At 68.4% G+C, this 55,922-nt stretch carries 54 protein-coding genes (2 of these 54 only partly in view); 27 read left to right on the forward strand and 27 right to left on the reverse strand.

Annotated elements, in window-relative coordinates:
• The 6 genes from MKK65_RS02170 to MKK65_RS02195 all read right to left on the reverse strand — a co-directional run.
• Positions 1-101, reverse strand: the beginning of a protein-coding gene (locus MKK65_RS02170) for a D-2-hydroxyacid dehydrogenase family protein (protein ID WP_243954919.1). 856 nt of this gene lie to the left of the window's left edge; the window shows 101 of its 957 coding nt (coding positions 1-101); the start codon lies at positions 99-101; its stop codon lies off the left edge, out of view.
• Between the two features lie 130 nt (positions 102-231).
• Positions 232-1,851 carry a dihydroxyacetone kinase subunit DhaK gene (locus tag MKK65_RS02175; protein ID WP_243954921.1) on the reverse strand — a complete coding sequence of 540 codons (1,620 nt, stop codon included), beginning with the start codon at positions 1,849-1,851 and terminating at the stop codon, positions 232-234.
• 119 nt (positions 1,852-1,970) lie between these two features.
• Positions 1,971-2,909: a carbohydrate ABC transporter permease gene (locus MKK65_RS02180; RefSeq protein WP_409565349.1), complete on the reverse strand. Its 939-nt coding sequence runs from the start codon at positions 2,907-2,909 to the stop codon at positions 1,971-1,973.
• Positions 2,906-3,862 carry a carbohydrate ABC transporter permease gene (locus MKK65_RS02185; RefSeq protein WP_243954923.1) on the reverse strand — a complete coding sequence of 319 codons (957 nt, stop codon included), beginning with the start codon at positions 3,860-3,862 and terminating at the stop codon, positions 2,906-2,908. The genes MKK65_RS02180 and MKK65_RS02185 overlap by 4 nt, the downstream gene beginning before the upstream one ends.
• A 53-nt stretch (positions 3,863-3,915) precedes the next feature.
• Positions 3,916-5,226: an ABC transporter substrate-binding protein gene (locus MKK65_RS02190; RefSeq protein ID WP_243954924.1), complete on the reverse strand. Its 1,311-nt coding sequence runs from the start codon at positions 5,224-5,226 to the stop codon at positions 3,916-3,918.
• Positions 5,227-5,259: 33 nt separating this feature from the next.
• Complete coding sequence (locus MKK65_RS02195; RefSeq protein WP_243954926.1) at positions 5,260-6,321, reverse strand: ABC transporter ATP-binding protein; 1,062 nt, start codon at positions 6,319-6,321, stop codon at positions 5,260-5,262.
• Positions 6,322-6,682: 361 nt separating this feature from the next.
• On the opposite strand from MKK65_RS02195, the gene MKK65_RS02200 reads away from it, so the two are divergent.
• From MKK65_RS02200 to MKK65_RS02210, 3 genes are read left to right on the forward strand one after another with little or no spacing between them, the layout of a single operon-like run.
• Positions 6,683-7,876: a fumarylacetoacetate hydrolase family protein gene (locus tag MKK65_RS02200; RefSeq protein WP_243954928.1), complete on the forward strand. Its 1,194-nt coding sequence runs from the start codon at positions 6,683-6,685 to the stop codon at positions 7,874-7,876.
• A gap of 35 nt (positions 7,877-7,911) precedes the next feature.
• Positions 7,912-9,282: an FAD-binding oxidoreductase gene (locus MKK65_RS02205; protein ID WP_243954930.1), complete on the forward strand. Its 1,371-nt coding sequence runs from the start codon at positions 7,912-7,914 to the stop codon at positions 9,280-9,282.
• Positions 9,283-9,329: 47 nt separating this feature from the next.
• Complete coding sequence (locus MKK65_RS02210) at positions 9,330-9,608, forward strand: DUF167 domain-containing protein (protein WP_409565351.1); 279 nt, start codon at positions 9,330-9,332, stop codon at positions 9,606-9,608.
• Positions 9,609-9,776: 168 nt separating this feature from the next.
• On the opposite strand, the gene MKK65_RS02215 is transcribed toward MKK65_RS02210, so the two are convergent.
• From MKK65_RS02215 to MKK65_RS02225, 3 genes are all read right to left on the reverse strand, one after another.
• Positions 9,777-10,007, reverse strand: a complete 231-nt coding sequence (locus MKK65_RS02215) for a hypothetical protein (RefSeq protein ID WP_243954934.1) — start codon at positions 10,005-10,007, stop codon at positions 9,777-9,779.
• Between the two features lie 108 nt (positions 10,008-10,115).
• Positions 10,116-11,045, reverse strand: coding sequence for a 3-keto-5-aminohexanoate cleavage protein (locus MKK65_RS02220; protein WP_243954936.1), 930 nt, complete (start codon positions 11,043-11,045; stop codon positions 10,116-10,118).
• A 2-nt stretch (positions 11,046-11,047) separates the two neighbouring features.
• The gene (locus tag MKK65_RS02225) at positions 11,048-11,971 is read right to left on the reverse strand and encodes a 3-hydroxyacyl-CoA dehydrogenase (protein WP_243954938.1); all 924 of its coding nucleotides are present in this window, start codon (positions 11,969-11,971) and stop codon (positions 11,048-11,050) included.
• A 151-nt stretch (positions 11,972-12,122) separates the two neighbouring features.
• On the opposite strand from MKK65_RS02225, the gene MKK65_RS02230 reads away from it, so the two are divergent.
• From MKK65_RS02230 to MKK65_RS02250, 5 genes are all read left to right on the forward strand, one after another.
• Positions 12,123-12,824 carry a GntR family transcriptional regulator gene (locus tag MKK65_RS02230; protein WP_243954940.1) on the forward strand — a complete coding sequence of 234 codons (702 nt, stop codon included), beginning with the start codon at positions 12,123-12,125 and terminating at the stop codon, positions 12,822-12,824.
• A 73-nt stretch (positions 12,825-12,897) separates the two neighbouring features.
• Entirely contained in the window at positions 12,898-13,665 is a 768-nt protein-coding gene (locus tag MKK65_RS02235) for an SDR family oxidoreductase (protein WP_243954942.1), read from the forward strand.
• Between the two features lie 90 nt (positions 13,666-13,755).
• Positions 13,756-14,490: an SDR family oxidoreductase gene (locus tag MKK65_RS02240; protein WP_243954944.1), complete on the forward strand. Its 735-nt coding sequence runs from the start codon at positions 13,756-13,758 to the stop codon at positions 14,488-14,490.
• A gap of 200 nt (positions 14,491-14,690) precedes the next feature.
• Complete coding sequence (locus MKK65_RS02245) at positions 14,691-17,591, forward strand: FAD-binding and (Fe-S)-binding domain-containing protein (protein ID WP_243954946.1); 2,901 nt, start codon at positions 14,691-14,693, stop codon at positions 17,589-17,591.
• A gap of 59 nt (positions 17,592-17,650) precedes the next feature.
• Complete coding sequence (locus MKK65_RS02250; protein ID WP_243954948.1) at positions 17,651-18,331, forward strand: GntR family transcriptional regulator; 681 nt, start codon at positions 17,651-17,653, stop codon at positions 18,329-18,331.
• On the opposite strand, the gene MKK65_RS02255 is transcribed toward MKK65_RS02250, so the two are convergent.
• The 3 genes from MKK65_RS02255 to MKK65_RS02265 form a co-directional block, all read right to left on the reverse strand.
• On the reverse strand, positions 18,307-18,978 hold the full coding sequence (locus MKK65_RS02255; protein ID WP_243954950.1) for a class I SAM-dependent methyltransferase: 672 nt from the start codon (positions 18,976-18,978) through the stop codon (positions 18,307-18,309). The two genes, MKK65_RS02250 and MKK65_RS02255, sit on opposite strands and share 25 nt — an antisense overlap.
• Before the next feature lie 48 nt (positions 18,979-19,026).
• Positions 19,027-19,248, reverse strand: coding sequence for a hypothetical protein (locus MKK65_RS02260; protein ID WP_243954952.1), 222 nt, complete (start codon positions 19,246-19,248; stop codon positions 19,027-19,029).
• A gap of 115 nt (positions 19,249-19,363) precedes the next feature.
• A complete protein-coding gene (locus MKK65_RS02265; RefSeq protein WP_243954953.1) occupies positions 19,364-20,017 on the reverse strand; it encodes a GntR family transcriptional regulator in 654 nt (217 codons plus the stop codon).
• A 195-nt stretch (positions 20,018-20,212) separates the two neighbouring features.
• On the opposite strand from MKK65_RS02265, the gene dctP reads away from it, so the two are divergent.
• The 4 genes from dctP (at position 20,213) to MKK65_RS02285 (ending at position 23,613) form a co-directional block, all read left to right on the forward strand.
• The gene (dctP, locus tag MKK65_RS02270; RefSeq protein ID WP_243954955.1) at positions 20,213-21,235 is read left to right on the forward strand and encodes a TRAP transporter substrate-binding protein DctP; all 1,023 of its coding nucleotides are present in this window, start codon (positions 20,213-20,215) and stop codon (positions 21,233-21,235) included.
• Positions 21,232-21,924: a TRAP transporter small permease gene (locus tag MKK65_RS02275; protein WP_058192120.1), complete on the forward strand. Its 693-nt coding sequence runs from the start codon at positions 21,232-21,234 to the stop codon at positions 21,922-21,924. The genes dctP and MKK65_RS02275 overlap by 4 nt, the downstream gene beginning before the upstream one ends.
• A complete protein-coding gene (locus MKK65_RS02280) occupies positions 21,921-23,273 on the forward strand; it encodes a TRAP transporter large permease (protein WP_243954957.1) in 1,353 nt (450 codons plus the stop codon). The genes MKK65_RS02275 and MKK65_RS02280 overlap by 4 nt, the downstream gene beginning before the upstream one ends.
• 73 nt (positions 23,274-23,346) lie before the next feature.
• The gene (locus tag MKK65_RS02285) at positions 23,347-23,613 is read left to right on the forward strand and encodes a hypothetical protein (protein WP_243954959.1); all 267 of its coding nucleotides are present in this window, start codon (positions 23,347-23,349) and stop codon (positions 23,611-23,613) included.
• Positions 23,614-23,883: 270 nt separating this feature from the next.
• On the opposite strand, the gene xth is transcribed toward MKK65_RS02285, so the two are convergent.
• On the reverse strand, positions 23,884-24,678 hold the full coding sequence (gene xth, locus MKK65_RS02290) for an exodeoxyribonuclease III (RefSeq protein WP_243954961.1): 795 nt from the start codon (positions 24,676-24,678) through the stop codon (positions 23,884-23,886).
• 96 nt (positions 24,679-24,774) lie between these two features.
• Here xth and MKK65_RS02295 point away from each other — a divergent pair, with 96 nt between their 5' ends.
• From MKK65_RS02295 to glpX, 3 genes are all read left to right on the forward strand, one after another.
• Positions 24,775-25,461, forward strand: coding sequence for a ceramidase domain-containing protein (locus MKK65_RS02295; protein ID WP_243954963.1), 687 nt, complete (start codon positions 24,775-24,777; stop codon positions 25,459-25,461).
• A gap of 112 nt (positions 25,462-25,573) precedes the next feature.
• Positions 25,574-26,890 carry a homoserine dehydrogenase gene (locus MKK65_RS02300; RefSeq protein ID WP_243954965.1) on the forward strand — a complete coding sequence of 439 codons (1,317 nt, stop codon included), beginning with the start codon at positions 25,574-25,576 and terminating at the stop codon, positions 26,888-26,890.
• A 144-nt stretch (positions 26,891-27,034) separates the two neighbouring features.
• Complete coding sequence (gene glpX, locus MKK65_RS02305) at positions 27,035-28,018, forward strand: class II fructose-bisphosphatase (RefSeq protein ID WP_243954967.1); 984 nt, start codon at positions 27,035-27,037, stop codon at positions 28,016-28,018.
• Between the two features lie 25 nt (positions 28,019-28,043).
• On the opposite strand, the gene MKK65_RS02310 is transcribed toward glpX, so the two are convergent.
• Positions 28,044-28,988 (reverse strand): L,D-transpeptidase, encoded by a 945-nt coding sequence (locus MKK65_RS02310; protein WP_243954969.1) that lies wholly within the window; start codon positions 28,986-28,988, stop codon positions 28,044-28,046.
• Positions 28,989-29,322: 334 nt separating this feature from the next.
• Here MKK65_RS02310 and MKK65_RS02315 point away from each other — a divergent pair, with 334 nt between their 5' ends.
• From MKK65_RS02315 to MKK65_RS02335, 5 genes are all read left to right on the forward strand, one after another.
• Positions 29,323-29,592 (forward strand): hypothetical protein, encoded by a 270-nt coding sequence (locus MKK65_RS02315; protein ID WP_243954971.1) that lies wholly within the window; start codon positions 29,323-29,325, stop codon positions 29,590-29,592.
• A 394-nt stretch (positions 29,593-29,986) separates the two neighbouring features.
• Positions 29,987-31,231 carry a nitrate/nitrite transporter gene (locus MKK65_RS02320; protein ID WP_243954972.1) on the forward strand — a complete coding sequence of 415 codons (1,245 nt, stop codon included), beginning with the start codon at positions 29,987-29,989 and terminating at the stop codon, positions 31,229-31,231.
• Positions 31,232-31,446: 215 nt separating this feature from the next.
• Positions 31,447-32,739 (forward strand): MFS transporter, encoded by a 1,293-nt coding sequence (locus MKK65_RS02325; protein ID WP_243954974.1) that lies wholly within the window; start codon positions 31,447-31,449, stop codon positions 32,737-32,739.
• Between the two features lie 7 nt (positions 32,740-32,746).
• Entirely contained in the window at positions 32,747-33,967 is a 1,221-nt protein-coding gene (locus MKK65_RS02330) for a CaiB/BaiF CoA transferase family protein (protein WP_243954976.1), read from the forward strand.
• A 23-nt stretch (positions 33,968-33,990) separates the two neighbouring features.
• Positions 33,991-34,803 (forward strand): enoyl-CoA hydratase/isomerase family protein, encoded by an 813-nt coding sequence (locus tag MKK65_RS02335; protein ID WP_243954978.1) that lies wholly within the window; start codon positions 33,991-33,993, stop codon positions 34,801-34,803.
• Positions 34,804-34,813: 10 nt separating this feature from the next.
• Here the strand turns inward: MKK65_RS02335 and MKK65_RS02340 are convergent, their stop codons facing one another.
• A complete protein-coding gene (locus MKK65_RS02340; protein WP_243954980.1) occupies positions 34,814-35,281 on the reverse strand; it encodes a YbaK/EbsC family protein in 468 nt (155 codons plus the stop codon).
• A 272-nt stretch (positions 35,282-35,553) separates the two neighbouring features.
• Here MKK65_RS02340 and MKK65_RS31100 point away from each other — a divergent pair, with 272 nt between their 5' ends.
• The 4 genes from MKK65_RS31100 to MKK65_RS02355 all read left to right on the forward strand — a co-directional run bounded on the left by MKK65_RS31100 (position 35,554) and on the right by MKK65_RS02355 (position 38,618).
• Positions 35,554-35,685: a hypothetical protein gene (locus tag MKK65_RS31100; RefSeq protein ID WP_279596462.1), complete on the forward strand. Its 132-nt coding sequence runs from the start codon at positions 35,554-35,556 to the stop codon at positions 35,683-35,685.
• 911 nt (positions 35,686-36,596) lie between these two features.
• On the forward strand, positions 36,597-37,103 hold the full coding sequence (locus tag MKK65_RS02345) for a peptide deformylase (RefSeq protein WP_243954982.1): 507 nt from the start codon (positions 36,597-36,599) through the stop codon (positions 37,101-37,103).
• A 143-nt stretch (positions 37,104-37,246) separates the two neighbouring features.
• Positions 37,247-37,870 (forward strand): glutathione S-transferase family protein, encoded by a 624-nt coding sequence (locus MKK65_RS02350; RefSeq protein WP_243954984.1) that lies wholly within the window; start codon positions 37,247-37,249, stop codon positions 37,868-37,870.
• A 124-nt stretch (positions 37,871-37,994) separates the two neighbouring features.
• Positions 37,995-38,618 carry a glutathione S-transferase family protein gene (locus tag MKK65_RS02355; RefSeq protein ID WP_058193796.1) on the forward strand — a complete coding sequence of 208 codons (624 nt, stop codon included), beginning with the start codon at positions 37,995-37,997 and terminating at the stop codon, positions 38,616-38,618.
• Between the two features lie 19 nt (positions 38,619-38,637).
• On the opposite strand, the gene MKK65_RS02360 is transcribed toward MKK65_RS02355, so the two are convergent.
• From MKK65_RS02360 to MKK65_RS02405, 10 genes are all read right to left on the reverse strand, one after another.
• On the reverse strand, positions 38,638-39,540 hold the full coding sequence (locus MKK65_RS02360) for a tetratricopeptide repeat protein (RefSeq protein ID WP_243954986.1): 903 nt from the start codon (positions 39,538-39,540) through the stop codon (positions 38,638-38,640).
• A complete protein-coding gene (gene ilvD / locus MKK65_RS02365) occupies positions 39,527-41,257 on the reverse strand; it encodes a dihydroxy-acid dehydratase (RefSeq protein WP_243954988.1) in 1,731 nt (576 codons plus the stop codon). The genes MKK65_RS02360 and ilvD overlap by 14 nt, the downstream gene beginning before the upstream one ends.
• Before the next feature lie 402 nt (positions 41,258-41,659).
• Entirely contained in the window at positions 41,660-42,445 is a 786-nt protein-coding gene (gene eutC / locus MKK65_RS02370) for an ethanolamine ammonia-lyase subunit EutC (protein WP_243954990.1), read from the reverse strand.
• Positions 42,442-43,821, reverse strand: coding sequence for an ethanolamine ammonia-lyase subunit EutB (locus MKK65_RS02375; protein ID WP_243954992.1), 1,380 nt, complete (start codon positions 43,819-43,821; stop codon positions 42,442-42,444). The genes eutC and MKK65_RS02375 overlap by 4 nt, the downstream gene beginning before the upstream one ends.
• Before the next feature lie 63 nt (positions 43,822-43,884).
• Positions 43,885-44,745 (reverse strand): transglutaminase-like domain-containing protein, encoded by an 861-nt coding sequence (locus MKK65_RS02380; RefSeq protein WP_243954994.1) that lies wholly within the window; start codon positions 44,743-44,745, stop codon positions 43,885-43,887.
• Between the two features lie 69 nt (positions 44,746-44,814).
• Positions 44,815-45,402, reverse strand: a complete 588-nt coding sequence (locus MKK65_RS02385) for a lactate utilization protein C (RefSeq protein ID WP_243954996.1) — start codon at positions 45,400-45,402, stop codon at positions 44,815-44,817.
• Positions 45,399-46,997 (reverse strand): lactate utilization protein B, encoded by a 1,599-nt coding sequence (locus tag MKK65_RS02390; protein ID WP_243954998.1) that lies wholly within the window; start codon positions 46,995-46,997, stop codon positions 45,399-45,401. The genes MKK65_RS02385 and MKK65_RS02390 overlap by 4 nt, the downstream gene beginning before the upstream one ends.
• Entirely contained in the window at positions 46,994-47,737 is a 744-nt protein-coding gene (locus MKK65_RS02395) for a (Fe-S)-binding protein (protein WP_243955000.1), read from the reverse strand. Before MKK65_RS02395 ends, MKK65_RS02390 begins: the two co-directional genes overlap by 4 nt.
• A 66-nt stretch (positions 47,738-47,803) precedes the next feature.
• Positions 47,804-49,534: a ubiquinone-dependent pyruvate dehydrogenase gene (gene poxB / locus MKK65_RS02400; protein WP_243955002.1), complete on the reverse strand. Its 1,731-nt coding sequence runs from the start codon at positions 49,532-49,534 to the stop codon at positions 47,804-47,806.
• A gap of 124 nt (positions 49,535-49,658) precedes the next feature.
• Positions 49,659-50,258 (reverse strand): cysteine hydrolase family protein, encoded by a 600-nt coding sequence (locus MKK65_RS02405; protein WP_058193786.1) that lies wholly within the window; start codon positions 50,256-50,258, stop codon positions 49,659-49,661.
• Between the two features lie 284 nt (positions 50,259-50,542).
• Here MKK65_RS02405 and MKK65_RS02410 point away from each other — a divergent pair, with 284 nt between their 5' ends.
• Positions 50,543-50,935: a DUF2267 domain-containing protein gene (locus tag MKK65_RS02410; RefSeq protein ID WP_243955004.1), complete on the forward strand. Its 393-nt coding sequence runs from the start codon at positions 50,543-50,545 to the stop codon at positions 50,933-50,935.
• 448 nt (positions 50,936-51,383) lie between these two features.
• On the opposite strand, the gene MKK65_RS02415 is transcribed toward MKK65_RS02410, so the two are convergent.
• Both MKK65_RS02415 and MKK65_RS02420 read right to left on the reverse strand, forming a co-directional pair.
• Positions 51,384-52,259: a hypothetical protein gene (locus MKK65_RS02415; RefSeq protein WP_243955006.1), complete on the reverse strand. Its 876-nt coding sequence runs from the start codon at positions 52,257-52,259 to the stop codon at positions 51,384-51,386.
• 84 nt (positions 52,260-52,343) lie between these two features.
• On the reverse strand, positions 52,344-54,419 hold the full coding sequence (locus MKK65_RS02420; protein ID WP_243955008.1) for a M3 family metallopeptidase: 2,076 nt from the start codon (positions 54,417-54,419) through the stop codon (positions 52,344-52,346).
• A gap of 182 nt (positions 54,420-54,601) precedes the next feature.
• Here MKK65_RS02420 and MKK65_RS02425 point away from each other — a divergent pair, with 182 nt between their 5' ends.
• Together MKK65_RS02425 and MKK65_RS02430 are read left to right on the forward strand one after the other, a co-directional pair.
• On the forward strand, positions 54,602-55,498 hold the full coding sequence (locus MKK65_RS02425) for an extensin family protein (protein WP_243955010.1): 897 nt from the start codon (positions 54,602-54,604) through the stop codon (positions 55,496-55,498).
• An 82-nt stretch (positions 55,499-55,580) separates the two neighbouring features.
• Positions 55,581-55,922, forward strand: the 5' end (the start) of a protein-coding gene (locus tag MKK65_RS02430) for a L,D-transpeptidase family protein (RefSeq protein WP_409565350.1). It continues 762 nt past the right edge of the window; only the first 342 of its 1,104 coding nucleotides appear in the window; the start codon lies at positions 55,581-55,583; its stop codon lies off the right edge, out of view.

Raw genomic sequence — 55,922 nt, forward strand, 5'->3', positions numbered from 1 at the left:
TCGGTGATGGTCGAGACCGCGACACGGTCGGACAGACGCGCCCAATCAGCAAGGCCGAGCGCTGCGTTCTGGTAATCGTCGAGGATCAGGCAGGTCTGCACGGTGGTCTCTCTTCAGGGCTCGGGCTTGCAACGCCCTCGAAAGCGCGGCGTTCGTCGGGCCCACGCACCGGCTTCCGGAAAAGGCGTTACACGCGATTGCCGACGGCCCTCGACGATCAGCCAACGACCGTCAACCGGCGGCTGCCAGCGCCTCGAACGCCACCGCGACCCCCGCCGCCCCCGGATCCTCCACGCCCGCGAGATCCACAGCCGCGAGGTAGCTCGATCGGCCGGTGGCGGCGCGGTCCATCCGGGCCGTGGCGGCGGCGCCCGTGCGAGCGGCGGCGGAAGCGGCATCGAGGCCCCCGGATTTCAGGGCTTCGAGCGCCGGGATCAGGGCGTCCAGCAGCGTGCGGTCGCCCGGGCCGGCGCCGCCGTAGTTCCGCACTCGGGCCACGCCCTGGGCCAGGGCGTCGGGCCAGGAGGCGCCGTCCATGAGCGCGGACGCGGTGGCAGCGAAGAAGATCGAGGCCAGCACGCCGCTGGAGCCGCCGACCGCGCGGCCGATCCGCTCGGCGAGCGCACGGCACAGGGCGGGCGGATCGGTCTGCGGCAGCCGGTCGAGATCTGTCACGACCGCCCGGGCCGCGCCCGCGAAGGTGGTACCGGTGTCGCCGTCTCCAACTTTCGCGTCCAGGGCGTTAAGCGTCCCCTCGGCGGCGATGAGCGCCCGCGTCACGGCGGCGATCCGGGCGGCCACGATCGGATCCCGCGACGGCGTGAAGGCCTCGCCCGCCAGTCCCTCCGGGATCGGGCGCAGGACCGGCGGGGCGATCCGCACCGCGCCGGGCCAAGCCGGCATGGGCACCGGCGCCAGGAGGGCCGCTTCGATCTTGTCGTCCAAGGGCAGGATCGACAGCGAGGCACCGTGCATGTCGAGGGCGGTCATCAGCGGTGCCGGACCCAGCAGAAGGCGCACGCGCCGGCCGAGCTCCGTGCTCAGAACGGCCTGTGTCAGAACCTGCATCTCCAGGGCGGTCGCCGAACCGAGATTGTTGACCAGCAGCGCCAGCGGCCCAGCGCCCGAAAACCGCTCGGTCATCAGCTGCGCCAAATCGCCCGCCTGCGGCAGCGTGATCCGCTCGACCCCGGGCTCGCCATGAATGCCGAGGCCGAGTTCCGCCTGCCCCTCGGCTAACCGTTCGCTGCGCGGCGAGCCGGGGATCGTGGCGGTGGAGACTGCGATCCCGAGCGACTGGGCCGACGCCGCGACCCGGCGTGCGAGGGCCGCGACCGTCTCCAGCGACGCGCCATTCTCCGCCGCGTGACCCGCGATCTTATGGACGAACAGGGTCCCAGCCACGCCCCGGGGCTGCTTCGCCTCCGGCAGCGCGATGTCGTCGGCCACGATCACGGTCTCGACTGTCTTGCCGAGCGTTCGGGCGCGTTCGGCGGCGAGGCCGAAATTCAGGCGGTCACCGGCGTAGTTCTTGATGATCAGCAGGCATCCGGCCGGCCCGGTCACGGCCAGGATGCCGGCGAGCACCGCGTCGACGCTGGGCGAGGCGAAGACATCGCCGCACACCGCCGCACTCAGCATGCCCGGCCCGACGAAGCCGGCATGGGCCGGCTCGTGGCCTGAGCCGCCGCCGGAGATCACCGCCACCTTGCCGGTATCGATTTCGGCCCGCAGCACGACGCGGATCCCGGGATCACCGTCGAGCCGGGCGAGGCGACTGCCGCTGGCGGCCAGCAGGCCCGCGATGGCGTCGGTGACCAGGGTGGCGCGGGTTTCGATAAAATGGGCCATGGCGTGACCTTCTGCGATCACGGTCCGCAGGTGTCTCCCTGCGCGCCGTCACAGCGGATTGTCTGAGCAATCGCGGCCGCCGGCGCAACGGCCGGCGGCAGGTTTCCTCAGGCCCCGGCCTATTCCTTCACGGCGCCGGTCAGCGCTGAGACGTAATATTCCACGAAGAACGAGTAGAGGATCACCAGTGGTAGGGAGCCGAGCAGGGCCCCGGCCATGAGCGAGCCCCACTTGTAGACGTCGCCATCCACGAACTCGCTGACCACCGCGATCGGCACGGTCTTGTTCTGCGTCGAGGACAGGAAGGTCAGCGCGTAGATGAACTCGTTCCAGCACAGCGTCAGGGAAAAAATCCCGGCCGAGATCAAGCCCGGGAAGGCGAGCGGCAGGATGATCTTAGTCAGGATCTGCCAGCGGCTGGCGCCGTCCATGAGCGCGCATTCCTCTAGCTCGTAGGGGATGGTCTTGAAGTAGCCCATCAGGAGCCAGGTCGAGAACGGGATCAGGATCGTCGGATAGGCTAGGATCAGGGCGATCGGCGAATCGAACAGCCCGTAGGCCTGGATGATCGTGGCGAGCGGAATGAACAGAATCGAGGGCGGCACCAGGTAGGCGAGGAAGATCGCGGCGCCGACCCAGCCCGCGCCGTTGAAGCGGACGCGCACGCAGGCATAGGCGGCGAGCACGCTGGCGAACAGCGACAGGATTGTGGCGGCCACGGACACGTACATCGTGTTCCAGAGCCAGCGCGGATACTGCGTCTCGAACAGCAGCTTGTTGATGTGCTTGAGCGTCGGATCCACCACCCAGAAGGGGTTGAACCGCTCCATGTCGATCAGCTGCTCGTCCGGTTTGATCGCCGTCAGCGCCATCCAGTAGAACGGGAACAGCAGCACTGCGAGGATGATCAGGAGCGGCAGGTAGGTGGTCACGAGCCGCCGGGGCAGGCGCTCGAGATAGGCCATCCCCTCGCTGTCGTCGGTGAGGCCCGCGGGACGGGCGGCCAGGACCGGCGCGAGGCGCGGGTCGGCATGGGCGGGCAGAGCGGGCGCGCTCATCGGTCGGTTCCCCCGGATTGCCAGGCCCGGCGTTGAAGGCCGAACCACGAGATGCCGATAGCCGCGAGCAGGAACGGCACCATCGCGGTGGCGATCGCCGCCCCCTCGCCGAGCGTCCCGGAGAGGATGCCGCGCTGGTACGACAGGGTCGCCATGAGGTGCGTGGCGTTGACCGGGCCGCCTCGGGTCATCGCCCAGATCAGCTGGAAGTCGGTGAAAGTGAACAGCACCGAGAAGGTCATCACTACGGCGATGATCGGCGTCAGCAGGGGCAGGGTGATGCGCGAGAAGATCTGCCAGTTCGAGGCGCCGTCGAGCGTCGCGGCCTCGTAGAGCGAGGGCGAGACCGTCTGCAGCCCGGCGAGCAGCGTGATCGCGATGAACGGCACGCCGCGCCAGATATTGGCGAAGATCACGCAGGCCCGCGCCATGCTGGGCTCGCCGAGGAAGTCGATGTTGCCGTCGATGACCCCGAGGTGGCGCAGCGACCAGGAGATGATCGAGAACTGGCTGTCGAAGATCCACCAGAACGCGATCGCCGAGAGGACCGTGGGCACCACGAACGGGATCAGCACGATCGACCGGACGATCGACTTGAACGGCATGTTCTTGTTGAGCAGCAGCGCCAGGTAGAGGCCGACCGCGAACTTCACCACCGACGCCACGGCCGTGTACAGGCAGGTGTTGAACACCGAGAGCCAGAACACGTCGTCGTCCCAGAGCCAGGCGTAGTTCTCCAGGCCGATGAAGACGCCCTCCCGGCCGATCCGGGTGTTGGTGAAGGACAGCCAGATGCCCTTCAGCAGCGGATAGGCCAGGAACAGGCCGAGGATCAGCGCGGTCGGCAACATGAACCAGAAGCCCGCCCAGCCGCGGCTGGCGCGCAGGCGCTGCCAGGCCGAGCGCGTCGGGACCGCGAGCGGAGCGGGCTGGGTCAGGGCCGTGTGCGCCATGGGTTCGCCTCGGGATCAGGGCCGCGGGCGGGACACCCGCGGCCGGTCTCCGTTCAGGTGTTGCGGAAGATGCGCTGGGCGGCGCGCTCGGCGTTGCGGATCGCGGTCTTCACGTCCTCCCGGCCTGTGCAGTGGCTGGCGAACATGTCGACCACCACGAAGTCGGCCAGCACCGCGGCGATGCGCTCGCTCACCGGCGCCTGGCCGCCGGCCGCGAGCGAGCGCCGTCCCGCCTCGGCGAAGACGGCGTTCTTCGGGTCGCTCGTCCAGATCGGATTCTTGGGGTAATTCGACAGCGGCTCACAGAGGTAGCCCTGCGCGCCCTCGATCCAGGGATTGTAGTTCGACGCCTCCATCATGAAACTGATGAACGCCTTACAAGCGTTGGGCGCCTTCGAATACTTGAACGCCAGGATCGGGAAGGCGAGCTGAAACTCGGTGGGTTTGCCGGCCGGGCCGATCGGCCAGACCGCGTGGTCCATGTCCTCGGCGAGCTTCGGGTTGTCCTTCTTGGCGGCGGCGTAGATCGAGATGCCGTTGTGGGTGAGGTACAGGTCGCCCGCCAGGAACGCCTTGTTGTTTGAGGAATCATTCCAGGACACGGTTCCGGGCACGAAGGTCTCGTACATCGACTTGACGTATTCGAGCGCCTTGGCAGTCTCCGGCGAGTTGATCACGATCTTCTCGTTGGCGTCGACGAGGTTGCCGCCATGGGACCAGAGCGCCCAGTGGCACCAGGTGTTCGCGTCGCCGGTGGCGTGCCCGAGGGCGAAGCCGGCGGGGGTGTTGTTCTTCTTGAGCGCCCGGCACAGTTCGAGGAAGCCCGCGGTATCCTCGGGGAACTTGCTAAACCCGGCCTTCTGCATGGCCGAGATGCGATAGTTCGGGTAGCCGCCGTTGAAGCCCACCGGGATCGCGATCCACTTGCCCTTGACCTTGCCGTAGGCCTCTGCCGACGGGAACCAGGGGCCGTACTTCTTGGCCAACGACTCGGCGACGTCCTCCAGCGGCAGGCACTTGTCCGGGAACAGCGCTGGGAACGAGAACAGGCCCCAGACCATGTCGGGCCCCTGCCCGGTATTGGCGGCCACGGACGCCTTGGGCTGGATGTCGTCGAAGGATTCGTTGGTCACCGAGACCTTGACGCCGGTCGCCTTGGTGAAGGCATCCACCATCCGCAGGAACGCCTCGTCCTCGCTTGGGATGAAGCGCTTCCAGCGCAGAACAGAAAGGCTGGCGCCGGGCTCAGGCTTCCACTCGGCATTCTGCGCCCAGGCCCGGGCGAAGCCGAGGAGGTCACCGCCAGCGGCGAGGCCGGTCGCGGCGGCACCCGCCAGGAGGGATCGGCGGTCGAGTTTGGGCATCGTGGCGTCACTCCCTGGGTGGATCGGGTGCGGTCAGGTCGGCAGGCGCCGGCCGGTCTCGGCATCGAAGAAGTGCACGCGGTTCGGCCGCAGGTGGACGGTCTCGCCCGGCCCCTCGCTGACGCGCTCGCGCAGCACGCAGGTAAAATCCTGGCTGTGGGCCCGCACCGCCAGCATCGTCTCCGAGCCGGTCGGCTCGACCACCACGACATCGGCGGCGATCCCGTCCGGCGCGAGATCGAAATGCTCGGGCCGCATCCCGAGGACGAGCTTGCGGCCCTCGGCGCCGGCCGGCGCCTCGTTCAGGGGGATGATCAGCCCCGAATCGCCGGCGAAGACCAGATGGCCGTTCCTCCGGACCGTCCCGGGCACGAAGTTCATCGCCGGGGAGCCGATGAAGCCCGCCACGAACAGGTTGTCGGGCCGGTCGTAGAGCTCCAGCGGCGGCCCGATCTGCTCGACGACGCCGTCATGCATCACCACGATCCGGTCGGCCATGGTCATGGCCTCGATCTGATCGTGGGTGACGTAGATGGTCGTGGTCTTCAGGCGCTGGTGCAGTTCCTTGATCTCGGTGCGCATCGCCACGCGCAGCTTGGCGTCGAGGTTCGAGAGCGGCTCGTCGAACAGGAAGACCTGCGGATCGCGCACGATCGCCCGCCCCATGGCAACCCGCTGGCGCTGCCCGCCGGAGAGCTGGCGCGGGTAGCGGTCGAGAAGATGCGTCAGCCCGAGGATCTGCGCGGCCTTGCTGACCCGCGTATCGATCTCGGCAGCACCCGCCTTCCGGATCCGCATAGAGAACGCCATGTTCTCGCGGACCGTGAGATGGGGATAGAGCGCGTAATTCTGGAACACCATCGCGATGTCCCGTTCCTTGGGCGGAACATCATTGACCACACGCTCGCCGATACGGATCTCGCCGCCGGAGATATTCTCCAAGCCGGCGATCATGCGCAGCAAGGTCGACTTTCCGCAGCCCGAAGGCCCGACCAAGATCACGAACTCACCATCCCGGATGTCCACGGATACACCGTGCAGGACGTTCGTCGACCCGAAAGCCTTGCGAACCTCGCGGATTCCCACCGAGGCCATGCTTCCTCCCGATCAGGGTCGCTCTGACGGCGACTCCTCTACAAGCAGTACAGAGGAGTGCCTTTCGGAAAGCAAGCCGACCGCACCTGAATTTTAAATCATAGGCGGCTTCTGTTAGGGGGAGCCCTGTGGATTTTTTGTGCAGGCGGTGAAATTGCGCGGCGCGGCTGCCAGAAGATCGACGGTCTCAGTTCGCAGTTCCGGATCGGTGACGAGCCTGTCCGCATGAAACATTCTCCCGGAGCCCGAATCGACGGCGGATGCTAAGGCGGGACCACAGTGGATCCGCCGGCGCCGCGCCTTTCCGGACGGAGCGCGCGCAGCCGCAACGCGGCACGATAACCCGACGCATGAGGACAGCATGGCTTTATCCGGTCTGACCGCCCGCGAGATCCTGCCCGCCGATGCCGGTCGCGGTGCCTTGGTCGGGCGGGTGTGGCGCCCGGATGTCAGTGGCCCAAGCGTCGTGGCGATTCGGGCGGGTTCGGAGGGCGGGATGCGGGTCGTGGACATCACCGCCCGGTTCGCCACCGTCAGCGACCTGTGCGAGGCGCCGGACCCCGCTGCGGCCCTGCGCGCCGCCAAGGGCGTGGATCTCGGCAGCCTCGAGACAATCGTCGCCAACACCCCGCCCGACAGCCGCGATACCGGGCGTCCGTGGCTCCTCGCCCCGGTGGATCTCCAGGCGCTGAAGGCCGCCGGTGTCACCTTCGCCACCTCCATGCTGGAGCGGGTCATCGAGGAGCGGGCACGGGGCGACCTCGCTGCCGCTTCGGCGATCCGCGCCGAGGTCGAGCGCCTAGTCGGCCGCGACCTGCGCCGGCTGAAGCCCGGCTCGTCGGAAGCCATGGCGCTCAAGGACGTGCTAATCGCCCAGGGCGCCTGGAGCCAGTACCTGGAAGTTGGGATCGGGCCGGATGCCGAGATCTTCACCAAGGCGCAGCCGCTCTCCGCGGTCGGCTGCGGCGCCGATGCCGGGCTGCACCCGGACTCGCATTGGAATAACCCCGAGCCGGAAGTCGCGCTGGCCGTCTCATCCCAACAAACCATCGTCGGGGCGACGCTCGCCAACGACGTGAACCTGCGGGACTTCGAAGGACGATCTGCGCTGCTGCTCGGTAAGGCGAAGGATAACAATGCCTCCTGCGCCCTGGGGCCGTTCCTGCGCCTGTTCGACGAAACCTTTTGCCTCGACGACATCCGGCGCACCACCGTGACCCTCGAAGTCATCGGCACCGATGGGTTCCGGATGCAGGGCACCTCGCCGCTGGCCGAGATCAGCCGCGATCCGGAGGAGCTGGTCGCGGCCCTGATGGGGCGCACGCACGATTACCCGGACGGCGCGATCCTGCTGCTCGGCACCATGTTCGCGCCGATCCAGGACCGCCACGGGCCCGGCCTCGGCTTCACCCATGCCGAGAACGACCGCGTGGTGGTGGCGAGCCCGGAACTCGGCCGCCTCATCAACCGGATGCGCCCCTGCGATGCCTGCGAGCCTTGGACGTTCGGCGCCCGCGCACTGATGCGCAACCTCGCGGCACGCGGGTTTCTGTGACAGAGGCTCGCGTCGAAGCGCCCCGGAACGAGCCGATGACAGAAGCCGCCCCCATCCTCGCACGTCTGTCCGACATCGTCGGGCCGTCCGGCCTCGTCACCGGCGAGGAGTTGCGCGGCCGCTCGGCGAACTGGACCCGGCCGACCGAGCCCTGCGCCGCGCTCGCCTTGGTCCGGCCGCGGAACACCGCCGAGACCAGCGCCGTGATGGCCGCCTGCCACGCCGCCGGAATTGCCGTGGTCCCGCGGGGCGGCGCCACCGGCCTGGTCGACGGCACCCTGTGCACGCCGGACGAGATCACCCTGTCCACCGAGCGGATGACCGGCATCGAGCCGGTCGATCCGCTGGGCATGACCGTGGTGGTCGGCACCGGCGCCACAATCGAGAGCGTGCAGAACGCCGCCACGGAGAACGGCCTGTTCTTTCCGCTGGATCTCGGCGCCCGCGGCTCGGCCACGATCGGCGGCGCGATCTCGACCAATGCTGGCGGGCTGCGGGTGCTGCGCTACGGCATGATGCGCGAGATGGTGCTGGGTCTGGAAGCGGTGCTGGCCGACGGCACGGTGGTCTCGTCCATGCGTCCGCTGATCAAGAACAACACCGGGCTCGACCTGAAGCAGGTCTTCATCGGCACCGAGGGGACGCTCGGCATCGTCACCCGCGCCGTCTTGCGCCTGCGCCCGGAGCCGGCCGGCTACGCCACCGCGCTGATCGCCTGCCCGGGGGTCGATGACGGCGCACGGGTGCTGCGCGCCGCACAAAGCGCGTTCCAGGGGCGCGTGTCCTCCTTCGAGGGCCTCTGGCCGGACTTTTATAAGCTTATGACGGCCCCCGGCCGGGCGACGCCTCCGCTGAGCTACGACTACCCGTTCTACGCCATCATCGAGGTCGAGTGCGTGCCGGAGGAGGCGGACCGGTTCCTCGGCCTGCTTGAAGGCCTGATGGGCGAGGGCACGATCCTGGACGCGGCCGTGGCCTCCTCGGAGGAGCAGCGGCGTGGGATGTGGCGCATCCGCGACCGGGTCGAGCACCTGAACGCCGACGGAATCGATCGCGCCTTCGACGTCAGCGTGCCGCTCTCGAAGATGGACGGCTACGTCCGCGGGGCGCTGGACGGTCTCACGGCGATCCCCGGCTGCCGGGCCGTCGTCTACGGGCATATCGGCGACAACAACCTGCACTGGAACACAACCCGCCTCGACGCCGCCGGCAACGCGGCCATCGACGCCGCGATCTACGCGCCGCTCGCCGAGCTGAACGGCTCCGTGTCTGCCGAGCACGGGATCGGACTGGAGAAGCGCGGCAAGCTGCCCCTGTCGCGCTCGCCGGAGGAGATCGGCGCCATGCGGCTGATCAAGCGCGCGCTGGATCCGGATAACCGGCTGAACCCGGGCAAGATTTTCTGAAGGCGTGTGCGGTGGCACGAGTTCCATCGGAGACGGCGGTCAAACCGCTGCGGCTGACCGTCCGGCTAACCCCGCGCGGCGGACGCGACGCCGTGGAAGGCTGGATCCGCGATGCGGATGGCGCTCCGTGTCTCAAGGTGCGGGTGGCCGCCCCGCCTGTCGACGGCGCCGCCAATACGGCGCTCGAGCGGTTGATCGCCGGCTCTCTCAGGATTGCGGTGGGCGCCGTCCAGATCGTTGCCGGCCATCAGAGCCGGGTGAAGCGCCTGGAGATCACCGGCGTGGACGATGAGGCCGTTGCCAAAGTTTTTGGTATGCCGGGATAGATGCCCCATCCATTTCCGAATGCGAAGAACGCCATCGGCCCTCACCGTCATCGCGATCGAAGCGACCCAGGGTAACGCGCGATCACAGAACGTGGCGCAACACTGGGTCGCTTCGCTTCGCTCGCGATGACGGCGCACGGCGAAAGGACCGTCGGCACGCGAGAGCGCTCAAAGTACGATGGCTTCAGCGATGAGGTCGAAGATATCGTCCAACATGTCCTTGGGATGAAGCGGCGCGAGCGTCGCCATAAGCATACTGAGCTGAATTGCTGGCTGGATGGCAGGATTACCGTCAAGCCGCGGCGCAATCATCACTTCCTTCTCGGGAAGTTCTAAGTCCCGCTTATGACGATCGGATCGGATACGCCTCTTTAGGATTGCACGCACGCTGTGCTTCACGGAAACCTCCCGAGCACACACCGCGACGTATGCCGGCATTGGAGGGTCCACAAGCGCCCTTTCCCCGGTCACAGTTGAATCAACGATCCATCTCGGCCCGAACGCTCCTCAGAACGCGACCTTATCCCCGCCCTTCAGCGCCAGCATCTCGCGTGCCTCGTCGGGTGAGGCGACCGCAAGGCCCAGCCCCTCAATGATGGAGCGGACGCGGCGTACCTGCGCCGCGTTGGTCTCGGCGAGCTTGCCGGGGCCGTCCCACAGGCTGTCCTCCAGGCCGACGCGGACGTTGCCGCCCATTGCGGCGGCCATGGCGGCGATGTTCATCTGGTTGCGGCCGGCCCCCAGCACCGACCATTGGTACTGATCGCCGAACAAACGGTCGGCGGTGCGCTTCATGTGCATCACGTCGTCGGGATGGGCGCCGATGCCGCCTTGCAGGCCGAACACCGTCTGGATGAACAGCGGCGCCTTCACCAATCCGCGGTCGAAGAAGTATTTAAGATTGTAGAGGTGCGCGGTGTCGTAGCACTCGAACTCGAACTTCGTGCCGTTCGGCGAACAGGTGGTCAGGATGTGCTCGATCTGGCCGAACGAGTTGCGGAAGATGATGTCCTTGTTGCCGAGATAGTCACGCTCCCACTGGTGCTTCAGATCCTTGAAGCGGTCGAGCATGCCGAACAGGCCGAAATTCATCGAGCCGAGATTGAGCGAGGCGACCTCCGGCTGGAAGGTCGCGGCCGGGCGCACCCGCTCCTCGATCGACATGGTCGGCGCGCCGCCGGTGGTGAGGTTCACCACGCAGCCCGAGCGCTGCTTGATCACCGGCAGGAACTTGGCGAACGCCTCCGGCGACTGATCGGGCTGACCGGTCTCGGGATTGCGAGCGTGGAGGTGGACGATGGCCGCCCCGGCCTCGGCGGCACCGATGGCGGCGTCGGCGATCTCCTCCGGCGTCACCGGGAGGTGTGGCGACATGCTGGGCGTGTGAATCGCACCGGTGACGGCGCAGGTGATGATGACTTTCCGCTTGGGGGCCATGCTCAATCCTTCCGTGAACGCTTGTGGGCCCGCAGGGCCGCGAGCCGGGCGTCCCGGTGGCGCATGCGGGCGGGGAGATCCGCGGGCGCCCGCCACTGCGCCAGGATCGCCTCGGTGGCCGGCGCCTCGTAGACAGCGGGCGGGGCCGGGTCGGCGGCGAGGCGCTTGTAGAAATCGGTGTAGCGCGCGCAGTAATCGGCGATGCCGCCGGGGGCGTTCAGCTCGATCGTCTCGAATGGCCCCATGAAGCTCCAGCGCAGGCCGAGCCCATCCGAGACGGTCTTGTCGAGATCCTGCGGCGTGACGTAGCCCTCCGAGGCGAGGCGGAACGCCTCGGCCAACAGGGCGCCCTGGAGCCGGTTGAGGATGAAGCCCTCGATCTCCTTGAGGACGGTGATCGGCACCTGCCCGATCGTTTCGTAGGTTTCCCGGGCGCGTGCGAGAGCGTCGGTGCCCGTCCAGGGCGCCCCGGAAATCTCCACCAGCGGGATCAGATGTGGCGGGTTGACTGGATGGCCGATCAGGCAGCGCCCGCGGCCGGGCAGATCTTCCGTGAACAGCGAGCAGCGGATCGCCGAAGAAGACGAGGCGATGACCGCATCCGGGGGTGCCAGCGCGTCCATCTCGGCGAACAGGGCCCGCTTCACATCGAGCCGTTCCGGCCCGTTCTCCTGAACGAAGCCGACGCCGTCGAGACAGGCAGCGAGGCTTTCGGGCGCCCAGATGCGATCCGCCGCCCCTTGCGGATCCGGACAAAGCCCATGCTCGGCCAGAGTCCTCAGGCCCTCGACACAAAGCGGGATCGCGGCCTCGGCGACGTCGTCCACGGCATCAAACAGCCGCACATCCCAGCCCGAGCGGGCGAAGATCATCGCCCAGGCTCGGCCGATCAGGCCGGCGCCGATGATCGCGACGCTATCGGTCATAATCACAAAACCTTCCGCCGCAGCTCCTGATCCTCGCGCGGCTCACGCGGCCCACTAGGCCGAGCATTCTCGATGAACTCAGGCAGCTCTCACTCAGACTGTGATCACAGATCACTAGCGCGATAGTGCCGGATTCGTCTAGTCTCGGCATATGAGTTCCACGTTGGCCCTGGCCGGACTGCCTCAACTCGATCGGCGCACCCTCGCCGACACCGCCTACGAGGCCCTGGCGGATCTCCTTGCCGCCGGGCGGCTGGCGCCCGGCGACCGTCTGTCCCTGCGCCAGAGCGCGGCGGCGCTCGGCGTCTCGGTGATGCCGGTGCGCGAGGCTGTGAGCCGCCTCGTGGCCGACGGCGTGCTCGAAGTCGCGCCGACTCGCGCGATCCGTGTGCCGATCATGACCGCGCGGGATTTCCGGGCGCTCGCCGAGACCCGCATGGCGATCGAAGGCATGGCCGCCGCCCGCACCGCTGAGCATCGGAGCAAGGCCGACCTCGCCGCGATCCGCCGGGCCGAGGCGGCGTTCCGGGCCGAGGCCGAGTCTGCGGAGCCCGATCGCACCCGTGCGGTCCGGCTCAACCGCGACCTGCATTTCGCGATCTACGCCGCCTGCGGGCTGGCGCCGCTCCAAGAGATCATCGCCCGGCTGTGGCTGAAGGCGGGGCCGGTCATCAACCTCGACCTGCGCGCCCATCCCGAGCGGCTGCTCCAGGGCTTCGCGCTGCGGCGACATGCCGAGGCGCTGGTCGCGATCGAGGCCCGGGACGGGCCCGCCGCCGCCGCAGCCCTGGCTTCCGATATCCGCGAGGCGGCAGATTTCATCCTGTCCAGCGGGGGTCTTCGGGACGCGTAGTTTTGGTGCCCATCGTCCGCGTCAGCAAGGCGGCAAGCGCCTTCGGGACGATGCTTAGGGCGGGAGGAACGATATGGATCTCGGAATCGCCGGCTTACGCGTGCTCGTAACGGCAGGCGCCGCCGGCATCGGACGCGGCATCGTCGATGCGTTCCTGGAGGAAGGGGCGCGGGTCTTCGCCTGCGACATTGACGAGGCGGCGCTGGCGGCTCTGCCCGCGGAGGTCGGCCGCAGCCGGACCGACGTCGCCGACCGGGAGCAGGTCGCCGCCATGATGGATCAGGCCGTCGATCACCTCGGTGGCCTCGACGTGCTGGTGAACAATGCCGGCATCGCCGGGCCGACCGGGCGGGTCGAGGAGATCGCCCCCGAGGGGTGGGACCGCTGCCTCACGGTTTGCCTGACCAGCCAGTTCAACTGCGCCCGGCTCGCCGTGCCCTACCTGCGCGCGAGCAGCAACGGCTCGATCGTCAACCTGTCCTCGGCGGCCGGCAAGTTCGGCTTCGGCCTCCGCAGCCCCTACGCGGCGGCGAAATGGGGCGTGATCGGCTTCACGAAGTCCCTGGCGATCGAGCTGGGCGAGGCCGGCATCCGGGTGAACGCGATCCTGCCCGGTCTGGTCGCGGGCGATCGCCAGCGCCGAGTCCTGGAGGCCAAGGCGCAGCAGCAGGGTACGAGCTTCGCCGAGATGGAGGCCCGCGCCTTCTCGTTCGTGTCGGTGAAGGACTACGTCACCGCCCGCCAGCTCGCTGACCAGATCCTCTTGCTCTGCTCGCCCCGGGGCCGGACCATCTCGGGGCAACCGATCTCCATCGACGGCGACACCCGGATGCTCTCGTAAAACTCGATACCACGGGTTCCGCCGCGGCGCCGATCGCGGCAGACTGAGACCCAAGCCGCACGACGATCGCGCTGAGGGGAGGATCGGAGCATGCGTCTCGCGGGCAAGACAGCGTTGGTCACGGCCGCAGGCCAGGGCATCGGCCGGGCCAGTGTCCTGGCGATGGCGCGTGAAGGCGCGCAGGTGCTGGCCACCGATGTCCGGGCGGAGGCGCTCCGGACCTTCGACGGGGTGGAGAACGTCACCACCGCACCCCTCGACGTGCTGGACCGGGCGCAAATCGAGGCGGTAGCCGGCGGGCTCGACCGGATCGACGTGCTGTTCAACTGCGCGGGCTACGTCCATGCCGGCACGGTGCTCGACGCCAGCGATGCCGATTTCGACTTCGCGGTGAACCTCAATGTCCGGTCGCAGTTCTGGACGATCCGCGCGGTCTTACCGCGGATGCTGGAGGCCGGCGCCGGTAGCATCGTCAACATGGCGAGTGTCGCCGGGTCGCTGCGCGGCCTCCCGAACCGCTTCGTCTACGGGCTGACCAAAGCGGCCGTGATCGGCCTGACCAAGTCGGTGGCGGCGGATTACGTCGGCCGCGGAATCCGCTGCAACTGCGTCTGCCCCGGCACGGTCGACACGCCCTCGCTCGCCGACCGGATCAACGCGTTCGACGATCCCGCGGAGGCCCGCAAGGCCTTCATCGCTCGTCAGCCCATGGGCCGGCTCGCGAAGGCCGAGGAGATCGCCCCGCTGGTGGTCTTCCTGGCGAGCGACGAGGCCGCGTTCGTGACAGGCCAGAGCTATTCTATCGACGGCGGCATGACGATCTGACGGTCCGCCCGACGGGGCTAGCCGGAGTCGATTGATCGTCCACATCGCCGGTGCGGCACGACCACGGCTTTCCCGATCGTGAATTTTGAATACAATCCTTCCAATGGGCGGGGACGCGCCCGCGGGAGGGATCGGCCGTGACGCAAGCCAAGGCTCGGAGTGCGGTGTCGCCGCGCGCGGCGGCGCGTCACGATGGCGGAATGGCCCGTAAGCTCGCGGAGCAGCTTCAGGGCGAGGCGCGCTTCGACGCGTTCACCTGCGGCCGCTACAGCACCGATGCCTCTATCTACCAGATCATTCCGGCCGGCGTGGTCCTGCCGCGCACGGCCTCGGACATCGCGGTCACCCTACGGATTGCGGCCGATCACGGCGCGCCGGTGATCCTGCGCGGGGGCGGCACCTCGCAGAACGGCCAGCCGATCGGCTCGGGGCTGGTGGTCGATTGCGCGCGCCACTTCAACGGCGTCCGCGCCTATGATCCCGAGGCCGGGACGATCACGGTCGAGCCCGGCATGGTGCTGGAGCGCCTGAACACCCGGGTGAAGGCCGATGGCTGGTTCTTCCCCGTCGAGCCCTCGACGGCGACCCGCTGCACCATCGGCGGCATGGCCGGCAACAATTCCTGCGGCGCCCGCTCGCTGCGCTACGGCAAGATGAGCGACAACGTCCTGGCGCTGGACGCGCTGCTACCCGACGGCGAGGCGTTCGGCTTCGGCCTGACCGGCAACGCGACCACCGGCGTCACCGGCTCGGCGCATGCCGAATCCCTCGCCGAGCGGATGCGCGCCCTCGCCCTGCTCCATCGCGACGAGATCGAAGCCCGCTACCCGAAGGTGCAGCGGCGCGTGGGCGGCTACAACCTCGACGCCCTGGTTGAGCCGCGTCCGAACCTCGCGCATCTGCTGGTCGGCTCGGAAGGGACGCTCGCCGCCACCACCTCAATCACCCTCAAGCTGTCGCGCCTGCCGGCGCACCGGGTGATGGGTGTCTGCCATTTCCCGTCCTTCCGGGCGGCTATGGAGACGACGCAGCACATCGTCGCCCTCGACCCCGTGGCGGTAGAGCTGGTCGACAACAACGTGCTGGTGCTGGGCGCCGACATCCCGCTGTTCCGGGCGACGCTGGCAGACATCACCCGCGGCAAGCCGAACTGCCTGCTGCTGGCGGAGTTCGCCGGGGACGATCTGGCCGCCCTGAAGCGCGACCTGAAGCGGCTCGACGCCTGCATGGCCGATCACGGCTTCGCGGATGCGGTCGTCGAGATCGTCGAGCCGGCCCGCCAGCGCTCGGTCTGGGAGGTGCGCGAGGCCTGCCTCAACATCATGATGTCGATGAAGGGCGACGCGAAGCCGGTCTCGTTCATCGAGGATTGCGCGGTGCCGTTGGAGCACCTCGCCAACTACACCGATGCGGTGACCGAGGTGTTCACCAAGCACGGCACCCGCGGCACCTGGTACGCCCACGCCTCCGTGGGCTGCCTCCATGTCCGCCCGATCCTGGACATGAAGGAGGGCGGCGACGTGAACCGGATGCGCGCCATCGCGGAGGAGACCTCCGAGCTGGTGCGCCGCTACAAGGGCTCCTATTCCGGCGAGCACGGCGACGGCATCTCGCGCTCGGAATACATCGCGCCGCTGTTCGGCCCGGTCCTGACCCGCGCCTTCGAGACCGTGAAGGACGCGTTCGACCCGGAGAACCGGCTCAATCCCGGCAAGATCGTCCGGCCGCTGACCATGGACGACCGGAGCTTGTTCCGGTTCAAGCCCGATTACGCGGTGATGGAGCCGCTGAAGCCCGCCCTCGACTGGTCGGATTGGGGCGGCTTCGGCTCGGCCGTCGAGATGTGCAACAACAACGGCACCTGCCGGAAGCTCGCCGGCGGGGCGATGTGCCCGTCCTACCGCGCGACCCGCGAGGAGGAGCATCTCACCCGCGGCCGCGCCAATACCCTGCGGCTCGCCATCTCCGGCCAGCTCGGGCCGGACGCCTTCACCAGCAAGGCGATGAAGCGCACCCTCGACCTGTGCGTCTCCTGCAAGGCCTGCCGTCGGGAATGCCCGACGGGCGTCGACATGGCCAAGATGAAGGTCGAGTTCCTGCACCACTACCACGCCCGCCACGGCCTGCCCCTGCGCGACCGGCTGATCGGCCTGATGCCGCATTACGCCGGCATCGCCGCCAAGCTCGCGCCGCTCCTCAACCTCCGCGACCGGCACCCGACGCTGGCCGCCCTATCGGAGCGGATGGTCGGGCTCTCGGCGAAGCGCTCGCTGCCGCGCTGGCGGCGTCCCTGGAGCGAGCAGGGTGAGGCGGCCCACCCCAAAGACGTGACGGGGGATTTCCGTGACGTCATCCTGTTCGGCGACACGTTCAACCGCGCCTTCGAGCGGGAGAACTTGGAAGCGGCCGAGCGGGTGCTTCAGGCCGCGGGTTACCGCATCCACCGGGTCTATCCGAACCGCGGGCGTCGGCCACTCTGCTGTGGGCGGACCTGGCTTGCCTCGGGCCAGACCGACCGGGCCCGCGCCGAAGCGCGCCGGACCCTCGACACGCTCCTGCCCTTCGTCCGGGCCGGCGCCCGGGTGGTCGGCCTGGAACCGTCCTGCCTTCTCACCTTCCGTGATGAGTTCTCGGCCTTGCTGCCGGGCGACGAGGCTGCGCTTCTCGCCAAGCAAGCGTTCCTATTCGAGGAATTGCTGGCCGGCGACCTGGCGGCGGGCCGGATCACGCTGCCGCTGGTGGATCAGGGCGGCCGCGTGGCGCACCTGCATGGGCATTGTCACCAGAAATCCTTTGGCGTGATGGGCTCGGTGGAGACGGTGCTGCGAACCGTCCCGGGCCTCGACGTGCGTGTCATCGAATCGAGTTGCTGCGGCATGGCGGGGGCGTTCGGCTATGGCGCCGAGACGATCGAGACCTCCTTGGCCATGGCCGAACTGTCTCTATTCCCGGCGTTGCGGGCGGCCGCCCCCGGCGATCTCGTCGTGGCCGACGGCACGAGCTGCCGGCACCAGATTCACGACGGCCTCGGCATCCGCGCGGAGCATGTGGTTCGCGTTCTCGATGACGCGCTCGTGCGCACGGCGCCGCCTCGACACTGAATTGCCGGGCACCTACACATGCACTCAGGTTGCTTTGACCGTGCGTGCACTCTGGGCCCATGAACAAGATCGACCCCGGCATCGGAATTAGCCGTCGCTATCTCCACGACGAGGTGGCGGACCGGATGCGTGAACTGATCCGCTCCGGCGAAATGGAGCCGAAGGCGCGCATCAACGAGGGTGAGCTGACGGAGCGGTTCGGAATCTCGCGCACGCCGCTCCGGGAGGCGATCAAGATCCTGGCGACCGAGGGCCTGCTCGAGCTTCTGCCGAACCGCGGTGCCCGGGTCGCCAGCATTTCCGAGACCGAGCTCGAGGAAATGATGGAGGTGATTGCCGCGCTCGAGGCCACGGCCGGCGATCTCGCCTGCCGGACGATCTCGGAGGCCGAGATTGATGCGATCGAGGCCGATCATCGGGCCATGGTGGCGGCCTGGAAGGCCGGCGACGAGGCTGGCTATTTCAGCCACAACCGGCGGATCCACGAAGGCATCATGGCGGCGAGCCGCAACGGCATCCTGGTCAACATCTACGAGGGCCTGTCCGGCCGCATCCAGCGGTCGCGCTATTCGGCCCACCAGACCCCGGACCAATGGGCTCGCGCCGTGTCCGAGCACGAGCACATGATCGCGCTGCTGCGCTCCCGGGACGGGGGCGCCCTGGCGATCCTGATGCGCGAGCACATCCGCGGGAAAAAGCCCGTGATTGCAGCGACTTATGGGGTCGCGGAAGCCGGCTGAGCGGTCATCTCGAACCAGAACGAGGCACCCGGCGTGCGGGAATCGTTGGGATAGAGAAACGGGATGTCGGGGCCCGGACCACGGGCGGCGAAGACCGCTTGGATCCGGGCGCGCATCGCCGGTTCCTGGCAAAGGTACATGACCGGGACGGTCACCCGGAACGGCGGCGCACCGCACATCAGCATCGCGGCCAGCAGGTACTGCTCGTTGTAGAGACGACAGTTCCACGCGGCAGGGTAGTCATCCGGGATGAAGATGTCGTGGATTTGCACGATCACACCCGGCGCGAGACGCGGCATCACTTCGAAGAAGAACACCGTCACGTCGGAATTGGCGAAGGATCGGTGCGATCCGTCGAAGAACACGATGTCCCCGGCGCGCAACTCGTCGAAGAGTTTCAGATCACACCCTTCGAGTGGACTGCGAAGAGTCCAATCGCAGATCGCATCGATCTCACGCCGGGGCATCGGGTCAATCGAGGTGATTGTCGTCGGCAGATTCAGCGCGTCGATCGCGTAGCGGGCAAAGCAGGTCGAGCACCCGGATCCGATCTCGAGATAGCGGGCCGGCCGCTTCCAGGCGAGCAGGGTCATGAGCGCTGCAGCGTCGAGGGCGGTGAACCAGGTGTTGTTCCAGTGCGGCGTCACCGAGCCGGTCGCTCCCGCTTCGTGCGGAACGCTGTGGAGCAGATCGACCTAACTCTCCAGCGCATCGAGGAACGATCCGTAGGCGGCGGTTTCCCGGGCCAAGACCGACCGCAGGTGACCGTGCGGCGCGCTGCCGGGGGTCCAGCGGGAGGATGGCACCACCGGGTGATAATCGTGAACCGTGTGGCTCCAGCGGAACGGTTCGGTGCTGGCCCGGAAAATATCGACCCCGGCGCGGCGCCCGGCGCTTCTCACGATGTCCTTCAGCATAATCGTCCTCGATTCCAGAGGGCGACCATGCCGATTACTCAACTTCTAGTCGAGTCAGAACCCGGAGCTACGCAATCCCCGCGCGTATCGCGGTTAAGCGGCGCTTGCGGCCCGGTCAGGCCGCGTTCGATGCCCGGAGGCCGGCGACGAGGTCGGTGAACCGGTCGCCCTGAACGATGACGTGGCTGCGCAGGGCCTCGGCGGCACCGGCTTCGTTCCCGGCCACGATCGCGGCGACGATCGCCTCGTGCTCGGCGAGCGATTGCGGCAGCCGCTGCCGGACCCGCAATTGCAACCGCCGGTATGGTGCCAGCCGACGATGCAGCGACAAAGCCTGGTCGGCCAAGAAGGCGTTGCGGCTGGCCCGGTAGACCACCGTGTGGAATACGTAATTCTCGGCGTAATAGCTCTCGGTATCCGCCTCGGCCATCGCCGCCTTGCAACCGGCCAGCGCCGCCTGCAGCGCCTCGGCATCCTCTGGCACGAGGCGGCGCGCGGCGAGCCGGCCGCACGCGGCCTCGATCTCGGCCATGGCCTCGAACATGGCGAGCAGCAGGTGCGGCTCCGGGGCGCTGACGATGGCGCCGCGCCGCGGCTTGGTCTGGACCAGGCCGGTGGCCGCCAATTGCAGCAGGGCCTCCCGGATCGGCGTGCGCGAGACCCCGAAGCGCGCCGCAAGCTGGTTCTCGTCCAGGCGTGAGCCGAGGGCGAGTTCGCCCGAGACGATCTCGTCCTCGATCCGCTGGCGCAGACGCTGGGCGTGACTCATGCCTCCATCCCTCCGCGCCGACAGATCAGCGCTGCATCTGCCCGATTCCTGGCTCGCCGCCGGGCTTGATGCCCATCACATATGCTCCACCGTTGACAAAATATACAAGACGGTTTTTCTTGCATACAAGCGCTGTTGATCAGTATTGCGGCGCACAAAATGGACGCTGCTCGTATTGCGGCGCGGGAGAGAGCTATGACGCCGACACGTCGCACGCTGGTCGCGGCCGCCCTCGCGGCGCCCGCCATCCTGAGGTTCGGTCTCGGCGCCGCCCAGGCTGCCACCGTCCTCAAGCTGTCGCACCAATTCCCGGGCGGTACGATCGACGAGGGCGATTTCCGCGACCGCATGTGCCGGAAATTCGCTCAGGCGGTCGGCGAGCGCTCCAAGGGCGCCCTGGAGGTCCAGGTCTATCCCGGCTCCTCGCTGATGAAGACGAACGCCCAGTTCGGCGCCATGCGCAAGGGCGCGCTCGACATGTCGCTCTATCCGAGCCCCTACGCGGGTGGCGAGGTGGCGGAGCTGAATATCGGGCTGATGCCGGCGCTCGTGACCTCCTACGCGCAGGCCGTGGCCTGGAAGACCGCGCCGGTGGGCCGCAAGCTCACCGAGCTGCTGGAATCCAAGGGCATCGTCCTGGTCTCGTGGGTTTGGCAGGCCGGCGGCGTCGCCAGCCGGGATCGGGGATTGATCGCGCCAGCCGACGCCAAGGGGATGAAGGTCCGCGGCGGCTCCCGCGAGATGGACCTGATGATGAAGCAGGCCGGCGCCGCGACGCTCTCGATCCCCTCGAACGAATCCTACGCGGCGATGCAGACCGGGGCGTGCGACGCGGTCATCACCTCGTCCACCAGCCTGATCTCGTTCCGGCTGGAGGAGCTCTCGAAGGCGCTCACCTCCGGCCGGGAGCGCTCCTACTGGTTCATGCTCGAGCCGATCATGATGTCCAAGACCGTGTTCTCCGGCCTGCCCAAGGACCAGCAGGGCCTGATCATGGCCGTGGGGGCCGAGCTCGAGGCCTTCGGCCAGGCCGGCGCCAAGGAGGACGATACCCGCGTCGAGGAGATCTTCTCCAAGGCCGGCGCCAAGGTCTCGCAGCTCGACGATCAGGTGCTCGGCCAGTGGCGGGAGATCGCCCGCGAGACCGCCTGGAAGGATTACGCCGGCCGTAACGCGACCTGCGCGGAACTGCTGAAGCTTGCGGAGCAGGTCGCGTGAGCCACGGCTTCGACGCGGCCACCGCGATCCCGGACGCGAAGGGCGCCGAGGAGCCCCGGCTCCCCGGCCTGCTCGGGCTCTTCGACCGGACGCTGCGCGGCATCAACCGCGTGATCCTCGGCCTCGGGGGGCTCTGTCTCGTCGGTGCCTGCCTGGTGCTGAGCCACAGCGTCGTGGTCCGCTACCTGTTGAAGGAACCGACCGACTGGCAGGACGAGATGGCGGTCTTCCTGATCGTCGGGGCGACCTTCTTCTCGGCCGCCGGAGTCCAGGCCAAGCGCGGCCATGTCGCGATCGAGGCCCTGACCGGGCTGCTGCCGCCTGCGGTCAACCGGGTCCGTCTGCTTTTCGTGGACGTCGTCAGCCTCGCCTTCTGTGCGTTCTTCGCCTGGAAGAGCTGGACCCTCGACCACGAGGCCTGGGTCGACGGCCAGACCTCGCAGTCGACCTGGGGGCCGCCGCTCTGGATCCCCTACACGCTGATGGCCGCCGGCATGAGCCTGCTGTGCCTCCAGTTCGTCCTGCAGATCGCCGAGGCCCTGCTCTACGGGCCACGGGCGGCGGGCTGGGCCAAGCCGAAGATCGGCATCGGTGCCGACGTCAACAGGGACATGCACGGTGCGCCGGGGGTCACGCCCCAGGGGCCCGATCCGATCGGCCGCACGGTCGACGCGAGGGTGAAACGATGAGCACGGCGGCGATCGGCTTCCTCTACGCGGGGGCCACCCTCGGGGCGATGCTGTCGGGCATCCCCATCGCGTTCGCGCTGGGCGCCGTGGCGCTGGCCTTCATGGTCGTGTTCATGCCGGCCGCGTCCCTCGATACGGTGGCCCAGAACGTCTACGAAGAGATGGCCTCGATCACCCTGCTGTCGATCCCGCTGTTCATCCTGAAGGGCGCGGCGATCGGCCGGTCCCGGGCGGGGCAGGACCTCTACTCGGCGATGCATGCCTGGATGCACCGGATCCCCGGGGGGCTCGGCATCGCCAACGTCTTCGCCTGTGCGCTGTTCGCCGCCATGGCGGGCTCGAGCCCGGCGACCTGCTCGGCCATCGGTTCGGCCGGCATCCCGGAGATGCGCAAGCGCGGCTACTCGCCGGGCTTCGCGGCCGGGATCATCGCGGCCGGCGGCACCCTCGGGATCCTGCTGCCGCCCTCGATCACCATGATCCTGTACGCGGTCGCCTCCGAGCAGTCCCTCGGGCGGCTGTTCCTGGCCGGCATCGGGCCGGGTCTGTTGCTGGTCGCCCTGTTCGCGGCCTGGTCGATGTACCGGTTCCGCTCGGAATTCGCCGCCGCCAAGGCGGTGCTGGAGCGCGGCGGCCCGGCCTCGCCGATCCTGGCCGACGAGCAGTACAGCATGGCCCAGCGCTTCTCGACGCTGCCGCGGGTGCTCCCCTTCGTGATCCTGCTCACCGGCGTGATGGTGGCGCTCTACGGCGGCTACGCGACCCCCTCGGAGACGGCCGGTCTCGGCGGCCTGCTGGCGCTCGGCCTGATCGCCGCGATCTACGGCGTGTGGCGGTTCCGGGACGTCAGCCCGATCCTGATCGCGACGCTGCGGGAATCGACCATGCTGATGCTGATCATCGGCATGTCGCTGCTCTACGCCTACGTGATGAGCTACTTGCACCTGTCGCAATCGGCCGCGGCCGCGATCGTGGCGATGCAGCTCTCCCCCTGGGTGCTGCTGGTGACGATCCTCGCCCTGGTGATCGTGCTCGGCTTCTTCCTGCCGCCGGTCTCGATCATCCTGATGACCGCGCCGATCATCCTGCCGCCGCTCAAGGCCGCGGGCTTCGACTTGGTGTGGTTCGGCGTGGTGATGACCATCACCATGGAGATGGGCCTGATCCACCCGCCGGTGGGCCTGAACATCTTCGTCATCAAGAACATCGCCCCCGACATCCCGCTCTCGGACATCATCTGGGGCACCCTGCCCTTCGTGATGCTGATGGCGGTGGCGATCCTGATCCTCTGCCTCGTGCCGGGCATCGCCCTCTGGCTGCCGGACCTGCTGCTGGCGACGACGCGGTAGGGGGCGGCCTTTCCCTCGAGCGGCGGCGCCGGTAACCTTGGCTGCGTAACCGGCGCCGCCGCCCTATCTATCGATGATGACCGACCTTCAGACCATCCAGATGCTGCACACGGCGAACGTGATCGCCGAGGACGAGATCGATGCCAGCGTCGAAGCGTTCCTGAATGGCGCGGTGACCGAGCCGTACCGCTTCCGCAGCGGCCACCGGCTCAACCTCATCAAGGCGGTGCGCAGCCATCCCGGCGCGCAGGAATTCGTCGGCCGGGCGAATGTCGGCACTCAGCTGAAGCGGCCCTTCGTGCGGGCGGCGATCCTGCAGGCGCGTCCGCTGAAGATGTGAGACGGGAGCCGGACGTGGAAGGGCGTTCAGCCTGATACTTCCACCCGTGCCCGCACGCTGCGATGCCGGGCAATCGAGAGCCGCTGGCGCGGGCCTCTCGGCACGAGAGTTGGGATTCCAAAGACCGGTCGAACAGGCGCGCGGGGACCCGTATCGGGGCCTCCTGCAAGGTGGCATGACGGGCGCTATCGCCACCTGCTTCCCGTGCGCCATCCATCTGCTTTCGAACCGAGGCGGCGCGACCGACAGGCCCGTGATGCGGCTTCGGCCCTACCCTGGCGTCAATTCCACCGTCACCGGCACGTGATCGGACGGCTTGTCGAGGCCCCGCAGGTGCTTCTGCACGGCGGCCGAGACCAGGCGGTCGGCAGCCTGGGGGGAGAGCAGCAGATGGTCGATGCGGATGCCGGCATTCCGCTGCCAGCAGCCGGCCTGATAGTCCCAGAAGGTGTAGAGGCCGTCCCGCGGGTCGCAGGCGCGCAGGCCGTCGGTGTAGCCCTCGGCCAGGAGCGCGCGGAACGCCGCCCGGGTGGCGGGCAGGTACAGCGCATCGGAGCGCCACGCCTCCGGGTCGGCCGCGTCTGTGGGCTCGGGGATGACGTTGTAGTCGCCCGCCAGCACCACGGCATGCTCGTCCTCCATGAGGGTGCGGGCGTGGAGCCGCAGCCGTTCCAGGAAGGCGAGCTTGTAGGGGTATTTCGGGCTGTCCACCGGGTTGCCGTTCGGCAGGTAGATCGAGGCCACCCGCACCGGCTTGGTGTCGGCGCCAGAGATCAGCGCCTCGATGTAGCGGGACTGCTCGTCGGACTCGTCACCCGGCAGGCCGCGGCGGATCTCGGTCATCGCCAGCGGCGCCCGCACCAGCATCGCCACGCCGTTATAGGCCTTCTGGCCCAGGGTCTCGACCGCGTAGCCGGCACCTTCGACCTCGGCGCGGGGGAACGCGTCGTCCTGGCACTTCAGCTCCTGCAGGCAAACCACGTCGGGTTTTGCCTCGTCGAGGAAGCCCAGCAGATGCGGCAGCCGCTGCTTGATCGAGTTGACGTTCCAGGTCGTGATCCGCATCGCCTCGCTTCCGGTCGCCGCCTGGCCGTCATCCCCGCTTCGCGGCGCGCTGACAAGGCCATCACCGCGCAAGATTGGGGAGGTATGGACACCGGGATGACGATGGGGTGGTTCGAGCCGGTGATGGCGTACTGCGAGCGGACCGGGCCGGGGTTCTGGGCCGAACCGCTCAACGCGGCGTCGAACGCCGCCTTTCTGCTGGCGGCTGCGGCCGCCGCACGCCGCGCCCGCGCCGCCGATCCGCCCGATCGCGCCTGCCTCGGACTGGCCGGGCTGATCGCCCTGGTCGGGATCGGTTCGTTCCTGTTCCACACCTTGGCGGTGACCTGGGCGATGTATGCCGACATCATCCCGATCACGGTCTTCATCGTCGCCTACCTCGTCCTGGCGCTCCACCGGTTCCTGAAGCTGCCCCGCCTCCGGGTGGAGGCAGCGACTGCCGGCTTCATCCTGTTCAGCTTCACCCTGGTGCCGACCCTCGACGGGCTGACCGGGTCCGACATCTCCGCCCGCACCAACGGCTCGATCGATTACCTGCCGGCCGCTCTGGCCCTGTTCACCGTGGCGGCGCTCGATCGTCCGGAGACGCGGTTCGTCGGCACCGGCCGGCGACTCGTTGTCGTGGGCGTGCTGTTCCTGATCTCGCTCACCGTGCGCACCATCGACCAGGTCGCCTGCGCGGTGCTGCCGACCGGGACGCACGCGCTCTGGCATCTGCTCAACGCCCTCGTGCTCTACGCCCTCGTCGCCACGGCGATCCGGCACCGGGCCGTCGCGGGCTGAGCGGGAGATCGATCCGGGACCCGCGGTTTTCTTGCGGGCGGGCCGGAATTCTTGCAGAGATGCGGCGCATCGGAGGCCCGGTCGTCTGCGGGGCCCCGGCACGGAAGGAATCATGACAGTGAGCTACCGCATCGGCGTCGCCGGGCTCGGCACCGTCGGCGCGTCCGTCGTCCGGATGATCGCCCGCCGCCGTGACACCCTGCTGGCCTCCGGCCTCGACATCCGCGTCGCTGCCGTGTCGTCCCGCGACCGGAGCCGCGACCGCGGGCTCGATCTCGCCGGGGTGACCTGGTTCGACGATCCGGTGGCGCTGGCGCGCTCGGGCGACGTCGACTGCGTGGTCGAGCTGATCGGCGGCGCCGAGGGGCCGGCCAAGGCCGTGGTCGAGGCGGCGCTCCAGGCCGGCAAGACCGTCGTGACCGCCAACAAGGCCCTGCTCGCCCGCCACGGCGCGGCGCTGGCGGCCCTCGCCGAGGCCAGCGGCGTCGCGCTCGCCTACGAGGCCGCTGTGGCCGGCGGCATCCCGGTGATCAAGACCCTGCGCGAGGGCCTGCCCGGCAACGCCGTGGCGCGCGTCTACGGGATCCTCAACGGCACCTGCAATTACATCCTCAGCCGCATGGAGCGCGAGGGCCTGACCTTCGAGGCCTGCCTCAAGGATGCGCAGGCTCTGGGCTATGCCGAGGCGGACCCGACCTTCGACGTCGAGGGCTTCGACACCGCCCACAAGCTCGCGATCCTGACGAGCCTCGCCTACGGCACCGCCATCGACGCCGAGGGCGTCTCGGTGGAGGGCATCTCCCGGGTGCAGCCCCTCGACCTGCGCATGGCCGACGAGCTCGGCTACCGGATCAAGCTCCTCGGCGTCGCCCAGGCCTCGGAGGCCGGGATCGAGCAGCGCGTCCACCCGACCATGGTGCCCAAATCCTCCGCCATCGCCCAGGTGATGGGCGTGACCAACGCCGTCACCATCGACGCGGATGCGGTCGGCGAACTGACCCTGATCGGCCCCGGCGCCGGAGGCGAGGCGACCGCCTCCGCGGTGGTGGCGGACATCGCCGACGTCGCCCGCGGCATCGTGCGCCCGACCTTCGGGGTGCCGGCTTCGGCGATGCGCGCCAGCGAGCGCGTCGAGATGCAGCGCCACGAGGGCGGCTATTACATCCGCCTCACCGTGCACGACCGCCCCGGCGTCGCCGCGGGCGTGGCCCAGCGGATGGCCGAGCGGGAAATCTCCCTGGAGAGCATCTTGCAGCGCCGAACCGAAGGCGCCGGATCCGATCCGCGCGGCCGCTCCGGACGCCCGGTTCCGCTGGTGCTGATCACCTACGCGGCCACCGAGGGCACGATTCGCGCCGCCCTCGACGCGATCGACGCGGATGGCTTGTTGGCTGAACCACCGCAGGTGATCCGCATTGAACGGGAATAAGAGTGCATCAATTGGGCAGAGTGCCTAAATCTTGATGCAAGATAAGTGTTAAAGAAGCGCCAAGCGTAGGCTGATTGGTGTCGGTCGACGACGATCAAGGCGGGATCCGACCTCAAGATCGGGCCCGGACACAGGCAGGAAACGATGGCCGTGGCCCCTAAGACTGACCCGCGTGGCGTCCCGCGCACGCTCGCCCTCGAACTCGCCCGCGTCACGGAGCGGGCCGCCATCGCGGCGGCGCGGCTCCGCGGCAAGGGCGACGAGAAGGCCGCCGACCAAGCGGCGGTCGACGCGATGCGCGACGAGCTCAACGGCCTGCCGATCCGCGGCACCGTGGTGATCGGGGAAGGCGAGCGGGACGAGGCGCCGATGCTGTTCATCGGCGAGCGGCTCGGGCAGGGCGAGGGGCCGGAGGTCGACATCGCGGTCGATCCGCTGGAGGGCACGACGCTCTGCGCCAAGGACATGCCCGGCGCGATCGCCGTGATGGCCATGGCCGAGCGCGGCTCCCTGCTGGCCGCGCCTGACGTCTACATGCAGAAGATCGCGATCGGCCCGGGCTACAAGCCGGGCATCGTCGATCTCGACGCGAGCCCCGCCGACAACATCGCGGCGCTCGCCCGGGCCAAGGGCGTCGAGCCCGATCAGATCACCGCGCTGATCCTCGACCGCCCGCGTCACGCGAATCTCGTCGCCGAGGTTCGGGCCGCGGGCGCTGCAGTCCGGCTGATCTCGGACGGCGACATCGCCGGCATCATCTTCACGGCGAGCCCCGCCGAGACCGGTATCGACATCTATCTGGGAACCGGCGCCGCCCCCGAGGGCGTCCTGGCCGCCGCGGCCATGCGGTGCATCGGCGGCCAGATGCAGGGCCGGCTGATCCTCGACACGCCCGAGCGTCGCCGCCGCGCCGCCGAGATGGGCATCGACGATTACAACCGGAAATACGATCTGGTCGATCTCGCCAGCGGCGACGTGATCGTGGCCGCCACCGGCGTGACCGATGGTGCGCTCCTCCGCGGCGTCCGGTTCCGGCCGGACCGGATCCAGACCGAGACGGTGGTCTACCGCTCGGAAGCCGGCACGGTCCGGCGAATTCTCGGGGAGCACCGCCGCGGCGTGGCCTGACGGCGCTCCCGATCTTTCGAAAGTATCAGTTCAGGACGACGACCTTCGAGCCGACATTGACCCGGCTGAACAGGTCGATCGCATCCTGGTTGATCATCCGGATGCAGCCTGAGGACACGCTCTTGCCGATCGAGAACGGCTCGAGGGTGCCGTGGATGCGGAACAGCGTGTCCTTGTTGCCCTGCCAGAGATACATGGCGCGGGCGCCCAGCGGGTTGCGCAGGCCGCCTTCGACGCCCAGACCGCTCTGGAGCTTGTCGACCTCGCTGGCGAGCTTCGGGCTGCGGGCGATCATCTCCTTGGGCGGATACCAGTCCGGCCACGCCTGCTTCGAGTTGACCGTCGCGTTCCCGGACCAGGAAAACCCTTGCTTGCCGACGCCGACGCCGTAGCGGCGGGCACGCCCGCCCTGCTCGACCAGGGTGAGCTGGTGCGCGCGGGGATCGACGATGATCGTGCCCGGCTCGTAGGGGCCGTTATAGGCGATCTCTTGCCGGAGGAAGGCCGGGTTCATCTTCTTGTAGTTGAAGGCTTGGACCGGGAACACGTCGTCCTGGATCGGGCCATAGGCCTTGGCGTAGTCGATTGGCCCATCATCGGGGGCGCGGAGCACGGCCTTCGCCTTGGCGGCCTCGATGGGGGAGAGCCCCTCGGCCGGCGGCGCTCCGGCAGCCCGGCGGGGCGGCGCGGCCGGATCGTCATAGTCCGGCGCGTAGACCGGGGCCGCCTGCGGAACCGACGCGGCCGGGGGTGCCGTGCGGACCACCGGGGGACGGCCGGTATACGGCAGGTAGCGGTCGCCACGGCGCACGTAAAACGCACCGTTCTGGTCCTGATAGAGCTGGCCGTCGTCGCCGAACCCGTCGATGCCGGACGCGGCGACCGGGCCGCGGCCCTGTGCGTGGGCTGTGGAGGCGAGCGCCAGGACGGTGAAGCCGGCCAGGAACAGGCGGCGGATCGGGGCGGACATGGTTCGGTTTTCCCTGGATGGCGCGGCGTCACCGGATACTTGCGGCGGCGCGCGATCGAGCAGGCCAACACGAATACAAGGCCACGCTCATTCCAGGCCTTAGCAAAGATCGCGCGGCACCGCCAAGTTGCATAGGTCCCTTATGACCGTCGTCTGATGTCTCCCCCGGTACTTCTCCTCACCTGTGTTGCGTTCCTGCCTCAACGCATGACCCGTCCGTTCACCCTGCCGCGTGAACGGACGGGACGGCACGGGTTTCAAGCCGGATCGCGCTTGCGCCAGTCGGCAACCTCCGGTTGATGCGGTCCCTCGGCATCTTCGCCGAGCGAGGGTCTTGATCGTGCGCGCAAGCGTTTTACGGGGTGCTGCTCTGCTCGCCGCCGCCCTGGTTGTCAGTGCGCCCGCCGAGGCCCGCCGCGCCGGGACGGCCGGACCCGCCACAATGGTGGAATCGCCCAAGATCGTGGAGCCCGCCAAGGTCGTGGAGCCCACCGGAACCTGGACCTCCGGCACCCAGCCCGAGCGCGATTGCGGCCGGGCCCGTCGCAAGTTCTGGCTGCCTCAGGAAGGCTGGATCGTCCGCACTGTCGTATCGTGCCGGTGAGCGCGACGCTTCCAGGCCGCGCCCGATTCCCAAGCAGTGCTGCCCGGATGAAGGGCAATCTTTCTTCCAGATAACATTGAGTCACGAGATAAGCGCTGCCACCCGCATCGTCATTGCGAGCGTAGCGAAGCAACCCAGGACAGCGCGCCGTCTCAGAGCGTAGCGTTTCCTAGGTTGCTTCGCTGCGCTCGCAATGACGGTGTGGGTCGATCGACGGCCGTGCTCGTCACCACCCCGATCCCCCCAAAAACTGGCACGCATGCTGCATTGCCCGCCTCGTCGCGCCAGCTGCGGCGGCGGAGCAACGGCGCTCCAAACAGCGGACGGTGTGAGTCCGGATCCCCGGCATGAGCGACCGCGTGACGGTTCGCCTCTCTCAAGACGAGCACCAGCTATGGCGAGCTTCAAGACGGCGATGAAGTCGGGTCACCCCCCGACGCTGTTCGCAGCATTCCTATACTTCGATTTCTGCTTCGCCATCTGGGTCCTGAACGGCGCCATGGGCCCGTTCATCACCGAGACCTACAAGCTCACCCCGGCCCAGACCGGTTTCATGATCTCGCTGCCGATCCTGGCCGGGGCACTGATGCGCTTCCCACTCGGGATCCTGGCCCAGTATATCGGCCGCAAGAACGCTGCGATCACGGAGATGACCGTGATCATGCTGGCGATGGCCTACGGCTTCTTCGCGGTCTCCTCGTATAACGACGTGCTCGCCATGGGCGTGCTGCTCGGCATCGCCGGCGCGTCCTTCGGCGTTGCGCTGTCCCTCGGGTCGGGCTGGTTCCCGCCGGAGCACAAGGGTCTGGCGATGGGCATCGCGGGCGCCGGCAATTCCGGGACCGTCCTGGCCGTGCTTTTCGCGCCGCCGCTGGCACAAGCCTATGGCTGGCAGACCACTTACGCCTTCGCGGGCGTGGTGATGCTGATCCCGCTCGTGGTCATGATCGTGTTCGCCAAGGAGCCGCCGGACAACGCCCACCAGTCGTTCAAGCAGCACATCTCCTGCCTGTTCACCAAGGACGGCTGGGCCTTCTCGCTGATCTACGTGATCACCTTCGGCGGCTTCGTCGGGCTGTCGAACTTCCTCCCGACCTTCTTCTACGAGCAATTCTCCGTGACAAAGGTCGAGGCCGGGCGGCTGACCATGCTGGCCGCCTTCATGGGTTCGGGCATCCGGATCGTCGGTGGCTACTTCGCCGACCGGATGGGCGGGATCGCCGTGCTCTCGGTGGTGCTGCTGGCCGCGATCGCCACCTTCCTGTCGCTGATGGCGACGCCCTCGCTCGCCGTGACGACGCTGCTGTTCATGCTCTGCTTCGCCGCGCTCGGCGCCGGCAACGGCGCGCTGTTCCAGCTCGTGCCCCTGCGCTGGCCGACCAACACAGCGGTCGCCGGCTCGATGATCGGCGAGGTCGGAGCGCTGGGCGGCGCGATCCTGCCCAACGTCATGGGTCTCTCGAAGCAGTATACCGGCTCGTTCTCAACGGGCTTCATTGGCTACGCGGTGTTCACCGCGGCGGTGCTCGGCTGCCTGATGTTGTGGCAGCGCAAGTGGGTCGGCAGCTGGGTCGGCCCCCGCGGCAAGGCGTTGGGCACCGAGACGGAGACCGGCCAGCTTCAGCCCGCAACCGTCTAAGCGCCGCCTCGACAGTCTGGAAAAACCGAAACGGGAGCCTCACGGCTCCCGTTTTGCGTTCCCGCCAGCCGATTGAATTCGTACCGATCCCCTCGACGCACGGTTGCCTTCCGGCCTAAGAGGCGATTGAATAACGAATACCAAAGAGTGCCCGTCCCCAGGACGAGGCGCCCGGCGACCGCGAAACGCGGCGCCCTGGAGCGGAGGAACGGTCGATGCTGAAGCGCGTGAGCGCCACCCAAGGCGTGCTCGGCCTGCTCTGCGTGATGTACTTCATCACCTATCTGGACAGGGTGAACATCGCGACCGCCGGCGCCGAGATCATCCGCGAGTTCGGGATGTCGAAGACCGATTTCGGTCTGATCCTCTCGGCCTTCGCCTATCCCTATGCGATCTTCCAGGTGATCGGCGGCTCCGTGGGCGACAAGTTCGGCGCCCGGCGCACGCTGCTGGTCTGCGGCATGATCTGGGCTTCGGCCACGATCCTCACCGGCTTGGTCGGCGGGCTGATCAGCCTGTTCCTGGCGCGGGTGCTCCTCGGCTTCGGCGAGGGCGCGACCTTCCCGACCGCGACCCGGGCGATGCAGAACTGGACGGCGCCGGGCCGGCGCGGCTTCGCGCAGGGCATCACCCACGCCTTCGCCCGGCTCGGCAACGCGGTGGCGCCGCCGATCGTGGCCTTCCTGATGTACCATTTCGGCTGGCGCACCAGCTTCGTGATCCTGGGCGGGATCAGCTTCATCTGGGTGGTGATCTGGTACCTGTATTTCCGCGACGACCCGTCCGATCACCCGACCATCACGGCCAAGGAGCTCGAGGCCCTGCCGCCGCCCAAGAAGGTCGGTGCCAAGCAGTCGGTGCCGTGGGAGCCCCTCACCCGGCGCATGCTGCCGGTGACGGTCACGTATTTCTGCTACGGATGGACCCTGTGGCTGTTCCTCGGCTGGCTGCCGAGCTTCTTCAAGGAGAATTATGGCCTCGATCTCAAGAACTCGGCCCTGTTCGCCTCGGGTGTCTTCTTCGCCGGCGTCGTCGGCGATACGGTCGGGGGCATGCTGAGCGACGCGATCCTCCATCGCACCGGCAACGTGAAGCTCGCCCGCCTGTCGGTGATCGTGGTGGGCTTTCTGGGCGCGGCCGCGAGCCTGGCCGGGGTGTTCCTGACCCGCGACCTCACCCTGGTGGCGCTGCTGCTGTCCTCGGGCTTCTTCTTCGCGGAGTTGGTGATCGGGCCGATCTGGTCGGTGCCGATGGACATCGCGCCGAAATATGCCGGCACCGCCAGCGGGTTGATGAATACCGGCTCGGCGGTGGCCGCGATCGTCTCGCCGATCGTGTTCGGCCTCATCGTCGATATGACCGGAAGCTGGACGCTGCCCTTCGTGGGCTCGGTCGGCCTGTGCTTGCTCGGCGCCGCCCTCGCCTTCACGATGCACCCCGAACGCGAATTCGTGGACCCCGTCACCGGGCCGGCCGGCCCCGTGGCGAGCGTGCCGGCCGGGGAGTAGCGCTGCGATGGTGGAGACAACCGGACGTTCCGGGCCGCTCGCCGGCATGCGGGTGATCGAGCTGGCGCATATCATGGCCGGCCCGGTCTGCGGGCTGATGCTCGCCGACATGGGCGCGGAGGTGATCAAGGTCGAGAAGATGGAGGGCGACGACACCCGCCGCACCGTCCCGCCGGCGCTTGAGGGCGAGAGCGCCGCCTACATGATGATGAACCGCGGCAAGCGCGGCCTCAGCCTCGATCTGAAGAACCCGGATGGCGTCGCGGTGCTGCGCCGGCTGCTGGCGAACGCCGACGCGCTGATCGAGAATTACCGCGGCGGCACCATGGAGCGCCTCGGCATCGGCTACGAGACCCTGCGGCAGGAATTCCCGACGCTGGTCTATTGCTCGCTCTCAGGTTTCGGCCGCACCGGGCCCTATGCCGACCGGGCCGGATTCGATCTGGTCGCCCAGGGCATGAGCGGGCTCATGTCGGTGACCGGCGAGGGGCCGGGCCGGCCGCCGATGAAGTGCGGGCCACCGGTGACCGACATCACCGCCGGGATCCTGGCCGCCATGGGCGTGCTGGCCGCTTATGCCCACCGCCTCCGGACCGGGAAGGGCCAGGCGGTGGACACCTCGCTGTTCGAAGCCGGGATCACCCACACCTACTGGCAATCGGCCATCGCCATGGCGACCGGGATCGCCCCGGGGCCGATGGGCTCGGCCCACCCGCTGAACGCCCCCTACGAGGCGTTCGAGACGGCCGACGGCTGGATCACCATCGGGGCGGCCAACCAGACCAACTGGCTGCGGATGCTCAAGGCGATCGACGCGGAGGCGCTGGCCGAGGATCCGCGCTTCGCCCTCAACCGCCACCGCATGGCCAACCGCCACGACCTCGCCGCCACCCTCGCGCCGATCTTTCGCGCGGCGACCTCCGAGGCCTGGCTTGCCCGTCTCGAAGCCGGCGGCGTCCCGGCGGGGCCCGTGCTCGACGTCAACGCCATGCACCGGGACCCGCAGGCGCTCGCCCGGGAAATGGTGGTGGAGGTCGCGCACACCCGGATCGGCCCCATGAAGACCCTGGGCCTGCCCGTGAAGTTCTCGGATACGCCCGGCCGGGTCCACGGGGCGGCGCCGTTGCTCGGCGAGCATTCCCGGGCGATCCTGGCGGAGGCCGGCTATACTGCGGCCGAGATCGACGGCCTGATCGACAGGGGCGTGGTCCGCGAGACCCTGGCCTGATCCCGTTACCCGGAGACGCTGCGATGAGTGCCACGCCCGCCACTGACGAATTGCTGTTCACCACCGACGAGGCCGGGATCGCCCGGATCGTCCTCAACCGGCCGCAGGCCCGCAACGCGCTCACCTTCGCGATGTACCAGGGCCTGATCACCTGCTGCGAGGCGATCGCCGCCGACCCGGCCGTGAAGGCGCTGATCATCACCGGCGCGGGCGACAAGGCGTTCGCGGCCGGCACCGACATCGCCCAGTTCCGCAGCTTCGAGACCGCCGAGGATGCGCTGGGCTACGAGCGCTTCATGGACCGGGTGCTGGGCGCCCTGGAGCGCCTGCGGGTGCCGACCATCGCGGCGATCGCGGGCGCCTGCACGGGCGGCGGTGCCGCCATCGCGGCCGCCTGCGATCTGCGGATCGCCACGCGCGACGCCCGGTTCGGCTTCCCCATCGCCCGGACGCTGGGCAATTGCCTGAGCCAGGGCAATCTCAAGCGGCTCTCCGGGCTGATCGGCCCGGCGCGGGTCAAGGACATCATCTTCACCGCCCGCCTCGTCGGAGCCGAGGAGGCGCTCGCGATCGGCCTCGTCGGCGAGGTGGTGGAGGATCGCCCGGCCCTGACCGCCCGGGTCGACGCCCTCGCACAGCTTCTGGCCGGCCACGCCCCGCTCACCATGCAGGCCACCAAGGAAGGCCTGCGCCGCCTGGCCGAGGAAGAGCCCACCGCCGAAGGCGCGCCGCATCCCGGCGATGACCTGATCCTCCTCTGCTACATGAGCCAGGATTTCCGCGAGGGGATGGAGGCGTTCCTGGGCAAGCGCACGCCGGCCTGGAGCGGGCGCTAGGAGCCCCCACTCACCCCGGCTCCTGGCAGACATCGACCCACACGGCCCCGGTCAGTTCAGCCATGCGGGCCGGCGCAATGCGGACCGCGCTATGGGTGCTGCCGGCGGCGGGAACGACCGCGTCGAAGGCCTTGAGCGAGACGTCGCAATAGACCGGCAGCGGCGCGCGCAGCCCGAACGGGCAGACGCCCCCGACCGGGTGGCCGGTGATCGCCTCGACCTCCGCGAGATCGAGCATGCGGACCTTGCCGCCGAACACAGCCTTGGCCTTCCTGTTGTCGAGCCGCGCGTCGCCCCGGGTGACCACCAGGGCGACTTGGTCGCCGACCCGGATCGACAGCGTCTTGGCGATCTGCGCCGGCGCGACCCCGTGGCCGGCAGCGGCCTCGGCCACGGTCGCGGTGCTCGTGGCCAACTCGATCACCGTGATGTCAGGCGCCCTCTCGGCGAAGAAGGCCCGGACGGATTCGAGGCTCATGCAGGTATTCCTGAAACAACGGTAAGGGTGGCGACGGTCGCCACATCGGCGCAGCCATATGGCAAAGCTTGCGCCGTCGGCAAAAGACGAGTGACCCCGCGACCGCCCGTGCCAGACTATCTTTTGCGCCCGTTCGGGCGCAGGCTCGTTGCATTACCGGAACGGCGGCGACAGGCTCCGGTGACTGCGGATCCCATGTCCCCGCCTGTGACGGGCGCCATGCGGGTCGACCCGGCACGGAGAGCCGCCGTCACGCTCCGGAGGACTTCCCCATGAGCAACGAGAAGCAACGCGGCAACCGCGAGACGAAGAAGCCCAAGAAGGCCGTGCCGAAGACGAACGCTGCGGCCCCATCTCAAAAGAACACCGTTTCGGCGGCGGTGAAGAAGTCCGAGGGCCGTTGAGTTCGAGCGGATCGCATGTCCTCACCGTCGGGCCCGCGGCGATTCGGGAGGCGGCCGCGGTCCGAACATGCGCCCTGCCCCGGGTTGCTTCGCTGCGCGCGGTGACGGTGTAAGCGGCCGCCGAGCCGTCGAAAATCCCAGTCACGCCCCTCACCGTGAGCCAGGGGGAGAATCGATCACGGGATGATCGCCCGGTCGAAGAGCCGGCGGTGGTTGCTCCGCTTCACCGCCGTCCTGGCAACGGTCGCAGCGCTGATCCGGAGGAGTGAAGCCCGGATCACCCAGGCCATCGCGGGGGGATCCGATCTGTGGACGGCCTCGGAGCGGACCTGATGCCTGCGCGGTCGGCAGCGTGTCCGACCGCATGGCGGCTTGTCTCATGGCCGAGATGCCCGAGTCGAAGAACCGCGACATCACCCAGAATCTCGCCCTCGCCGCCCGACCGGGGAGACAGTCCGGATCGGCGGCGAAGAGGGGAACGGCGCATCGCTCTCCATCTCCAACGCGGCCACCACGGCGCCGGCATCAAGGCGGGGCACGGAGCAAGGCGCGCCGGCGCTCGGCGGCCATGTCTTCAGGCGCCGCGCATCCGCGCAACGCGATGAGCTGGCCCAGCTGGCCGAGCTCAGGACGCCAGCAGCCTGGGAGCTGCCCCTCGGCGTCGCTGGCGTCCACCCCGGCATGGGACGCCTTCGAATGCCCGCCCGATCGCGAGCAAGGTGCGGTAGAGCGTGGCGCGTTCGTAAAGCGTGGGCCCCCGAGGTGATCGAAGCTCCAAAGCAAAGAAAGCTGATCGTTTTCCGGGAAGGCGCCCCGCAACCGATCCGCGCCCGTCTTGCCGGTTGACGACGCCCCGTAGCTCCGGTGGAGGAAGGCAACATCCCGCACCATCACAGGTGGACTGACCCGACATGCCGGCCCGCACCCTCGTTCAGTACCCCGACCGTCGCCTGTCCCTGGCGGCAAGCCCGATCAGCGATTTCGGGCCGTCCCTGAAAAGCACCGCCGACGACGTACGGGACACACTCCTGGCCGTCAGTGCTATCGGCCTGACCGCTCCGCATATCGGCATTCCCGAGCGCGTCATGGTGATCCGGCTGTCACCGGATGAGGATCTGCGCATCTATGTGAATCCCCAGGTTCTCTGGGCGTCTTCCGACACGGCTATCCATGACGAAGGCAGTGTCAGCATGCCGGGGGTGCGTGAACGGATCACCCGGCCCGCCGGCATCCGGTTCGGTTTCCAAGATCTCGACGGATCGACCCGCGAGGAGGAGGTTGAGGGCTTCGAGGCCGCGGTGGTCCAGCATGAGATCGATCAGCTCGACGGCATTTTCTGGATCGATCGCCTGTCGCGATTGAAGCGGGATCGTCTGCTCAAGCGCTTCGAAAAGCTGAAATCGGCCTCTCCCCTGTAAGCGATTGCCAAGATGCGCGCCGCCGAAGTCAATCTCGGTGCCGCGCAAGCAACCATAAAAGATTAAAGGATTAGGCACGCCTCCAATTGCAACGCGATCGGCAACGCGTCTACGAATCCGCCGACCGTTCGGGGGAATCGATCATGATCGTCTACGGCACCAGCATCTCGCCCTTCGTGCGGAAGGTTCTCGTGGCCCTCGCTGAGAAGGGCATCAGCTACGAGCACCGGCCGGTGGCGCCACAGGCGGAGGATGCCGCATTCCGGGCGGCGAGCCCCATGGGCAAGATCCCGGCGATCGACCACGACGGCTTTCGGCTGGCCGATTCCAGCGCGTTCCTCGACTACATCGAACGCCTGAACCCGCAGCCGACGCTCGTTCCGGCCGAGCCGAAAGACGCCGCCCGCGCCCGGTGGTTCGACAAGTTCGCCGAGGTCGAACTTCATCAGAAGCTGGGGGTCGTCTTCACGGAGCGCTTTCTGAAGCCGCGGATCTTCAAGGTGCCGGGCGACGAGGCATTGGCACAGCAGGCGGTCGACAAGCATTTGCCGCCGCTGTTCGACTACCTGGACTCGCAGATTTCCGGGCCGTTCCTGGTGGGCGGCGCCTTCGGGATCGCCGACATCGCGGTGGCGGCGCGGTTCCACAATCTCCGGCTGGCGCAGGTCGAGGTCGACCCGGCGCGCTGGCCGAAGCTCGCCGGCTGGGTCGCCCTGACCCTCGACCGCCCCGCCTTCGTCGCGGCGATCGCGGCCCCGGCTTGGTGAGTCCGCGCGGCTTCGTCACGGACCGGTAAGCGCGCCCCGGTCGGCAGACCGACAATCGGCCCTATCTCCAACGTCATGGACCGGCGGATCCACAGACCGCGGTCCCTGTCGCAATGGAGTTCCAATGATCGTCTACGGTACCGGCTACTCGCCCTACGTCCGCAAGGTTCTGGTCTCGCTCACCGAGAAGAACGTGCCTTACGAGCACAGGCCGGTGATGTTCCACGCGCCCGACGCGGATTTCCAGGCGGCGAGCCCGCTCGGAAAGATCCCGGCCATCGAGGATGGCGGGTTCAAGCTGGCGGATTCCTCCGCGATCCTCTGGTATCTGGAGCGCAAGCACCCGACTCCGGCTCTGGTCCCGACCGATCCGCAGGCGCTCGGCCGCGCGGTCTGGTTCGACAAGTTCGGCGACACAGAGCTGTTCGCCAAGCTCGTCGTGCCGTTCGTCGAGCGGATCCTGAAGCCCAATATGATGAGCCAGCCCACCGACGAGGCCGCGGTCACCAAGGCGCTCAACGAGGATCTGCCGCCGTTGTTCGACTATCTGGAGCGGCAGATCTCGGGCCCGTATCTCGCGGGCGACGCATTCAGCATCGCCGACATCTCGATCGCCACGGGCTTCTACAATTTCCACCTGGCCGACGCGCAGGTCGATGCCGGCCGCTGGCCGAAGCTGTCGGCCTACGTTGCCGAGACGCTGGCGCGGCCGTCCTTCAAGGCCGCGCAGGACGCGAAGAAGGGCTGACGACAGCCGGCGGCGGCTTTTAGTGCCGCCGCCGGATCGACCCGACGGTCTGGAGCTGGCTCTGGGCCTCGGCCCGGTCGTCTTCGTTCGCCGCCGCCCAGTTCTTCTCGTAGAGCGCCACGATCCAGTCGTCCTTGCGGCCCTCCGCGCCCTCGCGGGCGAGCGAGAGCCACATCAGGCCCTTCACGCGCTGGACCGGCACGCCGCCCAGCCCGTTCAGGAGCATGTCGCCGAGCAGGGCCTGCGCCGGGTGGTGGCCCTTCTCGGCCGCCAGGTTGAACCAGCGAGCTGCCTGCCGCGGATCGGCCTCGACGCCGGTGCCGTCGAGGTAGAGGCGGGCGAGATTGTACTGCGCGTTCGGCTCGCCGTAATACGACGCCGCGTAGTTGAACATGTCGTAGGCGCGCTCAGGATTGGGGCGCACGTAGGTGCCCTTGATCCCCTCCAGGAAGTAGGTGCCGAGCGCCGTGAACGCGCTGCCGGTGACCGCCGAGTTCTGCGGATCCGGGCCATCGTCGGTGCTGGCGTCGGCGATCCGCGAGAAGAACTCGAACGCCTTCAGGTCGTCGTGGGGCACGCCGTCGCCTTCGGCGTACATCCGGCCGAGCTTCCACAGGGCCAGCGCATGGCCTTGCCCGGCGGCGTATTCGAGGGCGCGTGCGGCGCCCTGCTTGTCGCCGGCATTGTACTCGCGCACGCCGGCGCGCAGCGCGTCCTTGGCCGAGCGATAGCTTTTGTCCGCGACCGGCACCTGGACCGGCGTGCGGACGCTGGCATCGAGCGCCCGCGGCGCCTCCGTGGGCAGGGCGAGCAGGACCAGGACACCGGCCGACGCCGCGATCCTGGCGATCAGGCGGGACCGACCGGGATCGGCCCCGGCCGGCGCCCTGCGCCGGCTGAGGTCAGTCCTAGACGTCCGCATAGCTCTCCAGCTCCTTGGCGCCGCCCGGATGGGTGACGGCGCCGTACAGCGCCGGGCCGACGCCCTGCGCGTATTTCCACAGGTAGCCCGAGGTCGCGGTGTTGGTCCGCGGCGCCCAGGCCTTGCGGCGCTCGGCAAGTACCTCGTCCGACAGGGCGACGCTGAGCGTGCCCTGGATCGCGTCGAGGGTGATGATGTCGCCGTCTTGGATCAGGCCGATCGGGCCGCCCACCGCCGCCTCGGGGCCGACATGGCCGACGCAGAAGCCGCGGGTCGCGCCGGAGAAGCGCCCGTCCGTGATCAGCGCGACCTTGTCGCCCATGCCCTGGCCGTAGAGGGCCGCGGTGGTGGACAGCATCTCGCGCATGCCGGGGCCGCCGCGCGGACCCTCGTAGCGGATCACGAGCACGTCGCCTTCCTTGTAGGTCCGCGACTGCACCGCCTCGAAGCAGGCCTCCTCGCCGTCGAACACCCGGGCCGGGCCGGTGAAGACTTGCTTCTCGGCCGCCATGCCGGCGACCTTCACGATCGCGCCCTCGGGGGCGAGGTTGCCCTTGAGGCCGACGACGCCGCCAGTGGGGGTGATCGGGCGGTTGGCCGGGTAGACCACGTCCTGGTCCGGGTTCCAGGTCACCCGATCCATGTTCTCCGCGATCGTGCGGCCGGTGACCGTCAGACAGTCGCCGTGCATGAAGCCGTGGTCGAGCAGGGTCTTCATCAGCAGCGGGATGCCGCCGACTTCGAACATGTCCTTGGCGACGTAGCGCCCGCCGGGCTTGAGATCCGCGATGTAGGGCGTGCGCCGGAAGATCTCGGCGACGTCGAACAGCGTGAACTCGATGCCGCATTCATGGGCGATCGCCGGCAGGTGCAGGGCCGCGTTGGTCGAGCCGCCGGAGGCGGCGACCACGGTGGCGGCGTTCTCGAGCGCCTTGCGGGTGACGATGTCGCGCGGGCGGATCTGCTTGGCCAGCAGCTCCATCACCTTCTCGCCTGCGGTGGCGCAGAACTTGTCCCGGATCTCGTAAGGAGCCGGGGCGCCGGCCGAATAGGGCAGCGCGAGGCCGATCGCCTCGGAGACGGTCGCCATGGTGTTGGCGGTGAACTGCGCGCCGCAGGCGCCGGCCGACGGGCAGGCGACCTGCTCCAGCTCGTCGAGGTCTTCCAGGCTCATGTCGCCGACCGCGACCTTGCCCACCGCCTCGAACAGGTCCTGGACGGTGACCGGCTTGCCGCGGAACGAGCCGGGCAGGATCGAGCCGCCATAGATGAAGATCGACGGCACGTTCAGGCGCACCATGGCCATCATCATGCCGGGCAGCGACTTGTCACAGCCGGCGAGGCCCACCAGGGCATCGTAGGCGTGACCGCGCATGGTCAGCTCGACCGAGTCGGCGATGACCTCACGCGACGGCAGCGAGGCGCGCATGCCGCCATGGCCCATGGCGATGCCGTCGGTGACCGTGATGGTGCAGAACTCGCGCGGGGTGCCGTGGGCGGCGGCGACGCCCTTCTTCACCGCCTGCGCCTGGCGCATCAGCGAGATGTTGCAGGGGGCGGCCTCGTTCCAGCAGGAGGCGACACCCACGAGCGGCTGGTGGATCTGCTCCCGGGTCAGGCCCATCGCGTAGAGATACGAGCGATGCGGGGCACGATCCGGCCCCTCCGTGACGTGACGGCTGGGCAGCTTCGACTTGTCGTTCAAACGCGTGTCCATCAACCCGAACCAAGCCTTCGCGCCGCCAGTCCCGAGGGTGCAGAAGACCGCGGCGCGTCGCCGTTCGCGATGCGCCGTGGGGGCCGTCCGCGTGCTCGGGAAATCCTCGTTTCAAAACGGTAAATCGTTGTCGAACTTGCCGTTTACCGCGGATGTTGAGGTGGGCTCGGACTATGGCGGGATCGCGGCGTTTGCGGGCAGGTCTCGGGGCAGACCCGGGATCGTTTTACGGTGTTGCGACCCCGCCACAGCCACGCTTGGGGTCGATTGCCGGCGTAAGATTAGGTTAAGGATAATCCTTCACCGAGTAATCCGCGCGATCGCACGTATAGCGCCGATCCTTCGAAGGCCCCCGCCGAGCGGGCGCGGTATCGTCGGGCCGTCGCAGCGGCCTGGACAGTCTCAGTCGGCGGTCGAATTCGGCAAGGCCGGCGCCGCGACGCCGGCCTCCAGGGCGCGGTCGCTCTCGTCCTTCAATGTCACGCCGCTGAGGCCCAGGGTCAGCGCACGGGCGAGCAGCCAGTGCAGCTTGAACGCGGCCCGCTCATGGATAAGGCCGGCATTCCGCACGTTCGAGATGCAGTTGCGCTCCGCATCCGAGCGGCCGATTTTCGGATCCAGCGTCAGGTAGATGCCGAGGCTGTCCGGGGAGGACAGGCCGGGCCGCTCGCCGATCAGCACCGCCACCGCCCGGGCCTTCAGAGCCGCGCCGATGGCGTCGCCGAGCGCCACGCGCGCCTGTCGCGCGATCACAACCGGCGCGAGGCGCCAGCCGGCCGTCTCCGCCAGGGGCCTGAACGCCTCGAGCAATGGCGCCGCGTTCTCGTGCACCGCCCGCGCCGAGAGTCCGTCGGCCACCACGATGGCGAGGTCGGCCGGTTCGGCTGCGGCCTGAAGCCTGGCCAGGTCTTCCGGATCCAGCCGGCGGCCGAGATCGGGGCGGCGCAGATACGTCGCCCGGTCGGGGGCCTGTGAGGCGACCGGGATCGTGCGGAGCCCGAGATCCGCGATGGCGCCGGTGAGCGCTTCCGAATCCATCGGCGCGTGCACGGCGTCCCGAGCCTGGGCGTGGTCGAGGCCGAAGCGGAGCACCTCCCGGGTCGGCAGGCCGCTGCCGGCGCGGCCGAGGCCGATCCGGGCCGGCGTCAGCCCGGCGAGCCGCGCCCAGATCTCCCCGGGTTCGCTCACGCGGCCAGATCCGGTGCGGCGGTCAGCAGCGGCGCGCCCGCTCCCGGCAGCAGGGCACCGGCCTCGTCGGTGAGGCCGATCCCTTGCAGCCAGGCTTCGAATTCGGGGGCGCGCTTCAGGCCCAGAACCTCACGCAGGTAGAGGGAATCGTGGAACGAGGTGGATTGGTAGTTCAGCATCACGTCGTCGGCCCCGGGGACGCCCATGATGTAGGTGCAGCCGGCCGCGCCCAGCAGCGTCAGCAGCGTGTCCATGTCGTCCTGATCGGCCTCGGCATGGTTGGTGTAGCAAACGTCGACGCCCAGCGGCACGCCCATGAGCTTGCCACAGAAATGGTCCTCCAGCCCGGCCCGGATGATCTCCTTGCCGTCATAGAGGTACTCGGGACCAATGAAGCCCACGACGGTGTTGACCAGGAGCGGCCGGAACGGCCGGGCGACCGCGTAGGCCCGGGCCTCCAGGGTCTGCTGGTCGATGCCATGATGGGCATCGGCCGACAGCGCGGAGCCCTGGCCGGTCTCGAAATACATGCAGTTGTCGCCGAGCGGGCCGCGCTTGAGCGTGAGCGCTGCCTCGTGGGCCTCCTTGAGCAGGGCGAGCGTCACCCCGAAGCCGGCATTGGCCTTCTCGGTCCCGGCGATCGACTGGAACACGAGATCGACCGGCAGCCCGCGCTCCATGGCAGCGAGCGTGGTGGTGACGTGGGTGAGCACGCAGGCCTGCGTCGGGATGGCGTGCTTCTGGATCAGACCGTCGAGGAGCTGGAGCAGGTCGCCGAGCGCCTGGACCGAATCGGAAGCCGGGTTGATGCCGATCACAGCGTCGCCGCAGCCGAGGGTCAGCCCATCGAGGATCGCCGCGGTAATGCCCTTCGGATCGTCGGTCGGGTGGTTCGGCTGCAGCCGGACCGCCAGCGTGCCCGGCAGCCCGATCGTGTTGCGAAACCGGGTGACCACGCGGACCTTGCGGGCCACCGAGATCAGGTCCTGGTTGCGCATGATCTTCGAGACGGCCGCCGCGATCTCGGGGGTGACGCCGGGGGCGATCCGGGTCAGCACCTCCGGGGTAGCGGTCAGCAGGAACTCGCGAAAATCACCGACCGTGAGGTGGGCGATCTCCGCGAAGGACGCCGCGTCGTGCGTGTCGAGGATCAGCCGGGTGACATCGTCCTGTTCGTAGGGGATCAGCGGCCGGGCCAGGATCTCGGAGAGCGGCACCTCGGCGAGGCACCAGCGGGCCGCCGCGTTCTCCTCGGCGGACTCCGCCGCGATGCCGGCGAGCCGGTCGCCGGAGCGGACCGGCGTCGCCTTGGCCATCAGCGTGGCGAGATCGGCGAAGACGTGGGTACGTGGGCCGACGACGTGGCGATAGGCCATGCGGTTTCACCCATCATTGCTTCCGAGGATCACAGGATAGCGTGATCCGGTGCGGCTGTCCGGTCAGGCCGCGCCGGCATTCGGCGCGGGCACTTCCGTGGAGATCGCGTCCACCGTGCGCGGCATCGGGCTGCCCTGCCCGTCCGTGCGCTGAATTCGGACTTGCTGGTTGACCGGCTGCATGTTTCCGAACGGCGTCGAGAACGCGATCTCGGCGGCGTCGCGCCCGACGCCGATCCGGACCAGACCGTCGAGGTCGGCCTGGCGGGTGGCGTCGAACAACCACCAGCGGCCGTCGAGATAGGCCTCGAACACCGCGTGGAAGTCGCTCGGCACGAGGCCGTGGGCGTAGCAGCTGACGAACCGGGCCGGGATGCCGAGCGCCCGGCAGAAGGCCGTGCCGATATGCGCGAAGTCGCGGCAGACGCCGGCCCGCTTCAGCAGGGACTCGTCGGCGGTGGTTTCACCGTCGCTGGTGCCGGGCTGATAGGTGATGTGGTCGTGGATCCAGTTGCAGATCTCGTTCACGCGGCTGTGGCCCTTGGGCAGCGCGCCGAACTCGGCCTGGGCGAAGGGCGTCAGCCGGTCGGAGGACACGAACCGGCTCGGCAGCAGGAACGGCAGGATGTCGAGGGGGAGCACCCCGATCGGGGTCTCGTTGATCGTCGCCGGGTCGGCGCGATGAACGGTGAGATCCACCTCCGCATTGTACTCCAGCGCGAACTGGCCCATCGGCACGTTGACGCCGAGATACCGGTTCAGCAGGTCGGGCGTGGTGTAGAGGTCACTCTTCAGGTTCGGCGTGAGCACCAGGCTCTCGCTGAGGATCTCGACGCTCCTCAGCTTGGCGACCTCCAGGTTGAAGATGAAGGTCGTGTCCGAGAGTATATTGTAGGATAGGCTGCAACCGAGGGTATAGCGCATCGGATCTCCTTGCCGGGCGACGAGATGATCGCTGCCCAAGCAAGTGGCGCGCCCGATCGCGGTTCCCGATCAGCGCGGCAGAAGCAGAACCGTCAGCGAGCGCACGCCCTGCGCCCCGTGGATCAGCACGCCCTCGATATCGGCGGTGGCCGACGGCCCCGTATGCAGCACCGCGTAGGCGGAGCGGCCGAATTCCGGGCGCTTATAGGCGGCCTGCACGTTGGGCAGGATGTCGGCGGGATCGAGCAGCACGATCAGGTGCTGGGCGAGATAGGCCACCGCGTTCACGATCAGCTCGCCTTCTGTGAACAGCACCGAGCCGGTCTCGGCGATACCGAACACGGCGCGAACCACCGCCACGTCGACATCCTCGACCTCCTGCGGATAGCGCACCGCGCGCAGGTCGCGGTTGCCCGCGATCTCGGGGACTGCGGAGGCGATCACCTTGGCCTCGGCCAGACGCTCGCGCACGCCCGCCAGCGGTTCGCCGCTGCGCCCGTCCGCGATCCGGCCGCCCATGCGCTTCAGCCGCTCGCCGAATTCCTCGACCAGATCGTCGCCGACCAACGGCGCAAAGTCCGGAACGCTCGGCAGCGGATAATCGCCCGCCGGGCGGTTGGACTTGAGCGCGGCCAGGATATCCGCGCGCGCGCTCATCGGGCCGCGTCCTTCGGGGCCGCGTCCTTTGCCGGCTTCTGCATCCGGTTCTGCTTGTACCAGGCGTGGAAGGTCTGGCGCGGCGCGTCGGGCATCTCGCGCTTCTTCCCCCAGGTGTTGAGCGGGTTGTAGACGGCGAAACGCGGAAGCACCTTCAGCGCCGAATCCGCGGCGCCGATCGCCGCTCGATAGGCAGCGGGCCGGGACAGGACCGCGCCCGCGGCCTTCATCATCCCCTGCTTGAGCGCCGGGATGTGGTGCTCCTCGACCAGGACCCTGCGCCAGGCAAAGATCTGCTCGTGGATGTTGATCTTCACCGGGCAGACGTTGGTGCACGAGCCGTTCATCGTCGAGGAGAACGGGAGGGTCGAGTATTTCCGCTTGTTGAAGGTCGGGTCGATGATCAGGCCGATCGGCCCGGAATAGGTCGCCCCGTAGGAGAGCCCGCCCGAGCGCCGGTAGACCGGGCAGGTGTTCATGCAGGCGCCGCAGCGGATGCATTTGAGCGAGGTCCAGAATTCCTCCAGGCCGAGCCGGGCGGAACGGCCGTTATCGACCAGCACCATGTGCATCTCGGTGCCCGTCCGGGGCCCGCGGAAATGAGAGGTGTACTGGGTGATCGGTGAGCCCAAAGCCGAGCGCGACAGCAGCCGGATGAACACCCCGAGATGCTCGACCTTGGGGATGATCTTCTCGATGCCGATCGAGTGGATCTGCAACGGCGGGACGTTGCCGGACAGGTCGGCATTGCCCTCGTTGGTGCAGGTGACGACCGTGCCGGTCTCCGCGATGGCGAAGTTGCAGCCGGTCATGCCGGCATCGGCCTTCAGGATGTAGGGCCGGGTGGTCTCGCGCTGGCTCTCGGCAAGGTAATGGGCGTCGTCGTTGTCCGGGTCGGTGCCGAGCGTCTTGGCGAAGACCTCGGCCACGTCCATGCGGGTCTTGTGGACTGCCGGCGCCACGATGTGGCTCGGTTCCTCGTTGTCGAGCTGCTGGATGCGCTCGCCGAGATCGGTCTCGATGATCTCGATGCCGTTGGCCGCCATGTGGTGGCGGAAGCCGCATTCCTCGGTGAGCATCGACTTCGACTTCACCAGGGTCTTGGCACCGCGGCTGCGCAGGATCTCCAGGACGATGCGGTTGTGGTCGGCGCCGTCCGCGGCCCAGTGGACTTGGACGCCGTTGGCCTTCGCGGCCGCCTCGAACTGCTCGAGATACTGGTCCAGATGGGTGAGCGTGTGCGCCTTGATGGCGGAGGCCAGCTCGCGCAGCTCCTCCCATTCCGGGATGCCGTGGGCCGAGGTGTCGCGCTTCTTGCGCAGGTCCCACAGGCGCTCGTCATGGGCGGCTTGGTGCAGCGGCGCGGCCAGGAAACGCTCGGCGGCCTCGGCCTGATCGATCGGCCGGTCGCCGCGGATCTTCGCGCCCCGGGGCTGCTTCTCCCGGGTCTGCGGCGCGCGGATCGGCTTGGTCGCAGCCTCGGCGTGCTGGAGGCGGCCACCATCCTGGCCTCGCTCGCTCTCGTCGTCGGCGGCGCGGACCTCGGGGTGGATGACGCCTTCGCGGGCGCGCGGGTTCAGATCCTCGACGCTCATGCGGCAGCTCCGTTCAGCACTTGCGCGATGTGAATGTACCGGAGCGGCAGACCAAGGCGCTCGGCGCAGCCCTTCTGGTGCATCAGGCAGGAGGAATCCGCCGAGACCACGTATTGCGCACCGGCCCGGTTCTGATCGGCGACCTTGTCGTAGCCCATCTTGGCCGAGACCGCGGGCTCGAAGACCGAGAAGGTGCCGCCGAAGCCGCAGCACTCGTCGGGCCGGGCGAGATCCACAAGCTCGACGCCCTTCACCATGCGGAGCAGGTCGAGCGGCTTCGAGAAGTACGGCTTCACGATCTCGGAGGGGCGGGCGTGGTGGATGCCGCGCAGCGCGTTGCAATTGCCGTGATAGGCCACCTTGTGCGGGAATTCGGCCCAGGGCAGCGCGTCGATCTTGAGCACGTCGTGCAGGAACTCGACCAGCTCGTAGGTGCTGGCCCGGACCTTCTTAACCTCGTCCGTCTGCGGGATGGCGGTCAGGTGCTCACGGACCTGATGGACGCAGGAGCCGGACGGCGCGACCACGTAGTCGAAATCCGAGAAGTTCTTGACGAACAGGGCCTCGGTGGCGGCGGCCTCCGCATGGCAGCCGGTATTCGCCATGGGCTGCCCGCAACAGGTCTGGTTGAACGGATATTCCACCTTGCAACCGACCCGCTCCAGCAATTCGAGCGTGGCGATCCCGACTTCCGGCTCGAAGGCGTCGACGTAGCACGGCACGAACAGGCCGACCCGCATGGTCCGGACACTCCCTGGATCGCCCGCCCCAGCGGTCTGGAACGGGTCTAGATTATCCAAAGTGGTCTAACGGATGAGGTTGGTTTTGGCGAGGTCGAGAACTGCGTCACCACGCCCGTCCATCACGGCCCGCAGCACGTAGAGGCTGAAACCCTTCACCTGCTGCCCGTCGATCTTGGGCGGCATCGACAGCTCGTTGCGGGCGGTTCGGACATCGAGCAGCGAGGGGCCGTCGAAGGCTAGGAACTCGCGCATGGCGCCGGGCAAGTCGGCCGGGTCCTCGACCCGCAGGGCGAAGATGCCGGCCGCCCGGGACATCGCGGCGAAGTCCGGATTGTCGAGCGCGACGCCGGTCTCGAGATAGCCCGCCGCCTTCATCTCCAGCTCGACGAAGCCGAGGGTGCCGTTGTTGAACACCACCACCTTCAGCGGCAGGCGGTGCTGGCGGAGCGTCAGGAAGTCGCCCATCAGCATGGCGAAGCCCCCGTCGCCACAGAGCGCGATGACCTGACGGTTCGGCTCCGCCGCCTGCGCGCCGATGCCCTGCGACAGGGCGTTGGCCATCGAGCCGTGGACCCAGGAGCCGAGCAGACGCCGCTTGCCGTTCATCGCCAGGTAACGCGCAGCCCAGATGGTCGGCGTGCCGACATCGGCGGTGAAGATGGCGTCGTCCGCGGCCGCCTCGCTGATCATCTTCGCGAGATATTGCGGATGGAGCGGCCCGCCGGCCTTCCCGGTGGCGAGCTCGTCGAGGCCGGTGCGGGCCTTGGCGTAGTGCTTCAGGCTGGCATCCAGGAAGGACTGGTCGGCCTTGGGCTTGAGCCGGGGCAGCAGCGCCCGGATCGTCGCCCCGACATCACCGACGAGCCCGTGCTCGATCCGGCAGCGGCGGCCAAGCTCTGAGGGGCGCAGGTCGACCTGGGCGATCTTGGCGTCCTGCGGATAGAACTGCTTGTAGGGAAAGCCCGTCCCCAGCATCAGCAGGGTGTCGCAGGCCATCATGGCGGCGTAGCCGGACGCGTAGCCGATCAGCCCGGTCATGCCGACATCGTAGGGATTGTCGAACTCGACATATTCCTTGCCGCCGAGCGCATGGACGATCGGGCTCTTGAGCGCCTCGGCGAGCTGCAGCAGTTCGGGATGGGCGCCGGCGCAGCCGCGCCCGCAGAGCAGCGTCACGCGCTTGCCGGCATTGAGCAGGGCCGCCAGAGCGTCGAGCTCGGAATCGGCCGGCCGCACCACGGGCTTGGCCGGGATCAGGCCGGCATGGGGGGCGAGCGCCCGCTTTGGGGCATCGCGCAGGGCGACATCGCCCGGGATGACGATGACGGCGACGCCCCCCTCCCCCACGGCGGCGCGGATCGCGTTCTCCAGCACGAACGGCATCTGCGACGGGTCGGAGACCAGCTCGCAGTAATGGCTGCATTCGCGGAACAGCTCGGTCGGCCGCGTTTCCTGAAAATAGCCCGAGCCGATCTCGGCCGAGGGGATCTGGGCGGCGATGGCCAGAACCGGGGTCCGGCTGCGATGCGCGTCGTAGAGGCCGTTGATCAGGTGCAGGTTGCCGGGGCCGCAGGAGCCGGCACAGACCGCGAGCTTGCCGGTGACCTGCGCCTCGGCGCTCGCCGCGAACGCCGCCGCCTCCTCGTGGCGGGTGTGGATCCAATCGATCTGCCCCCGGGCGCGCAGGGCCTCGGTGATCCCGTTCAGGCTGTCGCCGACCACCCCGTAGATGCGTGCGACGCCTGCAACGTGGAGGGTCTCGGCGATGAGATCAGCAACGTTCTCGATGCGCATGGTCCGGCACTCCGCATTTTCGGATCCGAACCGCATGGCCGCCGGTGATGTTCCGCCTTCCGCCGCCGCATGGTGCAATGCACACATGTCCGCGGCGGCGGTGTCCCAGCCGGCGGCTCAGGCCTCAATGGCGAACGGCATCGACATCCTGCGCGACCACGGCGAACAGGTCGCCCAGCGCCGCGAGGCTAGCTGCCTGGAGCTGGGCCGCCGGCACCACCGAGCCGTCAGGCGCCGGGAGATCCCGCGTCGCGGTGGCGGAAGCGATCACGGTGGGCTGGAAGCCGAGGTTGAAGGCCGAGCGGGCCGTCGAGTTGACGCACATATGGGTCATGAAGCCGGCCAGGATCAGGTCGGTGACGCCGGCCCGCTTCAGCCGATCCTCCAGGTCCGTGCCCACGAAGGCGCTGGGGAAGGCCTTGGTGATCACTGCCTCGCCGTCCAGCGGCGCCACCTCCTCGGAGATCTGTCCGCTGGCGGCCGTGAGGTCGTAGGGCGAGCCCGGCCCGGCATTGTGCCGGATGTGGAACACCGGTGTCTCGGCCTCGCGCGCCCGCCGCAGCAGGATCTTGGCCTGCACGATGGCCGGCTCGACCCCGGTCAGTCGGAGCACCCCGTCGCGATAAGTGTTCTGGATATCGATGAGGATGAGCGCGGCTTTCTTCAGGCTCGCGGGCTCCGGGCTCAGGCCGGAGAGGCCGCGCAGGGTCTTGAGATCGCTCACCCGTGTCTCCTCATGCGTGTCCGGTCGATCCACCGGCGGGGCCCCGGGCTGACGGCGAGAATCGCCGCATCGGCGCGTCCGAGGCCCTGACCATAAACTCGTCCCGCTTCATCGCCTACGAGGCCACGGCGCGCCGCCGGACGCAAGGTCGGACCGGGGCGCGCGCGGGCCGGCATCGTGTGAAGAATGGGCTGATACGTTCCCAGCAGAGTCGGTGCTCGCGCTTGATTTCCGGCGCTTCAACGTCGAAGGACCTCTGGAAACGTTCCGAAGAGATCAGCGCCATGGAAGAACTGCTCGCCCGCGTCACCACCCGCACCGGGCTCGACGCCGCGACGGCACAGACGGCCATCGGGCACATCCTGGCTTTCCTTCAGAAGGAGGGTCCGGAGACGGAGGTCAACCAGCTGCTGGCCGCACTGCCAGGCTCGGAATCGCTGGTGGCCGAGTCGAATGCCGGCGAGAGCAGCGGCGGCGGACTGATGGGCATGCTCGGTGGGATGATGGGCGGCGGCGGCGTCATGGCGCTGGGCCAGAAGCTGATGGCGGCCGGCGTGCCCATGGGCCAGATGCAGCCCCTCGGCCAGGAGCTGTTCGCCTTCGGCCGGGAAAAGGTCGGCGAGGATGCGATGGGCCCGATCATCGGCTCGATCCCGGGTCTCAACCAGTTCGTCTGATAGACCGTGCGTGCCGCAAGCCGCCATCGGGCTTTCGGCACGTGCTTCCAACTGGGGCTATGTGTGCCGCCGCACTGTTTTCGGGCCGCGCCTGGACAATCGTAAAAAAATGGTTTCGCCGCGAAAGCTTAGCGGAACCCGTCCACGCGATCCCCGTTATTCGGGATGCGATTCGGGCCACCGCCATCGGCGGATGACCGGCTCGCACTCATGCAGGCCGGCCATGCCCGTCTTCGAAGCCAAAAATCTGGACCGTTCGTTCGAGGGCCAAGCGCTCCTCGCCGCAATCCTGCACCCGACGCGGGCCGATCAGTCCCGCGCCCTGCGCCATGGGCGCCACCGGGCCGAGCGTGCCGCCGCAATGGCCGATCCGTTGACGCTCGAGCCGCGTTTCCCGGCCCCCAACGACGAACTGGCCTCTGCCACGTTCCAGGGGCGCCGAGCGCGCTTACCAGGGCTGCGGCGTGACGAGGCCCTGACGCGTGACGACCACCCATTCCCGGCCGCGCCGCTCGACGCCTTCGACGCGGCCGACGCCTGGCAGCACGTCGCCCGGTCCGACCTCAACGATACGGCGGCGGCGGTTCTCAAGGATCGCAGCACCGTCATAGACGTCGCGGACGGCCCAGCCCTCGATGACCGTCGGCTTGTCCGCCGCGATAGGCTTCGGCTTGGTGTCCGTCGGTTTCGCCTCGGTGCTCTTGGTATCGGCAGTCTTCGCTTCGGTCATCTTTGCGTCGACGCTGCGCGTCTCGGCGAGGCTCCCGGTCTGGGTCGGCTCGGCCTTCACAGCCGCGACGGCGGTGGTGCGGCGCTCAAGCTGAGCGGCGAGGTTGGCGATCCGGCCGCTCTGCTCACGCTCAACCTGTTCGAGACGCTCGCCCAGGGCGGCGGTCTTGGCATTCAGATTCTTGTCGAGCTGCGCCAAGCGTTCGCCGAGCGCGTTGCTGCGGGTGCCGGCCTCCTTGCGGGCGGTGTCGGTGGCAGCACGCAGATCGGCGAGCACTTGATGGAGCTGAGCGATGTCGGCGCCGAGCCGCGCGGTCTCGGTCCTTCCGGCATCGACGGTGGCGCTCAGCGCGACGACAGCATCGCTCGGCACGCCACCGGACCCGGGGTGCGCGGCGAAGCCGAGCAGCAAGCCCAGCGCCAAGGCGGTGCCCGCGATGGCGTAGCGCCGGACTTCGCCATCCGACAAAGACGGCAGTGCGAATCGAGCCGCAGGTTTGGCAGCAGGCTCGGGCTTCGGTTCGACTTTCCCCGCCACCACGGCCTTCAGCAGCTCGTCGGGCGAGAGGGCCGACTCGGCTTCACGTTTCGTCATCGCCCCCAACTCCGCTTGCAGGGAATCCCCGCAAGCGTTCGTTAAGGACGTTTCTTTACGAAACCCTTACCGGCCATTGCCGGGTCAGGCTGCCAGCCCACGCTTCTTGAGAAGCGGCGCGATGCTCGGCATGCGACCCCGGAAGGCCGTGTAGGCATCGCGCGGGTCGCGCAGGTTGCCGGCACCGTACACGAAGGTGCGCAGGCGCTTCGCCGTTTCCGGATCGAAGATGTCGCCTGCCTCCCGGAAGGCGTCGAAGGCGTCGGCGTCGAGCACCTCGGACCAGAGGTAGCTATAATAGCCGGCGGCGTAGCCGTCGCCCGAGAAGATGTGGGCGAAGTGCGGCGAGCGATGCCGCATGCTGATCTCGGCCGGCATGCCGATCCGCTGGAGGGCGTCGGCCTCGAAGGCTGGCACGTCGAGGCCGGATTCACCGCCCGACGAGAGGTGCAGGGTCATGTCGACGATCGCCGAAGCCGTGTATTCCACCGTGGCGAAACCCTGGTTGAAGGTGCGGGCCGCGAGCAGCTTGCGAAGCAGCGTGTCGGGCATCGGCTCGCCGGTCAGGTGGTGGCGGGCATGGGCCTGTAATACCTCCGGCTGCTCAAGCCAGTGCTCGTAGAGCTGCGACGGCAACTCGACGAAGTCCCGCGACACGGATGTGCCGGAGAGCAGCGGGTAGGTCACGTCCGACAGAAGCCCGTGCAGGGCGTGGCCGAATTCGTGGAACAGGGTGCGGGCGTCGTCGAAGGACAGGAGCGCGCTCTCGCCGGCGGGGGCCTTGGCGAAATTCATCACGTTGACGATGACCGGCGTGACCGTGCCGTTCAAGCGCTCCTGGGAGCGGAACGCGCTCATCCAGGCGCCAGAGCGCTTGGACGACCGCGCGAAATAATCGCCCAGGAACAGGCCGACCTCGGACCCGTCCGGATTGCCGACCCGCCAGACGCGCACGTCCGGGTGGTAGCGCGGCACGTCGGACAGCTCTTCGAAGGTCAAGCCGAACAGGCGCGACGCCGTATCGAAGGCCGCCTGGATCATCCGGTCGAGAGGCAGATACGCTTTGACCTCGCTCTCGTCGAGGTCGTGCTCGGCCCGCCGCAGCTTCTCGGTGTAGTGGCGCCAATCATGCGCCTGGAGCGCGAAGTTGTGGCCCTCCTGCTGGACCAGCGCCTGGAGCCTTTCGCGCTCCTCACCCGCCCGCGCCCGGGCCGGCGTCCAGACGTCGCGCAGCAGCGCCATGGCGGCGTCGGGGCTCGCGGCCATCGTGTCATCGAGCTTGAAATGCGCGAAGCTGTCGAAGCCCAGCAGCCGCGCGTGCTCGGCGCGCAGCCCGACCATCTCGACGATGATCGCCCGGTTGTCGGTGGTGCCGCCATTCTCGCCGCGCTTCGTCCAGGCCGCGTAGGCCTTCTCGCGCAGGTCGCGCCGGGTCGAGAACACCAGGAACGGCTCGATCAGAGAGCGCGACAGGGTGATGACGTGGCCTTCCAGCCGGCGCTCCCGGGCCGCGCTCGCGGCGGCGGCGCGCAGGAACGGTGGCAGGCCGGCGAGATCGTCCTCGCTGGTCAGCGGCAGGGTGAAGCTGCTCTCGTCGGCGAGCAGGTTCTGGCTGAATTGCGTGCCGAGCTCTGACATCCGGGCGGCGATCTCGGCGATGCGCGCCTTGTCGTCCGGGGCGAGATCCGCGCCCGCGCGGCGGAAGCGGATGCGGTAGCGGTCGAGGACCCGGCGTTCCTCCGGCCCGAGACCCTCCGCCTCGGCCTCGACTGCCGAGATCCGCGCCCAGAGCTGCGGATTTAAGTAGATGGCGCTGCCGTGCCGGGAGAGTTTCGGGCCGATCGTCCGCTCGATCGCCTGCAGCTCCGGGTTCGTGTGGCTGCCGGTCAGGTTGTAGAAGACTCCGGCCACCCGTTCGAGGGCTTGGCCCGCCCGCTCCATCGCGGCGACGGTGTTGGCGAAGGTCGCGGGCGCCGTCTCGGACGCGATACCCCTGATTTCGGCATCGTGGGCCGCGAGCGCCGCTTCGAAGGCGGGCATGTAATGCTCGGGCTGGATGCGCTCGAACGGCGGCAGGCCGAAGGGCGTGCTCCACTGCGCGTCGCGGAAAGGGTTGTCCTGCGGCAGGCTCGGGAGCCCGGCATCGGCGACATCCGGCATTCGGTCCTCGGTGGTGCGTCAGTCCGACGGGTGGTTCGGCCCGTCATCCGGACCGGGAGATGGTATCCGCGGCCGCTCGACGGAAGACAGAAGCTCGATCGTAGACTTCGTCAACTGGGCGGATGCGATCCGAATGCGCTTCCGTTCGTTTCCCCCGGCCCGCGCCCGCCCTTCGAGGTTCCATGCCGCTCCGCCGACCGACGCTTTTCTTGGCACCCCGCGCCCTCGCGCTCGGTCTCTGGGCGGCAGTTCCAGCGCCTGGGTTCGCCGTCGAGGCTCCGGCTGTCCCGGTGCCGCCGCCCCTTCCGCCGGAACGTCCGAACGAACTGAAGCCCCCGCAATCACCGGAACAGAAGCCGACGCCCCTCTCCGAAGCTGTGAAGCCGACCCCACCCGTTCGGCCCGCGGAGCTGACGCCGCCGGCGAAAGAGGCGGCACCGGAAACGCCAAAACCCGAGATCCCGACGCCTCCTCCGACCCCGCCGGACCGGCCGCCGGAACTCTCGGGCGAAGCGGCCCTGGCCCTCAAGGTCGCGCCGCCGGACGACACCGCCTGCCGGACGCGCCTCAAGCGCCTCGGCGTCGCATTCGAGCCGCTGCCGCCCATCGCCGAGGGCCAGTGCACGGCACCGCTGCCGCTGAAGGTGACCAAGCTTGCCGACGACATCACGCTGCCAGGGGGCGCGACCCTCACATGCCAGGTCGCGGAATCGTTCGCCCGCTGGGCCACCGAGGTACAGGTCGTGGCTGACCGGACCCTCAAGCATCCGCTCACCGGGCTCGAACTTGGCGGCACCTATGTCTGCCGGGGGCAGAACCACGATGTCGACGCCAAGCTGAGCGACCACGCCTTCGCGGCGGCCGTCGACGTGATGGGCTTCGCGTTCGCGGGGCGTGCCAGCATTCCGGTCAAGGCGATGCCAGCGGGATCCGAGGAGGCCGATTTCCTCGCCAGCGTCCGCAGCAAGGCCTGCGGCTTCTTCCGGACAGTGCTGGGTCCGGGAACCAATGCGGCCCACGCCAACCACTTTCACTTCGATGACCGCGAGCGCAACGCCGGCCATCGCCTGTGCGAATAGCCTGAGCCGGGCGGCGGAACGTTCAAGCACGCTCGCTACTTGTGCGACCGGAGCGCGTCCGCTCCAGGAGAATTGGACGTCCATGATGCAGAGATCCACGCGGCCGGTTTGCGCGGCTCTGCTGGCGTTAGGCCTCACGGCATCGGGTGCGTCGGCGCAGCCCGATAAGGGGCCGACCCTAACCGCCGATGCGATCAATACGGCGACCTTCAAGCCACCGGAGTCCGACAAGCCGGACCAGAAGACGGCGAAGGGCAAAAAGTCCGCCGCGAAGTCTGGCGCCAACAAGGACGCCGACGCCAAGCCGGATCCGCTCATCGTGAAGGCGCAGGTTCTTCTCGATCGGGCGCGGTTCTTTCCGGGCGCTATCGATGGACTGAAGGGCGAGAACTATCAGCGCGCGCTCTCGGCGTTCGCGGTGGCC

Source organism: Methylobacterium sp. J-001 (assembly GCF_022829565.1).
In the GTDB taxonomy this organism is placed as follows: domain Bacteria; phylum Pseudomonadota; class Alphaproteobacteria; order Rhizobiales; family Beijerinckiaceae; genus Methylobacterium.

Bases quoted from the DNA above. Each gene is read 5' to 3' on its own strand.
- poxB (WP_243955002.1), bottom strand. From the start codon at position 49,534: ATGCGCATCGAGAACGTTGCTGATCTCATCGCCGAGACCCTCCACGTT.
- MKK65_RS02285 (WP_243954959.1), top strand. From the start codon at position 23,347: ATGATGACCGACCTTCAGACCATCCAGATGCTGCACACGGCGAACGTG.
- MKK65_RS02390 (WP_243954998.1), bottom strand. From the start codon at position 46,997: ATGAGCGTCGAGGATCTGAACCCGCGCGCCCGCGAAGGCGTCATCCAC.
- xth (WP_243954961.1), bottom strand. From the start codon at position 24,678: ATGCGGATCACGACCTGGAACGTCAACTCGATCAAGCAGCGGCTGCCG.
- MKK65_RS02280 (WP_243954957.1), top strand. From the start codon at position 21,921: ATGAGCACGGCGGCGATCGGCTTCCTCTACGCGGGGGCCACCCTCGGG.
- MKK65_RS02300 (WP_243954965.1), top strand. From the start codon at position 25,574: ATGACAGTGAGCTACCGCATCGGCGTCGCCGGGCTCGGCACCGTCGGC.
- MKK65_RS02415 (WP_243955006.1), bottom strand. From the start codon at position 52,259: ATGACGAAACGTGAAGCCGAGTCGGCCCTCTCGCCCGACGAGCTGCTG.
- MKK65_RS02325 (WP_243954974.1), top strand. From the start codon at position 31,447: ATGCTGAAGCGCGTGAGCGCCACCCAAGGCGTGCTCGGCCTGCTCTGC.
- MKK65_RS02195 (WP_243954926.1), bottom strand. From the start codon at position 6,321: ATGGCCTCGGTGGGAATCCGCGAGGTTCGCAAGGCTTTCGGGTCGACG.
- MKK65_RS02260 (WP_243954952.1), bottom strand. From the start codon at position 19,248: ATGCTGAAGGACATCGTGAGAAGCGCCGGGCGCCGCGCCGGGGTCGAT.
- MKK65_RS02235 (WP_243954942.1), top strand. From the start codon at position 12,898: ATGGATCTCGGAATCGCCGGCTTACGCGTGCTCGTAACGGCAGGCGCC.
- MKK65_RS02340 (WP_243954980.1), bottom strand. From the start codon at position 35,281: ATGAGCCTCGAATCCGTCCGGGCCTTCTTCGCCGAGAGGGCGCCTGAC.
- MKK65_RS02345 (WP_243954982.1), top strand. From the start codon at position 36,597: ATGCCGGCCCGCACCCTCGTTCAGTACCCCGACCGTCGCCTGTCCCTG.
- MKK65_RS02295 (WP_243954963.1), top strand. From the start codon at position 24,775: ATGACGATGGGGTGGTTCGAGCCGGTGATGGCGTACTGCGAGCGGACC.
- MKK65_RS31100 (WP_279596462.1), top strand. From the start codon at position 35,554: ATGAGCAACGAGAAGCAACGCGGCAACCGCGAGACGAAGAAGCCCAAG.
- MKK65_RS02375 (WP_243954992.1), bottom strand. From the start codon at position 43,821: ATGGCCTATCGCCACGTCGTCGGCCCACGTACCCACGTCTTCGCCGAT.
- ilvD (WP_243954988.1), bottom strand. From the start codon at position 41,257: ATGGACACGCGTTTGAACGACAAGTCGAAGCTGCCCAGCCGTCACGTC.
- MKK65_RS02175 (WP_243954921.1), bottom strand. From the start codon at position 1,851: ATGGCCCATTTTATCGAAACCCGCGCCACCCTGGTCACCGACGCCATC.
- MKK65_RS02310 (WP_243954969.1), bottom strand. From the start codon at position 28,988: ATGTCCGCCCCGATCCGCCGCCTGTTCCTGGCCGGCTTCACCGTCCTG.
- MKK65_RS02360 (WP_243954986.1), bottom strand. From the start codon at position 39,540: ATGCGGACGTCTAGGACTGACCTCAGCCGGCGCAGGGCGCCGGCCGGG.
- MKK65_RS02425 (WP_243955010.1), top strand. From the start codon at position 54,602: ATGCCGCTCCGCCGACCGACGCTTTTCTTGGCACCCCGCGCCCTCGCG.
- MKK65_RS02230 (WP_243954940.1), top strand. From the start codon at position 12,123: ATGAGTTCCACGTTGGCCCTGGCCGGACTGCCTCAACTCGATCGGCGC.
- glpX (WP_243954967.1), top strand. From the start codon at position 27,035: ATGGCCGTGGCCCCTAAGACTGACCCGCGTGGCGTCCCGCGCACGCTC.
- MKK65_RS02265 (WP_243954953.1), bottom strand. From the start codon at position 20,017: ATGAGTCACGCCCAGCGTCTGCGCCAGCGGATCGAGGACGAGATCGTC.
- MKK65_RS02350 (WP_243954984.1), top strand. From the start codon at position 37,247: ATGATCGTCTACGGCACCAGCATCTCGCCCTTCGTGCGGAAGGTTCTC.
- MKK65_RS02330 (WP_243954976.1), top strand. From the start codon at position 32,747: ATGGTGGAGACAACCGGACGTTCCGGGCCGCTCGCCGGCATGCGGGTG.
- MKK65_RS02205 (WP_243954930.1), top strand. From the start codon at position 7,912: ATGACAGAAGCCGCCCCCATCCTCGCACGTCTGTCCGACATCGTCGGG.
- MKK65_RS02335 (WP_243954978.1), top strand. From the start codon at position 33,991: ATGAGTGCCACGCCCGCCACTGACGAATTGCTGTTCACCACCGACGAG.
- dctP (WP_243954955.1), top strand. From the start codon at position 20,213: ATGACGCCGACACGTCGCACGCTGGTCGCGGCCGCCCTCGCGGCGCCC.
- MKK65_RS02190 (WP_243954924.1), bottom strand. From the start codon at position 5,226: ATGCCCAAACTCGACCGCCGATCCCTCCTGGCGGGTGCCGCCGCGACC.
- MKK65_RS02220 (WP_243954936.1), bottom strand. From the start codon at position 11,045: ATGGCCCCCAAGCGGAAAGTCATCATCACCTGCGCCGTCACCGGTGCG.
- MKK65_RS02320 (WP_243954972.1), top strand. From the start codon at position 29,987: ATGGCGAGCTTCAAGACGGCGATGAAGTCGGGTCACCCCCCGACGCTG.
- MKK65_RS02385 (WP_243954996.1), bottom strand. From the start codon at position 45,402: ATGAGCGCGCGCGCGGATATCCTGGCCGCGCTCAAGTCCAACCGCCCG.
- MKK65_RS02420 (WP_243955008.1), bottom strand. From the start codon at position 54,419: ATGCCGGATGTCGCCGATGCCGGGCTCCCGAGCCTGCCGCAGGACAAC.
- MKK65_RS02180 (WP_409565349.1), bottom strand. From the start codon at position 2,909: ATGAGCGCGCCCGCTCTGCCCGCCCATGCCGACCCGCGCCTCGCGCCG.
- MKK65_RS02380 (WP_243954994.1), bottom strand. From the start codon at position 44,745: ATGCGCTATACCCTCGGTTGCAGCCTATCCTACAATATACTCTCGGAC.
- MKK65_RS02410 (WP_243955004.1), top strand. From the start codon at position 50,543: ATGGAAGAACTGCTCGCCCGCGTCACCACCCGCACCGGGCTCGACGCC.
- MKK65_RS02395 (WP_243955000.1), bottom strand. From the start codon at position 47,737: ATGCGGGTCGGCCTGTTCGTGCCGTGCTACGTCGACGCCTTCGAGCCG.
- MKK65_RS02185 (WP_243954923.1), bottom strand. From the start codon at position 3,862: ATGGCGCACACGGCCCTGACCCAGCCCGCTCCGCTCGCGGTCCCGACG.
- MKK65_RS02355 (WP_058193796.1), top strand. From the start codon at position 37,995: ATGATCGTCTACGGTACCGGCTACTCGCCCTACGTCCGCAAGGTTCTG.
- MKK65_RS02225 (WP_243954938.1), bottom strand. From the start codon at position 11,971: ATGACCGATAGCGTCGCGATCATCGGCGCCGGCCTGATCGGCCGAGCC.
- MKK65_RS02250 (WP_243954948.1), top strand. From the start codon at position 17,651: ATGAACAAGATCGACCCCGGCATCGGAATTAGCCGTCGCTATCTCCAC.
- MKK65_RS02245 (WP_243954946.1), top strand. From the start codon at position 14,691: ATGGCCCGTAAGCTCGCGGAGCAGCTTCAGGGCGAGGCGCGCTTCGAC.
- MKK65_RS02200 (WP_243954928.1), top strand. From the start codon at position 6,683: ATGGCTTTATCCGGTCTGACCGCCCGCGAGATCCTGCCCGCCGATGCC.
- MKK65_RS02240 (WP_243954944.1), top strand. From the start codon at position 13,756: ATGCGTCTCGCGGGCAAGACAGCGTTGGTCACGGCCGCAGGCCAGGGC.